This window comes from Corynebacterium sp. HMSC074E01 (assembly GCF_001808885.1).
GTDB lineage: Bacteria > Actinomycetota > Actinomycetes > Mycobacteriales > Mycobacteriaceae > Corynebacterium.
On sequence record NZ_KV794847.1, the window covers coordinates 1 to 57,021 of the forward strand.

The following is a 57,021-nucleotide window of genomic DNA, read 5'->3' on the forward strand; positions in this document are numbered from 1 at the left end:
TCAGGTGTCTACCAAACAGGGGTCAGGTCCAGGCGGTGGCAGAGGATTCGATAGCAAGCAGGGCGAAAGCGAGGGCGTTGAGGACGCTGCTCTTTCCGGAGGCGGTGGGGCCGATTAGGACGGTGATGGGATCGCTGACCTGCTCCCAACCTTCCTCCGGCGCGGTGGAGTGCTGCCAATGGTGGTACAGCGAAAGCGTCTGCGTGGCGCGGATGCTGCGGAAGTTGGACACGCTAAAGGAAAGGAGCCTCATGCTCGCAAGACTACAAGCTCACCACATAAATCGGGCCTAAGTTCTGGCGCTGAGATTCGTTTTCCTCCCATGCCTTAACCCAGTGGACGCTGGTAGCGTTTTAGTACACACCGCAAAAGCAATCACAGGAGGCCACATCCTATGCACGGGGATACTACTGAGCTGCTCGTGTGTCTCGGGTTGGTGGTTGTCATGGTTCTCTACTGGACCTATTACATCCGGAGCGTGCGAACAACTCCCAGATCAGAAAGATGGTACGACACAGCCGATGCGGAAGGCGCCGAAAGTGATGGCGTGCTCTTTATTTATCCCTATGGCACGCTAATTATGGGCGCTGCCGGTGCCACAGGGCTGGTCGCAAATATGAACCTCCCAGAGCCCGCCGAAACGGTGCTGCTTGTTCCGATCATGGCAGCTTTCGTCATCGGAGTGATTGGGTTTACTGGAGCGATTGGGATACCGCTTCCGTGGCCTTTTGTTCCGCGTTGGGTCGTGGACATCCGCAAGGCAAAGCGTGCTCGAAGGCGTGAGCGCAGGCAAGCCAGAAAGATGAAAAAGAAGGAATAAGCCTGGCAGCTTACCCAGCGTCTAGAGCCCAGCCCGGCCAAAAGTGAGCAGGGCGGAAGACGCTGCTGAAGTTCAGGCAGCGATTTCAGGGGCCTAAATTGCCGTTTTCCGGGCCTGCCGATTAATGTTGCTGGGAGCGGATTCGCTGTTTGCATCGTGCGCTGGTTGAGTACTGGTGTTCTTAGCAGGCAGGGATACGCGGGGCTATAGCTCAGTCGGTTAGAGCTACGGACTCATAATCCGTTGGTCCCGGGTTCGAGCCCCGGTGGCCCCACTTTTGCTCAGCACCCGATACGATGACCACCATGAGCGTTGTCGAGATGGACCCATTGATCGAGTCGCTGTACTACTGGTCCGACATCATTGGTGTCCTCCTCATGGGCATGATTGGCGGCACCATGGCCCGCCAGCGTGGCTATGACATCGTGGGCTTCTTCTTCATCGCGATGTTCTCTTCCCTCGGCGGCGGCATGATCCGTGACGTGCTCATCAACCGCGGAACCGTCGCCGCGATGAGCCAGCCGGAGTACCTCTACCTGGCGTTTACCGGAGCCATCATCGCCCGCTTCGTCTACTTCAAAGGCAAGACGTGGGACTATGTGCAGTCGCATGGTGATGCGGTGGTCTCGGCGCTGTGGGCGTCGACAGGCGCGCTCAAGGCTATTGCCTATGGCCTGCCGCTGATTCCCTGCATCATGATGGGTGTGTTCACGGCCACGGGCGGATCCATGATTCGTGATATCGCCATGGGCCGCGAGCCGGCCGTCTTCGGGGATAACACCCCCACCGTGATTCCCGCGGTGGCTTGTGCCCTGGTGGTGCTGGGCGCGGATTCGGCTGGATACCTGGCCTGGGGAATCATCCTGGGCCCCATTGTCTCCTTCGTGATGACGATGCTGGGTATTTGGGCCGGGTGGCGCGTACCTGCCCGCCAAGAGTGGGCGCCGGTTAATGACACCGCAGCCTACGTCATGGTGATGGCGCGTAAGGCGGAGAGTAAGGGTAGGGCCGTGGGGCGTCGCCTAGAGCCCACGAAGCTGCGCTCCTGGCGCCACAACCAAATGGAAAAGGCACTGCAACGCCGTATTGAGCGCGAGGTACGAGCCGGCAAGCGGCGTGCGGAAGCGGCTATCGACGCCAACGAGTTCCTCGACTCCTTCAACGAGGAAGTAGCAGAGATGTCAGAGATGATGGAGCCCGCCACCGCGGAAGTAGAAACCTCCGACTTCGGTGTGGATCTAAGCGGTGACTCCTATGAGACCCCGAGCGCCGATGAGCCCTCACCGCGCGAGCTTCTGGACCGCATTTTGGCTGATGATCAGCTCACCGATGAACTGGTGGAAAGGCTCATGCGTCGCTATGAAAAGAGGGATGATTAGATGCTTTAAAGTATGGGTGAAAGTGAGGTGATGAGCGCGTGACGTCGAGGCGTTCTTTTCTGGGCCTGCTGGGGGTGCTGGCAGTGTCGGGGGCAGTGGCACCCAAGGTGGTGGGCTGCGCTTCGGAACCGGACCGCATTGATACCTCAGGCTTAGACCTCATCACCACTGATATTTCAGAGCCGCAGCGCACCCTCATCCCGGCTGATTCCAACGATGTGCCGGGGCAGACCATCATCAACTTGGTGTATTCCGGATTGATGTATCTGGATGAAGATGGTGATACCCACTATGACATGGCGGAATCCATCACACAGGTCGATGACACGACCTATGACGTGGTGATTCGTGAGGACGCAGAGTTCTCCGATGGCTCGAACGTTACTGCTGAGGACTTCGTCGATACGTGGAATACCGCGGTAAACCAGTCGCTGCTGTCTGCGCACCATTTTGAACCGATCCTAGGTTTCCACGAGGGCGGCAAGACTATGCGTGGCCTGACGGTCACGGGGCAGAAGTCCTTCCGCATTCAGCTCTCACGTCCCACGGCGGGATTCCTGGAGAGGCTGGGCTATTCGGTCTTTTTCCCCATGCGTTCCGAAGACCAAGACAAGTTGAGCGAGCGCGGAATGGAGCCCATCGGCAGCGGACCGTACATGCTGGCCTCTTGGGAGCGTGAGAAGGCAGTGACCCTCGTGCCAAACCCGCGCTATACAGGCCCGCGCACCCCGCAGAATGAGGGCATTAAGTTCGTTGTCTACTCCTCGGAGGAGCAGGCTTATAAGGATCTCGTCGAAGGCCGGCTGGACGTGCTCACGCGCATCCCGTCGGAGAAACTCGGCAGCTTCGAAAAGGAACTGGGGGAGCGTGCGCTGACTACGCCAGGTGGCTCCATCATGGAAATCACCATCCCCGCCAATGACGCGAATTTCCGCGGTGAGGCGGGGCGCCTGCGCCGCCGCGCTTTGTCCATGGCGGTGGACCGAGAAGAAATTGCTCGGGACGTCTTCCACGACAGGGTGCTTCCTGCTACTAGCTTCGTCGCGCCGCTCTTTGGATCCGCCCCGCCCGTCCCGGAGGGAGCCGACGTGCTGACCTACCAGCCGGACAAGGCCCGCGAGCTGTGGGAAGAAGCCGAAAAGCTGAAGCCCTTCGAAGGCACATTCAGCATTGGCTATAACGCCGATGGCGGCCACAAGACGTGGATTGACGCGGTGGCGAAACAGCTGACGGATGCCCTCGGTATTCCCGCGGAGGGCCAAGAGTTCGCGACCTTGAAGGAGCTGCGCAAAGAGGTTACTGCCCGCCACATCACAGGGGCCTTCCGCACGATCTGGCAGGCGGAGTTCCCGGAGGAATCGACCTTCTTGGTTCCCTTGTATGCCTCTTTCTCCTCAGAAAACGAGTCCGGCTTTAGCAGCCGTGAATACGATAAGTTGCTGGAAAAGGCTGGCCAGGTACAAGACCACGAGGAAGCCCAGAAGTACTACACCGAAGCGCAGAGCTTGCTGCTGGAAAAGATGCCGGCCATCCCGCTGTGGACCACGAAGGCTTATACCGCTTACGGCGCAGACATCGTCCCCGCCGGCTTCACGTGGAAGCCCACCCCGAACTACTATCTCATCCACCGCGCTTAAGACTCCAAGGGTTCTGTCAGGCTGAAAGAGTAACCTCGGCGGAATGCTGAAGTACTACATGTTCGCCATCTGGCAGGCCATCGTAGATCATGGTTTGCCGCTGTTGGGAATGCTTCTGTTGGGCATTCTCATCCCGCGTATCGGCCGGCTGGCTGTGCGGGTTATTGAGTCCCGTCTGGATGAGAATCAAGAATCCACCAAAGCGCGCCTAGCCCTCGCCGGGGCGCTGGTGTACGTGGCGCAGGCGGTGGCGTACTTCCTACTTGTACTGGCTGCGCTGTCCAACCTTGGGGTGCCGCCCCTCGGCGCGGCGATTCCGGCAACCGTTGTCTCGGCCGCCGTCGGTTTCGGTGCGCAGTCCATCATCGGTGATTTCCTCGCGGGCTTCTTCATCCTGTCGGAAAAGCAGTTCGGTGTGGGTGACTACGTCAGCTTCGACGGTGTGACGGGCGTGGAAGGCACCGTTGTATCGCTGACTCTGCGTACGACGACGGTGCGCACGCCCACCGGCGAAGTCGTCATGGTGCCGAACGGTTCTGCGGGCGTGGTCACGAACTTCTCCCAAGAGTGGTCCCGTGCGGTGGTGGATATTGCCATCCCGGTTCATGAGGGCGATTCTTTGTCGGAGATCACCGAGCAGGTGGAGAAGATTTCCCAGCACGCCCTTGATACCCCGGAAATCCGCGAGGATGTGGCTGGCGAGCTCGACGTCCTGCCCGCCACTGGGCTCACAGCACCTACCGCGGCCGGCCAGCCCTGGCAGGTGCAGTATCGCGTCTTGGTGCAGGTGAACCCCGCTCGCCAGTGGGCGGTGGAGCGCGCTATCCGCTCAGCCCTGCTGTCCTCCTTCTGGGATCTATATAAGCTGCCCACGGCAGAGGGCTTGCCGGGCGATGCCCCGCAGGTGCTTGACGACGTCCCCGATACCAACACCCTTGATGCCAGCACCCCCACCACCGTCATGCCGGCGACAGGGGCCGCTTCGACCTCGCAGCACAGCGCGACGTCGGATAGCGCGGCTGAGGCGCAGACGGAGGTCATCGCCACGGAAGCTGTGGCCGATGCCGCTGAGGAGCCGCAGGAGAACATGCATGATGGCCCCGGCCGCCCGGCGTTCTCGGATGAATCCGAGGAAGAAGAGGATGATTATAAGGGCGGTATCTGGCGCGAGGATAAGCCGGAGAACAAGTGGCAGTATTTCTGGACGCTCGGCGGGCGCGTGCGCGCCTCCACCACGGGGCTCATCGCAGGCCTTGGCGTGGTGGGCCTGCTGCTGCTTTCCTCCGCTAATCCGGATGGGGTGGATGCTGGGTGGCTTTCGCCTTCGCGCTGGATGGGGGATTCAGAAGCAGCTTCCGAGTCCGCGGAACCGTCTGAGCCATCGGTTGCGCCGAACACCACGCCGCAGGGCGCACCGTCTACTGATTCCACGGACCAAGAACCGACGGATGCCGGTGAAGCGGTGACGCCGACCGATAGAACTCCGGACAGTGAGGCCACGTATGTGCCGGCGGATCCGCAAACTCCTGAATCCCAAGCTCCGGTCGAGGAACAGTACTCCGAAACGGCCGCACCAACCGTGAATGAGCAGCCCACCGCGAACGCCACGGAGGGTGCTGCGGAGCCTTCAACCTTGATGTAGGTCCTGCAAAGCCCGGCAGAGTTGGGAGAGTGTTGCCGAGAGACAGCAATACAGTGCTGTTCTCAGGGGCAGCGCTGAGGATGTGCTGCCGGGAAACGCTTGGAGAGGGCGCATAAGAGATATGAGTGATAGGGAAGTGCAGCGGCGCAATGCGCTACACCTTGTGTATCGCCATGGCGGGGGCATCCGTTAACGAAGTATTGGCCGGGGGCATTCCAGCTCCATCTCGATGCGCAATTTCCTGTGGGGAAGAACCACGGGATATAACTTAGGTTTATGACCAAGTTCTCTCGCGCGGTTCTCGCCGCCTCTGTCTCTGTTTCTCTCTGTCTTTCCGCTGTTGTTCCCGCACAGGCGGAGACCGCCGCCCCGGGAGTTGGGGCTCCTGCCAGTGACTCTTCTGCTGCTGATGCTGGTGCCGATCTGTCTTCTGATCAGGATGCTGTATCTTCTAGCCAGGATGCTGAATCCTCTGACCAGAGCTCTGACTCTTCCAGCGCGGAAGATGACGCCGAATTTCAGCAGTCTTCCCAGGGTGAAAAGATTGCTCTTGGCGTGGGCATTTCCGCAGCCATCCTCGCAGCTATTGCGGGTGGCGTGTACTGGGCCGTGCAGCAGCGCATCATCCCGAATCCGCTTCCGGGCGTGATTCCGTCGCCGCCGGCACCGCAGCCCGCACCGGCACCTGCTCCGGCCCCACAGCCTGCGCCGGCTCCCGCACCCGCACCGAAACCAGCTCCAGCACCGGCTCCCGCCCCGAAGCCTGCACCAGCGCCTGCTCCCGCACCGGCGCCGAAGCCGGCACCGGCGTCCTTCACCCGCTGCGCTGATGTGTGGAACGCGCTGGGCCGCCCCATCTATGCGGGTGAGCCGGGTTTCCGCTCCAAGTTCGACCGCGATGGTGATGGCGTAGGCTGTGAGCGCGATCCTCGTTAAGCCCCGTTAAGCTGGAGCGCATGAGCGCTTTTTCTTCTCTTGAGTCCTGGCCAGTCGATACCGTTGCCGCCGCCTTGCTGCACCGCGGCGAGGTGGTAGACCAGCTGGGGGATACCTCCCGCCGCTTCCCGGTGGCCTCCGTGACCAAGCTGGTGGCCGCCTATGGGGTGATGGTGGCCGTGGAAGAAGGGGCAGTGGAGTTGGACCAGCCCGCGGGTCCGGAAGGCTCCACGTTGCGCCATCTTTTAGCTCATGCCTCGGGTGTGGGCTTTGATTCTCGCGAGCCGCAGAAACCCGTAGGGGAACGCCGCATCTACTCCTCGGCCGGCTATGAGTGGGCTGCCGAAGAGGTGGAGAAGGCCACCGAGATTCCCTTCGCCGAGTACCTCACTGAGGGCGTGTGCACCCCGCTGGGGATGCGGGCCACCTCCATGGAGGGCTCAGCCGGACACGGACTGGTCTCCACTGTGGAGGACCTCGCTGCCTTTGCTGCCGAGGTATCTTCGCCCAGCCTGCTCGATCCGTCGACTGTGGAGGAGATGCGCAGCGTTCAGTTCCCCGGACTGCGGGGTATTGTGCCCGGCTATGGCAGCTTCAAGGACTGCACGTGGGGGCTGGGTTTTGAAATCCACGGCGAGAAGCAGCAGTGGATGGGTGGCTTGCCTGCCGATGCCGTGGGGCACTTCGGCATGAGCGGTACCTACCTGTGGGTGGCTGGTGACTGGGCCATGGTTGCGCTCACTGACCGTGATTTCGGCGAGTGGTGTAAGCCGCTGTGGGCAGAGAGCAACACGGCCATCTGGCAGGAGTGCCAGGCGCGCTAGTCACGATTGCGCGGCAACGTTGAAGCTCGTCGCACCTGGCCACGCATGCGGCGACGGGGGTAGCAGGGGTGACTGTGGCGACAACGCGCGCGTGTTGCGCGCGTTTTCTTCTGTGGCTTAAGTGATTGGTGGGGCGAATTTTCGGATGGAAGTCTCAAGTTCTTGTTGAGACTGTGGGGGGCTTAAGTGCAGGTTGAGGGTTGTTGTGGCCCAAGTGGCGGGGGAAAATTGTGGGCACACAACGACGCACCGCGTGGCCACATACTGAGGCCGCACCAGGCGGTGTTCGCGCCTCGGCGCGAGTGACGTGATGAAGACAAGTTCGTAGGGGAAGACGAAGCTCGTCTTGCGTCGGCGTATGCCGGCGTGCCATCACTCGCACGTCAAAGGAGTTTAAGGAGTGAATCAACGCGTTCACCCGCAGCTAGCCGGTGCCGCCGCGCCGGCCGCTTCAGCCACCCCACTTGGCAGCCCGGCGGATAGTTGGCCCAACCGCGCCTGCGGTGAGGTCTGCACTGCCGTGCTGGAGATTTCAGGCATGCCGCGCAGCCTGCGCCCTGCCATCGAGCGCGCCATGGCGCGCTGTATTCGCAGTGAAAGCGAATTCATTGTGCCCGGCGATGATCCACTCACCGCCCAATGGTGCACCCGCTGGCGCCGCGATTCAGTATGGGATCCGATGAGCGGCCGCGCTCTCGGTAGCGCGGCCGCCGCCAACGCCGGTTGCACCGGAATCGGCTGCCAGCAAGTGCTCACCGGAACGCCTAGCGAATTGGAAGCGCTGGGGCGTGCGGTGGAGATGCTGGCGGGGGAGTATGGGTTTCGGGGCGTCGTCAAGCGTGCGGTCTAAGCCCTAGTCCTCGAAGGGATCGAAGATGCGCTCCGGCAGGTCCGCCACGGAGTCAATGATGCGCGTCGGGCGGAAAGGATAGCGCTCGATGATGCGGTCATCGCTGATACCTGAGCGCACCAGGATGCTGCGCATGCCGGCCTCCAGACCAGACTTGACGTCGGTATCCATGCGGTCACCGATCATGACGGTATTCTCCGAGTGCGCGCCGATGTTGTTCAACGCACTGCGCATCATGACCGGGTTCGGCTTGCCCACGTAGTAGGGCTCGCGGTTGGTAGCTGCGGTGATGAGTGCTGCGACTGCACCCGTGGCCGGGAGTACGCCCTGCGGTGCCGGGCCCGTAACATCCGGGTTTGTGGCAATGAACCGCGCGCCGTTGCGGATGAGATTGATAGCCGTGGTGATGGCTTCAAAAGAATAAGTGCGGGTCTCACCCAAGACCACGAAGTCCGCGTCACGGTCATTGAGAATCCAACCGGCCTCGTGCAGCGCGGTGGTCAGGCCAGACTCGCCCACGACATAAGCCGTGGACAGCCCCGCTTGGTTGGAGAGGAAGGCCGCCGTGGCCGTCGCCGAGGTCCAGATGCGCTCCGCCGGGATGTCCAGGCCGGTGTTCTTCAGACGTGCGGACAGGTCCCGAGGGGTGGACATCGAGTTGTTGGTCAGCACCATGTACTCGATGTTGTTATCCTTCAGCGCCTGGATGAATTTATCCGCGCCGGGAATCATCTCCCCTTCTTTGATGAGGACGCCGTCCATGTCCGAAAGATAAGAAATCACGAGTGTTCCTCCAAGTACTCGGCAAGCTCGCCCACCGTGGTGACGGAGAGCATGGTTTCTTCGTTGAGGCGGACCCCGCAGGCTTCCTCGAGGCGCACGGCTAATTCGATGCGCTCGAGTGATTCAACCCCCAGGTCCTCCAAATTCGCTTCGCGCTCCAGGCCTTCCTCCACGCCGGTCACCTTAGTGATGAGGCGGGTGAGCTCGCTGTATGCGTCCCCGGCGGGTGCAGAGTCCTGCTCTTCTGCCGGTGTGGAGCCGAAGCGGGCTTGGAGTTGCGCTGAAAGGTCATTAGCCATGGGGCCCAGTCTAGTATTGAAATGTCATGGTTATTCGAGCACGTTCCTCCGCCATCGCCCGCAGCTGGTCGCGCCGGGCCCGCCCCCGCATGCGCGCTGTCGAGCATACCGTCCACAACGAGCTGCATGATCTCACGACAGAGCCGGGCCTGACTGGGGTGACTGACTCCGGTTTCGTGGATAACGACGGCGTGCGCGTGGCGTGGTATGAGGTGGGCCCGCAGGATGCGGAGGTCACCGCGGTCTTCATCCATGGCTACTGCCTGTCGGCTGAGAGCTTCTACTCCCAGGTCAACGACGTGCGCAACAACTACCCATCGGTGCGCTGCTTGCTTGTCGACGTCCGCGGCCACGGCCAATCCACCCACGTCGCCCCCGCGCAGTGCACGGTTCGGGGCGCGGCCGATGATGTGCTGGCCGTCATTGCCGAGCGCGCCGCCGAGGGGCCCTTGGTGCTCCTCGGGCATTCGATGGGCGGGATGATTGCGCTGAATCTTTTGCGCCGCGCACCGCGGGATGTCTTTGAGCGCGTCGAGGGAATGGCGCTGGTGGCCACCTCGATGCAGCGCTTTGCAGCCGAGGGCGTGGCGCGTGTCTTGGAATCGAAGACGCTGGGCATGGTCTACCGCGCCTGCCTGAAGCTGCCGAATCGGCTCAACCGCGTGCGCTTCGAGGCAGCGGCACTCATCGCCCCGGCCTTTGCAGCGTTGCTGCAGGGCTTCCCGCAGATGGACAAGCTGCAGTTCCACGTGGCGATGCTGCTGGATACCCCGATGTCGAGTTACTCGGGCTTCTTCGATGACTTGGTGGAGCACTCCGAATTTGGTGCTACGGCCCGGTTGCGCAGCGTGCCGGGGGAGATCGTGGTGGGCGAGCATGACATTGTGACCCCGCACCGCCAATCAGAGGTCATTGCCCGCCACTGGCCGGACTCCACCCTGACCGTCATCGACGGCGCTGGCCACATGGTGATTTTGGAAGAGCCCAGCGAGGTTTCCAAGGCTTTGGGGCGGGTGCTCGATCGCGTGCTCGGCAGCTAGCCTCGCTTGTTTCGGTGGCTGCGGCGTTTGCAGATGGCAGTTGAGCCTTTAATTGCCGTTGGCTGGGCCTCCTGTGGTGGTTGAACTGCCCGTTCTGCCAAAGTTATTGCCTCTGATTCAAGATCTGGCCAGAACTTTGGCAACAACGACAGTTGCCGCCCCTCGGTTTAGGTAAAAAGAATGCCCCTCCTGCCCGAGGTGGGGCAGAAGGGGCTGGAGGGCTTGGGGCTTTGACGCTCTAAGCCTTATTCCTCGTCAGACTTAGTCCTCATCGGAGGACGTGGAGGTGGTGGCCGTCGGGTCATCGAGCTTCAGCTCGCGAGCTGCCTTCTCCACGGTGCTGCGCTCCACCTTGCCCTCGCGGGCCAGGCCCTCGAGAACGCCGACGACGATGGACTCGGCGTCGGTGTTGAAGTAGCGGCGGGCGCCCTCGCGGGTATCAGAGAAGCCGAAGCCGTCTGCGCCTAGGACGATGTAGTCACCCGGGACGTAGGGGCGGATCTGCTCCTGCAGGTCCGTGGCGAAGTCGGAGACACCGACGAACGGTCCCTCGAAGCCCTTGAGCTGGGAGGTGGCGAATGCCTCGGTCGGCTCAACGCCCTTGCGCAGTGCTTCCTGGTTACGGGCGGCGCCGTCGCGAGCCAGCTTGACCCAGGAAGTGACGGAGAACAGCGAAGCCTTGACGTCGTAGTTCTCAGCCAGGATTTCCTGTGCGCGCAGGGCCTCGTACATGCCCACACCGGAAGCCAGGATGTTGGCCGGGATGGAGCCGGACTCGGCGGTGTTGTAGTGGTAGATGCCCTTGTGCAGGCCCTCGACGTCGAGGTTCTCCGGCTCGGCAGGCTGCTTGACCGGCTCGTTGTACACGGTGATGTAGTACATGATCGGCTCGTTGTCCTCGCCGTACATGCGCTCGATACCGCGTGGGACCAGGTGTGCAATCTCGTAGCCGAAGGCCGGGTCGTAGACCTCCACAGCCGGGTTGGTCGACGCCAAGATCGGGGAGTGGCCGTCCATGTGCTGCAAGCCCTCACCGGTCAGGGTGGTGCGGCCGGCGGTCGCGCCGATGATGAAGCCGCGTCCCAGCTGGTCGCCGGCGGCCCAGAAGGCGTCACCGGTGCGCTGGAAGCCGAACATCGAGTAGAAGATGTACAGCGGAATCATCGCCTCGCCCTGGGTGGCGTAGGACGTCGCTGCTGCGGTGAAGGACGCTGCAGCACCAGCCTCAGAAATGCCCTCGTGCAGAATCTGGCCGTCCGTGGCCTCGCGGTAGGAGAGCATGAGGTCATGGTCCACCGGGACGTAGTTTTGGCCGCGCGGGTTCCAGATCTTGAGAGTCGGGAACCAGGAGTCCATACCGAAGGTGCGGGCCTCATCCGGAATGATCGGAACGACGCGCTTGCCCAGCTCCTTGTCACGCATGAGCTCCTTGAAGGTACGCACCAGAGCCATGGTCGTGGCAACGTCCTGCTTGCCGGAACCCTTGCGAACCGAGCGTAGCTTGGACAGATCCGGGGCGGTGAGAGTCTCGAAGTTCTCACGGCGCTCCGGCAGGAAGCCGCCCAGCTCTTTACGACGCTCCAGCATGTACTTGATCTCCGGAGCATCCTTGCCCGGGTGGTAGTACGGCGGCAGGTACGGATCTGCCTCGAGCTGCTCGTCGCTGATCGGGATGCCCTGCTTATCGCGGAAAAGCTTCAGATCCTCCAGCGTCAGCTTCTTCATCTGGTGGGTCGCATTGCGGCCCTCGAAGTTGTGGCCCAAGCCGTAGCCCTTAATGGTGTGGGCCAGGATGACCGTCGGGCGGCCGGTGCCTGCGTAGCTCAGCGCCTTGTCGTATGCGGCGTAGATCTTGCGGTAGTCGTGGCCGCCGCGGCGCAGTGCCCAAATCTCATCATCGGACATGTCCTCCACCAGCTTGAGCGTGCGCTCATCGCGGCCGAAGAAGTGCTCGCGCACGTAGGCGCCGTCGTTAGCCTTGAAGGTCTGGTAGTCACCATCAGACGTGGTGTTCATGATGTTGACCAGGGCGCCGTCCTTATCGGCTTCCAGCAGCTTGTCCCAGCCGCGGCCCCAGACAATCTTGATGACGGACCAGCCGGCACCGCGGAAGAAGGACTCCAGCTCCTGAATGATCTGGGTGTTACCGCGCACCGGGCCGTCGAGACGCTGCAGGTTGCAGTTGACCACGAAGGTCAGGTTATCCAGCTCGTAGAGGGAGGCCATCTGCAGCAGACCGCGGGACTCCGGCTCATCCATCTCACCGTCACCCAGGAAGGCCCACACGTGCTGCTTGGAGGTGTCCTTAATTCCGCGCTTCTCCAGGTACTTGTTGAAGCGTGCCTGGTAGATGGCGTTGATGGGGCCAAGGCCCATGGACACAGTGGGGAATTCCCAGAAGTCCGGCATCAGACGCGGGTGCGGGTAAGAAGGCAGGCCATTGCCCTCACCGCGGGAGTGCTCTTGGCGGAAGCCATCGAGGTCCTCCTCGCTCAGGCGGCCCTCCATGAAGGCGCGGGCGTAGACACCCGGGGAAGCGTGACCCTGGAAGAAGACCTGGTCACCGCCGGAGGGATCATCCTTGCCCTTGAAGAAGTGGTTCAGGCCCACCTCGTACAGCGGGGCAGCGCCCGCGTAAGTAGAGATGTGTCCGCCGACGCCGATACCCGGGCGCTGTGCGCGGTGCACCATGATGGCCGCGTTCCAGCGGATCCAGCGGCGGTAGCGCTTCTCCAACTCCTCATCGCCCGGAAACTCCGGCTCCAGGGAGGTGGGGATGGTGTTGACAAAATCCGAGGACGTCAGGGACGGCAACGGCACGCGCTTTGCGGTAGCGCGCTCGAGAAGACGCAGCATGAGGTAGCGTGCGCGCTCCGGATCGGAAGAATCGAGAAGACCGTCGAGGGAGTCCATCCACTCGCGGGTCTCCTCTGGGTCGGAGTCATGCAGGTATGCTGCCACGCCATCGCGAACGATGGGGAAGTTGGAGTCGCCGTTGTGGGCGTCCAAGTCGGCCATTAAATCCTCCTGGTTCGTAGTACAAAGATCTTTCTCTAGGATACGCGCCCCTTTCAAGGTGGGTCACTCGGAGGCCCCCACGGGTGGTTTTATGGGGGAAAATGTCCACCTCTGGGCAAGATCGGGGGCGGTTCGACGCGAAAAAGTGCACCGTAGACGTTAAAATACTCTGCATGACATCAACGACTTCATCGGAAGGAACTCAGCGAGTGACGGGATTTGCAGCCAAGCTCGGTATCGAGGAGGGCCAGATTGCCCTGGAACTTGGCTGGGACGAGGACTGTGACTCCACGATTTCTGAGTCCATCGAGGACGTGTTGGGGGAGGACTTCCTCGAGGAGGAGACCGACGAACTGTGTGATCTCGTGCTGCTGTGGTGGCGCGCGGAGGACGGCGACTTGGTCGATGGGCTGGTGGATGCCACCCGTCCCCTGGGCGATTCCGGCCGTATCTGGCTGCTGACCCCGGGTGCTGGAAAGCCGGGCAACCTCGAGCCCGGTGAGATCTCCGAATCCGCACAGCTGGCCGGTCTGGTGCAGACCAAGGCCGAGCGCCTCGGCGAGTGGCAGGGTTCGTGCCTTGTGGCCCGTGGCTACACCAAGAAGCCCTAAGGAATAATCGCAGGATATACCTGCTCAGGCGACATTCGCAGCGGCGAATCATACCCCGATTTGTTGCTGCGGGTGCCTATGGGCTAATCTTGTTCGAGCACACCAAGTGCACTGCGGCTTTAGCTCAGCTGGAAGAGCAACTGGTTTACACCCAGTAGGTCGGGGGTTCGATCCCCTCAGGCCGCACAAAATGAAACCCCTTTCCGTTAAGCCGGAGAGGGGTTTCGTCGTGCTCGGAGGGCGCCCGCGGGTGCTCTAGGGCGAAGGCCGCTTTGGTGGTCGGTGCAGATGAGGACTGCTCCGGCTGCTTTGAGTCGGGTGTGTTGGCGTTCGGGGGGTGGTCAGGGTTTAACCCTAGCGAACACTTGGTATGGTTCCGGAATTAGTGTTTGGTTAGGGTATACCTCAAAAGTGAAGCTTCCTAGAACAATAGCCGAACGATGTAATCCGGGTGGGGGAGAAGACTAACCACACAAACCCGCGCTAAAACAGCAAACATGTATTGAGGAGGATGGCATTGATGCGTAAACAGAAAAGCGCGGCTTACTGGTGGAGCGTTACTGTCGTTGTAGTGCTGTTCATCGCAACGCTTGTAATCAATTATCTAGCAGGACTAAGTGCTGATGAATCATACTTTGGAGCACATTGGTGGCATCGTCTGGCGTGGGTTACGCCACTGTTGTTCTTGGCTTCTTTGATTTGGGCCTGGTTCGAGCACAGGAAGGTGCATCGGTATCCGCATTGACCCGTATTTAGTAGCGTCGGGCGTGAATGAGAAGGAAGCCTTTGCGCTTGGGCGAAAGATGCTTTTTGCTCTAGTGGGGAGTGTCGATCGGGCCTAACCTCCCCCCCGACGCGTCTACTTTCCGGGGTCAGGCCCATGTCTTCGTCCCAGTTGAGAAGGCAGTTCTCAGCGGTGCAGCCAGCGGCTTCAAGAATACTGTCGGAAATCTCGGTTTCGGTCGCTTCTCGCGTCCGTGTAATCGCGTTCATGATCGTCCCCTTTGGGGGCCGAGGCTAGTAGCGCTCCTGACCGCGCTCACGGATCTTCTCGTAGAAGTCCGGCTTGGCGGAGCCATAGCGTGAGCGGGAGCGGCGCGAAGGCTGCGTGGCAGCCGCAGGCGTCGTAGCATCAGAGTGCTCGCCGGAAGGCTCCTCGTGCTCAGAGATATCGGCGTCCGCGGCCGCATCGGGGGAGCCGGCGCCTGTGCCAATAGCTGCCGCAGTGGCCTCAGCCATCAGGGCTTCCTCCTCGCGGGCGCGTCGGCGCTCCCGAATCTCTGACCACACGAAGTACGCGAAGCCCAGCGGCGCCATCACGCCGAAGGCGATCCACTGGTAGCCGTAGGAGAGGTGATTGCCGCGGTCCAGCTTCGGCACCGGCAGCGCATTCAGCTCACCGGGTTGCTCGGGGGAGAGTTGGAGGTAGTCGTGGGCGAGGGGGACGTCGACAAGCTCTGCTATCTGCTCCGTATTGATGGAGTAGACCTGGGTGTATCCCTGCTCCTCAATGGGGGAGGAGGAGTGCTCGCGCTCGTTGTAGCGCGCCATGCCCACGATGGTGACTTTGTCGTTGGGGGCCGGATCGATTTGGGGCACGGAATTGCCCTCATCCGTGGGCACCCAGCCGCGGTTGACCAGGAAGGTCTCACCGGATTCGGTTTCAAAGGGGACCAGTGACTGGAAGCCCGGGGCGGACTCCACCGGGCGCAGACGCAAGAGGACCTCATCCTCCGGAAGGTAGTGGCCGGTCAGCTCCGCGCGTTCCCACTCCTTGTGCAAGGAGCCATCCTCAGCAAAGACCTCGGTGACCGGCTGGGGCTCGGCCTCATAGGCTTCCTCAATGAGGTGGTTGCGCTCCACAATCTGGTCGTCTTTATTCAGCTGCCATGGTGCCAGCACCGTGAAAGAGAAATAGGAAAAGGCGACGACGAAGATGAGAAAGAGCACCCACCCAGGCTTGAGGAATGTCTTGAGCATGATGATCAGTCTAGTAGCCGCAAAAAATTATCTAGCCGTGGTTCGTCTTAATCCACTCGAGTAGGCCCGGAACGGCGGCATCAATCTCCTCGCGGGTGCGGGCGAAATCCTCTTCCGTGCCGTAGAAAGGATCCTCCACACTGGCATCTTCCGGGGAGCTCGGATCGAAGCTGCGCATGAGGCGCACCTTCTCCTGCGGAATGCCGCGATCCAAAAGGGCATCGCGGTGGCCGGCGTCCATGGCCACGAAGAGGTCTGCGTCCATGTGCTCTTCGCCCAGTTGGGCAGCCTGGTGGCCGGCACCATCGTGGCCGCCGCGGCGCAGCTCAGCGACGGCGCGCTCATCCGCGCCCTGGCCCACGTGCCAGCCACCGAGGCCGCAGGAGTCCACGCGGGCGAGGAGATCGAGCATGTCAGTCTCCATGGCATCGCGGGTAATGATTTCCGCCATGGGTGAGCGGCAAATGTTGCCCGTGCACACGAAGACGATGTGGAGCTGGTTGTCGTTCTCCGGAGGCGTCATGCAAAGTCTCCTTAAGCTAGAGGGGTGCGCTGGCGAACGAAAGCTAGGATATAGCAGCGACGCGACTGACGTGAAACCTCAAGCCGTATAAGGAGCAAACGAGATGGCAGAACGAACGACCGTTGGCGAGATCCGCCGCGTGATCCACGAGGCCTACCCGCCGCAGCTGGCCGAGCCCTGGGATGCCGTTGGCCTGGTGTGCGGTGACCCCACGGACGAGGTGAATACCGTGGCCTTTGCCTTGGACTGCACCCAGGAGGTGGCAGACAAGGCCGTGGAACTCGGCGCGCAGATGCTCGTGGTGCATCACCCGCTGCTTCTGCGCGGGGTGACTTCGGTGGCAGCGGATACACCGAAGGGCAAGGTCATCCACACGCTGATTCGCAACGGCGTGGCCCTGTTGGCCGCGCACACCAACGCGGATAAAGCCCGCCCGGGTGTCAACGACAAGTTGGCTGAGCTCGTAGGGATCAAGCCCGGCCGCCCCATCGTCCCGGTGGAGCCCTATGAGAATCTCGATGAGGCCTTGGGGTTAGGGCGCGTGGGCGAGCTGGAGGAGCCGGTGACGCTGCGCGAATTCACCCAGCGGGTGGCCGATGCCCTTCCGGAAACTGAATGGGGAGTGCGCGCGGCCGGCGACCCGGAGCGCATGGTGAAGAAAGTGGCCGTCTCCAGCGGCTCGGGGGATTCCTTCCTGGACCAGGCGGCCGCGCTCGGCGTGGACGTCTATGTCACCTCCGATTTGCGCCACCACCCGGTAGATGAGCACCTGCGCGCCGCGCACCTGGCTAAGCCGGAGGGCCCAGCCGTGGTGGATACCGCTCACTGGGCCAGCGAGTTTCCCTGGACTGCCCAGGCGCGCGATATTGTGGAGGACGCATTGCGCGTGAACACCGAGATCATCGATGTCCGCACCGACCCATGGACGATTTCTGCGCATAAGGAGAACTAAATGAAACTGCCACAGGACCTGCAGAACATCCTGCTGGAGCTGGCCACCCTCGAACGCTCCCAGGCACACGGTGGAACTCCCACCATCCCGGAGCAAGAGGAATACGAGAAGGCTCAGGCTGCACACGCCCGGCTTGTCGACGCCTCCGGCTCCGCCCAGCTCGCCGTCGATGACATGGAGATGGAAATCCTGCGCATTCAGGCTGATGAGCGTAAGCTGCGCCAGCGCGAGCGCGATGACAAGGCACAGCTTGGCGCCGCGACCGATCCGGAGACCCGCAAGGACCTTGAGCACGATCTCTACGCGGCTAAGTCTCGCATTGCGGATCTCATGAGCGAGCTGCAGGAAGCCCACAACGAAATCCACGCACTGCGCGCCAACCTGGACGTCCACGGCGCGAAGGTCTCCGATTCTGAGCGCAAGCTCGAAGTGCTCAAGCGTGCGGCCGAGGCTGCCCAAGAGGCCGCGGCGAACCGCCCGGACCCGCAGGTGCGCATCGGCGAGCTGCGCGAGCAGCTGCCCGCGGATGTCTTGGAAGAATACGAGACCGTGCGTGAAGAAAACGGTGTGGGTGCCGCTGCTTTCACCGGGCGCGGTTGCGGCGGTTGCTTCATCATTCTGCCGCCGGCCGAGCAGAACGCGGTGCGCAACGCGGCGGCCGACGAACTTCCGCAGTGCTCTGATTGCGGCTCCTACCTGGTGCGCTCGGCCTCATGAAGCTAGTCATCTTTGCTGATGGCGGCTCCCGCGGCAACCCCGGGATAGCCGGTTCTGGCACGGCGGTCTACAACGAGGACCGTTCGCAGCTGCTCAAGGAAATCGCCTACGTCGTGGGCCAGAAGTCCACCAATAACGTGGCCGAATACCACGGCTTGCTGCGTGGCCTTGAGGCAGCGGTGGAACTGGGCGCAGACGAGGTGGAGTTCTACATGGACTCCAAGCTCGTGGTGGAGCAGATGAACGGGCGCTGGAAAATCAAGCACCCGGACATGCAGAAACTCGCCATCGAGGCACGCCGCCTGCTCAACCAGATTCCGCGCTTTAGCCTCGAGTGGGTCCCGCGCGCCAAGAACTCGGTGGCCGATGAGCTTTCCAACGTGGCCATGGATGCCGCCGCGAAGGGCGAGCCCGTGGGTGTCGTAGGCGGCTCGGATAACGCGCCTGAGCCTGCAGCCGCTGGCACTGCGGCTGAGTCGGAGGCCGGAGACGAAGAGACGTCGCCAAGCACGGCGTCCTCAACCTCGGCTGACTGGCGCTCCGAATGTGGCCCGGCCACCCGCTTCATCCTGCTGCGCCACGGGCAGACGGCGATGTCCGCCGCCAAGCAGTACTCCGGGCGCGCAAACCCCGAGCTCACCGAGCTGGGCAAGAAGCAAGCGCTCGCCGCCGCCCAAGCCTTGGCCGATACCCACATCGATGCCGTGGTGTGCTCGCCGCTGCGCCGCTGCCAGCAGACGGCCGCGGCCGTGGTGGAGGGCCGTGACCTGCGCGTGGAAACCGTCGAGGACCTTATCGAGGTGGACTTTGGGCGCTGGGAAGGCAAGACCTTCGCCGAAGCCGATGCCGCTGACCCCGAGCTCCACGCGCGCTGGCTGAAAGATACCTCCGTGGCCTGCCCGGGAGGGGAGTCCCTGCGCGCCGTGCACCGCCGTGTCAGTGCTGCGCGCCGCAAGCTGCAGCAGCGCTACGAGGGGCAGACCGTTCTCGTGGTCTCCCACGTCAACCCCATCAAGTCCTTCGTGCGCCAGGCACTCGATTCCGGACCGCAGACCCCCAACCACCTGTTCCTGGAACTAGCTTCTGTGAGCGAGGTCGAATTCTTCGACGGCGGCAGCACCCTGCACCGTTTCAACGATGTGGGGCATCTGGGCGCGCTGCGATAAACTAACAGGCGCGAATGAGCCGACCGGGCAAACGCGTTCCGTCGAACCGGTCCCGTTATGGGACTAGGCGCGGGCCGAGGAAAGTCCGGACTCCATAGAGCACGGTGGTTGCTAACAGCAACCCGGGGTGACCCGCGGGAAAGTGCAACAGAGAGTAGACCGCCGCGTGCCTCCAATGCGTTTCGGCGCGGCGTGGGGCACGCGGTAAGGGTGAAAGGGTGCGGTAAGAGCGCACCAGCACCGTCAGTGATGGCGGTGGCTGGGTAAACCCCACTGGGAGCAAGGCATCACGGCCCGCCACGTTTGCGGGCCCGATCAGGCGTTAGTAGGTTGCTCGCCGAAGCCTGAAGGTAGCTGCTTGAGCCAACTGGCAACGGTTGGCCTGGATGGATGTTTGCCACCGCGCTGCGTGCGCGGCACAGAATCCGGCTTATAGGTTGGCTCATTCGCGCCCTACACTTTTATTTTTTGGAACAATGGGGCGGCATGAAACTGTATGCCGCGCCCCTGGACTTTCGGCCCATCGCTGAGGAGTTTTCCGTTCCGACCGACTTTCCGGAGGAGGTCACCGCACAGGCCGCGTCCGCGCAGGACCGCTATGCCGAGCAGCGCCGCGACGCCCGGGACATCCCCCTGGTGACCATCGATCCGGCCGGCTCCAAGGACTTGGACCAGGCCGTCTTCATTGAGGCGCGCGAGGGCGGTTACCGCGTGCTTTATGCCATCGCCGATGTTGCCGCTTTTATCGAACCGGGCTCCGCGCTGGAGACCGAGTCCCTGAAGCGCGGCCAGACCATCTACTTGCCGGATGAACCGGCGCGGTTGCACCCGGCGGAGCTCTCGGAGGACAGTGCTTCGCTGCTTGCCGACGTTGACCGGCCCGCCGTCCTCTGGACCTTCGACCTCGACACTGCGGGTGAGGTGGAGGACTTCTCGGTGGAGCGCGCACTCGTGCGCAGCCGCGCCCGGCTGGACTATGACCAGGTCCACGCGGATTTGGAGAATGGCCCTTTGCATTCCTCGATCGCCTTGCTGCCGGAGGTGGGAAAGCTGCGCCAGGCTTCTTCACTACGCCGCGAGGCGATCAACTTGCGCATTCCCTCGCAGCGCGTATCCGAAAGCAGCGATGGGGAGAAAGGCCACTACGAGCTGGTCATGGAGCCGCGGCATGAGGTGATGGATTATAACTCGGAGATTTCCCTGCTCACCGGAATGTGCGCGGGGAGGCTGATGGAATCACGTGGAGTTGGTTTCCTGCGCACCCTATCGGCGGCCACCCTGGAGGCTGAGGCCACCTTCCGCTCTGAGGCGGAGGCGTTGGGTTTTGACCTGGGGGAGAGCAGCATCTCGGAATTCCTCCATTCCGTGGACGCGGATTCGCCGCGCGGGATGGCGGTGATGCGTGAAGCCCAGCGTTTGCTGCGTGGTGCTGACTACGTGTGGCTGGAGGATGGCCAGGCGGACGTGCACGCGGGAATCGGCGGCTACTATGCGCACGTGACGGCCCCGCTGCGGCGTCTAGTTGACCGCTTCGCCACGGAGGTCTGCCTGGCGCTCAGCGGCGGCTACGAGGTTCCGCAGTGGGTGCGCGAGCGCGCTGGGGAAGTCATATCCACGATGCGCTCGACATCGCAGCTGGCCTCCCAGGTGGATAAGGCCTGTTTGAACCTGACGGAGGCGACAGTCTTAGCGCCGTGGGTAGGCACCAATTTTGAAGCCGTGGTGGTTGATGGCGGTGCACAGCGCGAGAAGGCGCGCCTCTTCGTCCTAGACCCGCCGGTGATGGGGCAGGCCGTGGGCCACCCGGAGACCGGCAAAGAAACGATGGTGTCCTTGGTTAAGTCCGACGTTGAGGAGCGCGATGTGCTTTTTGCGTGGCCGGCGGACTAGTCCTCGGTGATTGCTGGGCTTCCGGCAGTAAGCGGGACGACAAGAAGGCCGTCCTCGGCCAAGTCGGCCGCGAAGTTTGTGGCCTTGGCACTTGGCACGTAGGCGATGACCGCGGAGGAAGTGCCGGCGTGAGCAGAGCGTGAGGCGACGGCACCGCGGGCGGTGGCCAGCTGCGCGAGCTTCTCTGCGGAGTTGAAACCATAGACGGTGGCCAAGGCAGACTGCGACTGCGTGAGAAGTGGGAAAAGCTCGGTGCCGCGGCGGGAGCGCAAAGCACGAGCAATGCCTTCGGCGCGCTCAGTTTCCTCCGAGTAGAAGGTCAGCCATGCCGTGGCTTGGGCGATGGTCGGCTGGTTCTCGGTGCCGTGCACCTTGTGGACCGCAGCCAGCCACTCGAGGACGCGCTGGGGCGCATCCGGCAACAAACGCAGCGACGGCGTGCCGAAGGCGCGGCAGGCGGCGTCGATGAAACGCTCGCGGGCGCGAATCTCCGTCACGGCCTCAGCGGAATCAGCATCCCCTGGCACGGCCAAGGCGAAAGCCGCAATGTCCTTGTTGATCATGTGGGGCGCCTGGGTCACGGAGCCGTCGGCGTAGTCGATGATGGTGATGGACTCACCTGCGCCGCGCAGGGCAGCGGAGTGGCGAGCGCGCAGTGCGGGGAATCGCGCGAAGGTGCCAACGGCTTGGGAACAGACCTCTGCGATGCGGGCACGCAGCGGGGCGTCATGCAGATCATCCGCGGTGCCGAGCAACGCCAAAGCGGTGGCGATGTCGATGGCTGCGGCGGCACCGAGACCGGTTGAATCGGGGATATCGTTGACCACGGTGATATCGGCACCAGCTGTTTCGCGGGTAAGGAGCTGGCGGTTGATCATGGTGTAGATGATGCCGCCGAGGCGCGCAGCGATGGCCCCTTCGGGTGCAGGGGGGTCGATGGGCTGGCCTTCGGAATCGACGCTGGGCTGCTGCTGCGCGGCAAGAGCAGAAACCTGTTCGAGGGAAATCTGGTCTTCAACGGTTTCGCCGTTGGTGTGCTCTAGGCGAACCTTGACCAGTCCGTCGCTGCGGGGGCTGACAGCTGTTGCCGCGCGGATATCGGCGAGTCCCATGATGGCGATGCCGTCGTAGTGGTCGATGTGCTCGCCGATGAGTGCCCAAGTGGCGGGGGCGCTGGCGACATGCGCGGAGTCAGCACCCACGTTTTCGCGGTGTGCGGCGCGAACGCGGTCGACGGCCGGGGTCGAAGGGGCAGTCCACAGGGGCATCGGGAAGGTTCTCCTTTGCTGGTGGCGATGTCCTGCCTAAAAGTAAAAGCAGGACTAAGTGACCTATCTATTCTAACGGGCGTTGCCTGCAGGCGGTCTGTAGTGTGGGGTGCACTGAATGAGAGCTTAAAAGAATGGAGAAGATTATGGCTGAAGCCGACAACAAGTGGTTCTATGACCCGTCAACCGGTGAAGTATCCCAGGGCAAGGTGTCTGGTTGGGAGAACCGCATGGGGCCTTATGATTCCCGCGAGGAGGCCGAGCGCGCCATTGAAATCGCGCAAGCTCGTACCGCTGCTGCTGATGCTGAGGACGCCGCCGAGGACGATTACTAAGCACCATACTGCGAAGTCCTAACAGGCCAATGTTGAAGCCTGCTTGAGAATTCCGCTAATAGCAACGGCCCACACCACCGCATAGGCGTGAAGGTGTGGGCCGCTTCTGATCGCTGCCTTGCAACACGGGAAGGCTAGCGGAGCAAAACCAGCCGGCTAGCGCAGCTTCTTGCGCAGCGGCTTGAACGCAGACTTGATGGCCTTGAAGCTATCCGAGTAGGCATTGAGTGTTTCCAACCCGATGACGCGCTCACGCTGGTAGAGAAGGCCGTAACCGAAGGTGTCTTCACCGCGTCGGCGTGCGGTTTCTGCCAACTCGAGCAACTTATCGCGAGAGGTTACAGAATCCTGGAAGTCACCCAAGACTGATTGCATATGCTTGCAGGCCTTGTAGAGGTTCTTCGTCTTCAACGTGGTGGCGGATCCAGCAGCTTCCGCGGCATAGCGCAGCTTCTTTGCTGCCTTGCGCATGTCGTGGAAGTACTCTTCACGCTCATGCAGCGTCAGCTCGGTGTTATCCCAGTTGGAGACGGCCTTCTTGTGGCGCTTGACCAACTTGTCATAAGCCTGCTTCAGGTGCAGAGCCATCACCGTATCGAGATCGTGGGGCTCGTCTTCCGAATCCGGCTTGGCGTGCTTCGGCTCGTAGTCCTTTGCTGCCTCGTGAGCCTCAGCGGGCTCTGGGGATGCCGTATCGATAGTTGCAGCATCTTCCGCCCCGCTATCTGCAGACGTGCTATCTGCGTCAGCGGATGCGTCCTCCCCGGCAACCGGTGGATTGGCAAGGAAAGCATCCAGCGCATCGAGCAGAGCCAAGTACTGGTCGGAATCAAGTGCAGCGATAACGCGACGATGCGCACGGCGGTAGGCGCGGCCCATGTCGTGAGCAATGTGCTCGCGGGTAGCTTCATCGAGAACATCGGAGTCCTCTGACGCGAGGAGGTTCTGCCAGCGTTCTTCCACAACCTCGGCGTCACGGGCGACGCCCAGCATGGCCGCAAGTTCCTTCAGATCTGACTCAATGCGCTCGATTTCGGGGCCCACCACAATGCCGTGGAAGGTCTGCAAGTGGCTGCGCAATTCACGGGTAGCCACGCGCATCTGGTGCACCGAATCCCATTCATCACGGCGAACGCGCGGATCAAACTCGACGAGTTTGTCTCGGTTGGCCTTCAACGCCTCCACGACTGCCGCCGCGGGTGAGCCCGGCTCCACGTTTGATGCAGCAAGCGCTGGGGGAAGCTCGACGTTGTTGATGGAATCTCCCAATGCAGACTTCAGCTTGGACGGCGAGGAGGAAACCCGAGCCCCAGAACTGATCAGTAGGGATGTGGCATGCCGTAGCAGTTTGCTGCCTGCTTTAGTACCCGGCAGTTCCCCGGCAAGCTCTACTTCCCACTCACGCCACGTGCTCTGGGAGCCGCCCGGCAGGAAGGAGAATGCGGTGACATGGTCATCGCAGAACTCAGCAACTGGCTGCTCATCCGCGTCAACGAGAAGTAATTCGGTGCGGTTGTTATCCACCTGGGCGATGGGCTCAAGTGGCTGGTTGCGGACCACTGAGCGGACCTGGTGGAGCAATTCATCCGGAACCTCGTACTTGCCGTCGACGGGCTCACCCAGTTCCGCGCGGATTTCAGTTCGTCCCTGCGCGCCGGGAATCTTGATGTGCCATCCATCGTCATTTCCACCGGTGCGTCGCCGCAGCGTGATCTTCGCATGGGTAAGGCGGAGATCCTTGGTGTCGTAGTAAATCGCGGACAACGAGTGGTGGCGGGTTTCTGCAACACGGGCGACCTCATCGATGTGGGTGAGATCCGGCATGGGGGTGGTCTCATCCACAGCGAACTTGGCTTCGATTTCAAGGAACGTCTTTGGAGACATGTACACACCTTCGTCGGGGGAGCGAAATCATAAAAGAGGAGGAATCAAACCTCAGTACTGCCTTCTAGGTTACCTGGCTATTAGCGTAAAATGTGCCAGCTGATGATCGCCTCTAGCGGGTGAGTTGGCGGCGTCCTTTAAGCCCCGAGGAGTCACCTCCCAAGTGAGACTTTTCTGCAGCTGTTGCGCCGGCAGTCATTCCCGTGTGGCTTCGTACAGCCAAGGACATTGTGCGTGCATTCGGGAAGAACCTATCGGTCACTGCTTCTGCTTTGCGTCGGCGTTCTTCCACGGCTGATAGCGATTGCTGTGCCAGGGCTACTTCGTCTTGTCGTGCGTTGCAGCCGCGTGATGCCGAGCCTTTCGCTTCAGCTTCGTGAGACTCCAGCGTCGCGTTTGCTTCCTCTAAGAGCTCGCCGATGCGGGTGGCATAAGACAGGATGAAGCTTCGGCGAAAGGAAGCTACATTGCCATGCTGACGCGCGCTTTCGGCGTGCTCACCGTGGTGCATGTGCCATTCGCACTGCCGCAGGAGTGAAGCGAAAAGTTCGGTGACGTGGCGGACGTCCTCCTCAGCGCCAATGACGGCGACGATCCCTTTGTGGTGAAGCTGGAGGGCAGTGCATCCGTTCCTATCCGCGATGACGCTGAGGAGCGTGGTCTTGTGGTTGATATAGGGCGCGTTGATATGGATTCGGGTGGACACCACAGTGCCCGAGGAGTCGGTGAGTGTCCCTTCCAGGCGGTGCCGCTGTTGAAGGCTCTGGGCTTTGGCGATGAGCGCGCTGGCTTCTTCTTCGTAAGGGGTGGATTCTGCTTTTCGCAGAAGATGAGTGATTTTGTCGCGGATTCTATTCTCCTTGCTGCCGCGGGATGTCTGAGAGTTCTTTCTTTGTGCTGCCAACACATCAACGTCCCGAAGGGGCGGCAGGAAGCTGATTGCTTCAATAAGTTGCATGAGGTCATCAGCAGACATGGTCATTGAGGCAGGCGGAGTGATGCTCAACCATTCCTTGCGCAGCGCAGTGGAACTAATCTGTGCGGGAACATGAGGGGCGGCGCGATAAATGAGTGGGTGGCAAAAGCTACCCACGACGTGGAGCAGGTCCTTAGGCGACCATCCTTGCTGGGCTGCTTGGCTAATGAGCTCGATTCCTCGTTGACTCAGGGTTGCGTGGTGTGTGTTCATGGCTGTTCCTCATCATTCTTTATGGGTACATCTGTTCGGTTGTGGGGCCATTCAAGCACGTGATGCAGACAGGGGTCGGAAGAGTCGAAAAAATTTGCCCCCGAGATACTCTTGCCAACTGGGCTAACAATTCGCAGTGCGGGGGCAAAAGAAGAAACTTTCTCCGTGGCTTCGGCGCGCGGCGGTAGGGTTTAAAGCATGAACAGCCAACACGAATTCGTCCTTCGTACAGTTGAAGAACGCGATATCCGCTTCATTCGCCTCTGGTTCACTGACATCTTGGGGGCGCTGAAATCGGTGGTAATGAGCCCCTCAGAGTTGGAATCCGCCTTCGAGGAAGGTGTTGGCTTCGACGGCTCTTCCGTGGAAGGGTTCTCCCGCATTTCGGAGGCGGACACCATCGCAATGCCGGACCCTTCAACTTTCCAGATCATGCCCTTTGACAAGGAGGAACCCGAGCTCCTTTCGGCGCGCATGTTCTGCGACATTACCCAGCCCGATGGGCAACCTTCCTTGGTGGACCCGCGTCACATCTTGCGCCGTCAGGTCACCGAGGCGGCCAATGAAGGATTCACGTGTAAAGCTTCTCCTGAGATTGAGTTTTATCTCCTTGAAGACGCCCGCGATATCAACAAGCTCATTGCCACTGATAACGGAGGCTATTTCGACCAAGCCACGCACGATAATGCTCCAAGCTTCCGGCGCCGGTCGATGTACGCGCTGGAATCCATGGGAATCGCCACAGAATTTAGCCACCATGAAACGTCACCTGGCCAGCAGGAGATCGATCTGCGTCATGCTGACGTGCTGTCCATGGCAGACCACATCATGACGTTCCGCTATCTCATCAAAGAGGTCGCCTCACAGCAGGGCGTGCACGCGACATTCATGCCCAAGCCTTTTGAGAATCGCTCGGGCTCGGGCATGCATACCCACTTGAGCCTTTTCGAGGGAGACTCCAACGCCTTCCATGACCCTGATGATGAGATTTCTCTGTCCAGCACAGGGCGGCAGTTCATCGCCGGCATTCTCGAGCACGCAGTGGAGATGACGGCGATCACCAATCAGTGGACCAACTCCTATAAGCGCCTGATGTTTGGCAGCGAGGCCCCAGGGTCAGTGACGTGGGGAATTTCTAATCGCTCTGCGCTGGTGCGAGTGCCCACTTACCGTCTTTCCAAGGAAATGTCGCGCCGAGTTGAAATCCGCTCGCTGGATTCAGCGATGAACCCCTACCTGGGATACGCGGTGCTCCTTGCCGCTGGTTTGCGTGGAATCAGAGAAGGCTATGAGCTAGGGGACCCTGCTGAGGATGACGTCCACCAGCTGACCCGCCGCGAACGCCGTGCGATGGGGTATAAGGATCTGCCCAGCAGCCTGGACCAAGCCCTCCGAGAATTCGAGCGCTCCGAGTTTATGGCGGAGGTCTTGGGCGAGCACGTCTTTGAGTACTTCCTGCGCTCAAAGTGGGACGAGTGGCATGAGTACCAGCAGCAAATCACCGCATTCGAATTGCGCAACAACCTGAACTTCTAGGAGAAGCATGCGTCCAGCATCAGTACCGTCCCCAGCTACTCTTGGTCTGACCCGGCCCACTGCTGCGGAGGATCTGTCCAAGCTCGGGTGGGACAATCCGGAGTCCCTTGAGCTGCTGTGGACATTGGCCGGTGCCGGTGATCCCGATATGGCCCTCAACACGCTGATGAGGATCGTCGAGGGAGCGCCTGAGATTGGCCCGGCGATGCGCGAGGACGAAACATTTCGGGTGCGGCTCATCGCCCTGCTGGGTGGCTCCTCGGCGTTCGGTGATCATCTCGCTGCGAATCCAGAAACCTGGCAAGAACTGCAGCGGCCATTGCCGACGCCTACCGAAATGCTGCACACACTACTCACAGAGGTCGAGGCGGAACCTGCGACATACGTTGAGCAACCAGGCCAGCCTGACACCGCCAGCCCCGACCTGACGTCTCCCGGCACCTACCGGGCAGCACCGGGGGACCACAAAGCATCGCTCAAAGTGGCCTACCGGACGCTGATGATGCGCATTGCCGCCCATGACCTCGCAGGTACTTTCCACTCGCGCAAGGGGCAGTCACGCCCACAGCCGCGAGTAGGTTTCCGGGAAGTCACCAGGCTGACGACGGCCCTCGCAGATGCCGCCTTGACGGCAGCACTCGCCGGTGCGGTCCGGGTGGTCTATGGGGACGAGGCACTCGATGCGCAGCTGGCCGTCATCGCGATGGGCAAGTGCGGCGCGGGCGAATTGAACTACATCTCCGACGTGGACGTGATCTTCGTGGGCTCGGAGGCCACGCCACGGATTACCCGTCTAGCATCAGAATTCAACCGGATTGGCTCAGCCTGCTTCTTCGAGGTTGACGCCAACCTGCGCCCGGAAGGCAAGTCCGGCGCCTTGGTCCGAACTCTGGATTCGCACGTGGCCTATTACAAGCGGTGGGCAGAAACCTGGGAGTTCCAAGCGCTGCTGAAGGCACGGCCGCAAACCGGCTATTTGCCCTTGGGTAAGGACTACCTGGAACAGATCGGGCCGATGGTGTGGACTGCATCGCAGCGGGAGTCCTTCGTGGAAGACGTTCAAGCTATGCGCCGCCGCGTGCTGGATAATGTCCCAGAGGAGATGCGCCTTCGCGAGCTTAAGCTGGGGGAGGGCGGTCTGCGTGACGTGGAATTCGCCGTCCAGTTGTTGCAGTTGGTACATGGACGCTCGGATGAATCGCTGCGCACGCTTGCCACGGTCGATGCACTCGCAGCATTGGTGCGCGCCGGGTATGTGGGACGTGAAGACGGCACCCAGCTTATCGAGGCCTACGAATTTTTGCGTTTGCTTGAGCACCGCCTCCAGCTGGAGCGCTTCCGCCGGACTCATACGCTGCCGGAGAAAGACGACAGCTCAGCGCTTACATGGCTGGCTATCAATGCAGGATTCCACCCGCAGGGGCACCAGTCGGCAGCGGACCGGATGAATATCCAACTGCGGAAGATTCGACTGCTTATCTCTGAGCTCCACTCGCGTTTGTTCTACCGCCCGCTGCTCAATTCCGTGGCCTCGATGTCGGCGGACGAACTCAAACTCTCCCGCGAAGCGGCACTTCTGCAGCTGGCGGCGTTGGGCTATCGCCACCCGGACCGCGCCTTCGAGCATCTCACCTCCCTGGCAGCGGGGCAGTCGCGCAAGGCCCGCATTCAGGCCATCCTGCTTCCAACGCTGATGGAGTGGCTCTCCAACACCGCTGACCCAGACATGGGCCTGTTGAATTACCGCAAGCTTTCTGAGGCAGCTTATGACCGGACGTGGTTCTTGCGCATGCTTCGCGACGAAGGCGTTGTCGGCCAGCGCCTCATGAAGATTTTGGGCACCTCGCCTTTCACATCGGAGCTGATTATTCGCGCGCCGGACGTCGTCAAGCAGCTCTCCGATGGCGCGGCAGGGCCCAAGCTGTTGGAAACCAAGCCCGAGCAAGTGTCCTCTGCCTTGATTAATTCCACCAAGCGCCACGCTGATCCGGACAAGGCCGTGTCGGTCGCTAGAGCCCTTCGCCGCGTAGAGCTGGCGCGGATCGCCGCTGCCGATTTGCTGGGCTTCCTGCCGGTTCAACAGGTGTGCTTTGAACTGTCCACCATCTGGAATGCTGTGCTGGAGGCCGCGCTGCGTGCCGAGGTCAGAGCATGGAGGCTGGGCAATGACGATGCCGAACCACCAGCCCGCATCGCCGTGATTGGTATGGGCCGGCTCGGAGGCATGGAGCTGGGCTTTGGCTCCGACGCCGATGTCATCGTGGTGGCGGAGCCAACCGGAGAAAACGCCGAGGAGGAAGCACTGCCCTGGGCCATCGGCATCATTGAGAAGCTGCGCCGCCGTCTGGCAAAACCTTCCGGGGATCCGCCCTTGGACGTGGACTTGGGTTTGCGGCCCGAGGGGCGCTCAGGAGCAGTTGTGCGCTCGATCGAATCCTATGAGCGCTATTACTCGCAGTGGGGCGAGCCTTGGGAGATGCAGGCTTTGCTCCGCGCGGCCTTCGTGGCGGGGGATGAGGAAGTCGGTACACGTTTCCTCAGCATGGTGGATGCTTTCCGCTACCCGCCGAAGGGCGTGAGCGAGAAGACCATTCGTGATATCCGCCGAATGAAGGCGCGCGTTGATAACGAGCGCCTCCCGCGCGGCGCCGACCGCAATACCCACACCAAGCTGGGGCGCGGCGGACTGACGGATATCGAATGGACCGTCCAGCTGCTTCAGATGATGCATGCCCACGAGGTTCCGGCACTGCATGATCCGTCCACGCTGCGGGTGCTGGATGCCCTCGAGGACAATGAGGTTATCCCTGTCGAGCAAGTACAGGAGCTGCGGGAGGCCTGGCTCTTGGCCACCGATGCCCGCAATGCGCTGGTGCTGGTGCGCGGCAAGCGCGTGGACCAGCTTCCGGCACCGGGCCCGCAGCTGGCGCAGGTGGCCGGCGCGGCCGGGTGGGAACCTGAGCGCAATCAGCAATTCTTGGAGCACTACCTCAAGGTGACCCGGCACGCGCGGAAAATCGTGGATGAGGTGTTCTGGGGTGAGGCAGAGTCCTTCGAGCATGACTAGCAGAAGGCAGTTGCTTTGCCCCTGACCCGCACCCTGAGCTCACCCGGATCTTTCCCTGACTTTGGAGCGAGCCCCTGTTCTATCAGGGGAGCAGCCGATAGCCTTAGGTGGCAGTGAACAAACATAGTTCCCACGCCTCGAAAAGGAGTTACGCAATGAGCCTTAACCTGTCCCTCGACTTGAACGATGCCACTCTTGCTGATCTCGACGCCTTCCTCTCCGCCGCCCGCGCCGCAGGGTGCGACCCCGCCGCCGCGCTGAGCGTGGAGGGGACGGTGATGCGGTTGGACGTCGACAAGCCCCTCGTTACCCCTACGGAGCCGAAGCCTGAGGCCCCGCGCCGCACCAGCCTGGATCGCTCCGTGGCGGAGTCCACCATCCGCTCCATCATCGATGCGCTGTCCGAGCGCCTCGATTCGCCGCACCCGCCGCACGGAAATTCTTTTGGCACCTTTGGCCCCCGCGCGGATTAAGCCGCGAATGTGAGAGAAGTCTAAAATTGTGGCCGTGAAGTCCAAGCAGATTATCGCCGTATGGGTCCTCGTGGTGGTGGCAGTCATCACCGCCGTCGGTGCGGGCTGGTGGGCTACAGAGCGGCACCAGGTGCCGGAGGGGGCATTGACGGTGGAGCAGGTGGTCGACGGCGGCGTCCCACAGGATCCGTCGGCAGGCGCCGAGCTTGACCCGGCTGAAAAGGATCGCATTGTCTCGCTGGCGGAAGCACTGGGGATTCCATCGGAGTCAGTGCCGCGCGGGCTGCTGTCGGTGGCGTCGGATAGGTACCGCTCCCGTCAGATGCTTGAGGCGGATCTGGAGAAGGCCGTGGAGGCAGGCGTCATTACGAAAGATGATGCGAAAGGTGTCCTCGCTGCCTTCGATGCCGGTGTCGTCGCCCCAGTGGATGGCCCTATTTTTGTGGAGTCCACCCCAGCCGAATAAGCCTGGTGAACCCCACCGGTTGAGCTTGTTGGCACGGAGCCCACAGGGACTGGCAGGTGATGCGCAGTCAATGAGGATTTGCCTTGCAGCCGCAGCTCTTAAGCTCACACGCACAGATAACGAAACGATAAAGGTTGGTGCGTTGAGGTGGAGAAACGACGAAAACTACGGGAGCTGCTCAGGACCGCAGTGGGAGTGAGCATCGCCATTCTCGTCCCCATCGGCGGTGGGCTCGGGGTCTTTGAAGTGGCCAATGGGCTGCCCCTTGAGGCGCCGTTGAGTGCCTTGGCCTTTCAGTAGTCCAGCCCTGTGCTAACCCACCTGCACGATTCTGGCGTGCGGTCCTTCCTCCTCGCCCCGGCTGCGCAGGATGTGGGTGATGAGAACCCCCACGATGCCAATGCACCACACCCCAAAGACCGCCCAGGCGGCGAGCCGGAAATCATGGAAGGGGTAGTCGGGCCCGTTGCCCAAGTGGTCCAACACCATACCGACGAGCTGGGCGCCGATGACCGTGGCGATGAAGCCGCCCATGTTTCCCAGCCCCGTCGCCGTGGCGACGACGCGGCGATCCAGGTTTTCGCGGACAATGTCGAATCCATAATTTGCCACCGGTGTGCACAGGGCCACCAGGCTGATGAGGATGAACAGTGAGAGGTAGCTGCCGCCGAAGAGGAAGAACAGGACCCATACCGCGCAGTGGATAGCCACAAACCCTAAGGCGAGCCACGGACGGAAACCCCTGGCCCGGGACGATAACCTGCCGTGCAGGGGGCCAATCAGCACCATGAACACGCTAAACCACGTCAGGACCCAGCCGGCGCTAGTCTTAGAAAAATCCATGCCCGCGGTCATCAAGGGCACTCCCCACAGCATGACAAACACGTTGGTGGCTCCCAGACCAATCCAGTGAATGAAAAACGCCTGCCAGGCCACAGGAGAACGGAAAGCGGTGGATAGCAGCGCTGCTGTGCTTTCCGGCTTCGCGTTAGGTTTTTCCTTCGGCTTGGGCACGATGCCCAGTGATTCAGGGGAATCCGCAACCGCCACCGCGGCCGCGACGGCGATGAGAATACCCACCGCACCCAAGGTAACGAAGGCCATGGTCCATCCGCCCCACCCCAGCAGCATGGCAAAAGGTAAGGCGGACATGAACTGACCTAGCTGCCCCAGCGAGGAGGTGACCTGGGTGAACATGGGGGTGCGGTGCAGCGGGAACCAATAAGGCAGGATGCGCATCACCGACAAGAAGGCGGTGGCATCACCCGCGCCGATGAGCAGGCGGGCGGCAATGGCTACCCAGTAATTGCTAGTAAAACCGAGAAGCACCTGGCCGAGTCCCATGATGGCGGAACCGATGACGAGCAGGCGCCGGGGGCCGAATTTATCGATGAGCATGCCGGTAGGGATCTGCGCCAGTGAATAGATACCCAATTGCACAGAGGTGAAAACAGCAATGCGCGCGGCATCTACCTCGAAGCGGTCGATGGCCTCGAGCCCCGCTACGCCAAAAGATGTGCGGCCGGTAATCGCCACGATGTAAACCAACACCGCAGCTACCCACACGGAGAGAGCCTTAGTGGTAATTACATTGCGAGGATGAGGAACCGACATGGCTGATACTTTACGCGGCACCAACTAAGATGCAGGGGGTGAAGTACATTTCGACCCGCGATACCGACCGCCAGCCCGCCTCTTTCACGGACATCCTCCTCGGAGGTCTGGCCCCCGATGGCGGCCTCTACCTGCCGGAAACTTACCCCCGCATCGATGACGCCACCCTGACTAACTGGCGCCAGACCTTGGCTGAGGGCGGCTACGCGGCCCTGGCCGCGGAGGTGCTCAAGCTCTTTGTGGACGATATTCCTGCAGAGGACCTCGAAGGGATTGCCCAGCGCGCCTACACCTACCCGAAGTTTGACCACGAGGAGATCGTCCCCGTCAGCGAGCTGGGGGAGGGCCTTTATATTGGACACCTGTCCGAGGGGCCGACGGCCGCCTTCAAGGACATGGCCATGCAGATGTTGGGCGAGCTCTTCGAATACGAGCTGGCACGTCGCGGCGAAACCCTCAACATCCTAGGCGCTACCTCGGGTGACACCGGTTCCTCGGCGGAGTACGCGATGCGCGGGCGCAAGGGCATTCGCGTCTTCATGCTGACCCCGGCCGGGCGCATGACGCCCTTCCAGCAGGCTCAGATGTTCGGGCTGGATGACTCGAATATCTGCAATATCGCCCTCGATGGAGTCTTTGATGACTGCCAGGACGTGGTCAAGGCGGTATCTGCCGACGCTAACTTCAAGGCAGAAAACCGTATCGGTGCGGTCAACTCTATTAACTGGGCCCGCCTCATGGCGCAGGTGGTCTACTACATCAACTGCTATCTCAAGGTCACCACGGAAAACACGGAGAAGGTCTCCTTCAGCGTGCCCACCGGTAACTTCGGCGATATCTGTGCTGGCCACATCGCCCGCCAGATGGGTCTGCCCATCGACCGCCTCATTGTGGCGACCAATGAAAACGACGTGCTCGATGAGTTCTTCCGTACCGGCAGCTACCGCCCGCGCTCCTCGGAGCAAACCCACAAGACGTCTTCGCCGTCGATGGATATTTCCCGCGCCTCCAACTTTGAGCGCTTCGCTTTCGATCTGCTGGGCCGCGATGCCGCGCACATCAAGGATCTGTTTGGAACGAAGGTGAAGGAAGGCGGGTTTAACGTCGACAAGCAGGCGCTCGACGCCGCCCACACCGAGTACGGTTTCCTGTCTGGTTCCTCCACCCACGCGGACCGCCTGGCCACCATCAAGGATGTCCACGAGCGCTACAACGTGCTGGTGGATCCGCACACGGCCGACGGCATCAAGGTCGCCCGCGCGGTGCAGGAAGAATATGGGGTCGATACCCCCATCATTTGTCTGGAGACCGCCCTGCCAGTGAAGTTTGCGGAGACCATCAAAGAGGCCATCGGAAGCGAACCAGAGGTGCCTGCGCGTTTCGCCGGCATCCTGGAAGCCGAGCGCCACGTTACCGATCTGCCCAATGATGCCGCGGCGGTGAAGGACTACATCACGCAGTACATCAAGAGCACGGAGGTTTAAACAATGGGACAGGAACAATTTTCAGGACCCGAGTATTTCACTGAATTTGACCCAGAGAAGTTCATCCGTGACATGAAGCAGGTCGCGGAGATGGAAAAGGAAAATAAGGAGAACAAGGCGGACTCGGGTGAGGCTGCAGCAGAAGAGGATGCCTAGGTTTCTCCTCACGGGGGTGCTCAGCACAGCAGCTCTAGTGGTAGCTGGGTGCACGGTGCAGACGGGCGTTGACGCTGTTCCCGAGGCTGCTTCGCATACCTCCGAGGACACCACGATTGAGCCGCCCCCGCCGGAGATTCACACGCCGGGTGCGTCCCCGGTGCCCCCGGGCGCCGCACTGGATATCTCTGGCATGCAGCCCGTTCCCGGCGAAGCCTTCGACTTCAACCTGTGCACGGTGGCGTGGAGCTTCGTGCTTGACGACGGCCGCACCATCGCCGTCACCGCCTCCCATTGCGGTGAGCCAGGGGATACGGTGTGGGCGGGCGCCGCGGACGGGGAGTTCATCTACCCGGCGGAGCCTGTAGGCAGCATCATCTACTCCGACCTTAGCGCGCCGGACACGCATCAGCTGGATTTCGCTTTGGTGGAGATCACGCGGCAGGCGGAGTTTCACGTCCCCCAGGACATGCCCACCAGCGTGGTCGCCGCGGGACAGGAAGAGCTCCCAGATAAGGTGTGCAAGCTGGGGCGCATTACCGGTGAGACCTGCGGCCCGCTTACTCACGGCGAGGGGCACGGGAAACTCCAGTTTGGTGAGCGCACGGTGGATACCGTCTCCGCGCGCGCCCAAGTCTGCTCCACGCACGGCGATTCGGGTGCTCCGGTCTTTGGCGCGCCGGGCAGCCCCTTTGAAGGGGTAATCGTCGGTGTCCTTTCGGGAACGACGGAAGCAGCCGCGGGTGGTGAGGGCTGTGCGCACGGTTCGGAGGCAGAGATGTCCTTTACTCCTGCGGCGGATATTGAGGCGCTCCTTCCGGAGATTCTGGCACAGGTTTAAGCGCTAAGATGAAACCCATGCCTACTCCTGATTTCATTGTGTCCCTGCGTGAGAAAATCGGTCACGAGCAGCTCTTTTTGCCCAGCGTGACCGCGGTTATCGTGCGGGCGGTTCCTACCGGTTCTGCGATATGGGAGCTGCCTTCAGTGCTGCTTGCCCAGCGTGCCGATAATGGCACGTGGGCTCCCATCTCCGGTATCTGTGAGCCGGGTGAGGAGGTCACGGCGACTGCACTGCGTGAGGTCAAAGAGGAAATTGGCCTCGATGGTCGCATCGAAGCGCTCCTCGGCGTGGGCCAGGTGGGCCCAGTAGTCTGCCCCAATGGGGATAAGTGTCTCTACATGGATACCTCCATCCGGGTCTCCGTGCCGGATGATGCGGAGCCGGTTATCTCCGATGAGGAGAACCTAGCCGCGCAGTGGTTCTCTGTGGCGCAGATGCCGACGTCCGTCAGCGCCCGCAACCGCATGATCATCGGGGATGCAGTGGCGCAGATGAAACACCCGCAGGGCTTCCGACCGCGGATGGGGTACGTTAAGCGTTCGTCTTAATCAGGCTTTCTCCATGAGCGTTGATGTGAGGGCACTAGATCTAAGTGGCGGATCGATGCGCCAGCCCTCAATCCTGCGGCAAAAGAGTTTCTCCGCGCCGGGTAACATGCACAACTATGGCTCCCAAAATGAAGGACTACTTCAACGCTGACACGGCACAAAAACTCGGCGCACAGCTTGGAATTGACGGCGAAAAATACGCCGCATGGATCGCGCCACGCGTCGAGGATCTGGAGATTCTGGACCGCGTGACCGTGTTCGCGCAGGGGCTTCGGGAACAGCTTGGCGGGGATTATGTAGGGGTGATTGGAGGGATCATCGATAAGCTTGGGCCCGAGCTTGCGGAGGGGGAAGGCTACTTCAACCATGCATTTCATCTGTGGCCGGTGAGCCGCTTCATCGAGCTGTACGGGATAGATGAGCCGGAGGTTTCTTTAGACGCAATTGAGGCGCTCACGAGGGTGTTCACCGGTGAGTTTGCGGTGCGTCCCTTCTTGGAGCGCTACCCGGAGCTGACCATGTCCCGGGTGCATCAGTGGGCTGGTTCCGACAGCCACAACGTGCGTCGCCTGGCTTCCGAGGGCATCCGTCCGCGTCTGCCATGGGCGAAGGTGCACGCGCCGTTTGTGGAGGACCCCTCGCCGATCCTTCCGGTCCTGGACCGGCTGTACGACGATGCGTCGCTGTTCGTGCGCAAGTCCGTAGCCAATAACCTCAACGATATTGGCCGCACGCACCCCGAGTTGGCGCTTGCCACCGCGTCGCGTTGGGCAGATAGCGGATCGTCGCACGCAGCGTGGGTGGTGGAACAGGGGTTGCGTGGGCTGATCAAGCGCGGCAATAGGGAGGCCCTGGAGCTTGTTGGCTTTTCTCCGTCCACCGCCGTCACCGCCACCCGCCCCGAGTTCCCTCACACTGTGGCCATTGGTGAAAAGGCGACTCTTTCAACGACACTCACCAACACCGGCGATGCGCCCGCACATGTGCTTGCAGAGTATCGCGTGCACTTTCTGAAAAAGAACGGCACCCGACAACCCAGCGTGTTCCGCCTCGGCAAATACACGCTTGAACCGGGTGAAACCCGAGTGGTGACCAAGACGCACCCGTTTCGGATCACCAGCACGCGCACCTACTACCCGGGCATGCAGGGACTCAGCCTGGTGATTAACGGCCGCGAAGGCGAGCACGTGGAATTTGAGCTCACCCAATAGCGCAGGTCTTGCCGCGTCATTCAGATTGTGAATGCGCTCCATTCGGCGATGCAGTCCCCGGAGCTGCCTTTTCTGCATGCGAGGACGCAGCCCGCAAAGGGGTGAGAGTGTTGGAGTTGCCGCACAATATCATCAGAAACGCATGAAATGGGTTGAGGTTGGTGCCCGTGCCCGATAGCTTCGGGGTCATGATTTCACGCACGCTGAAGAAAGTAACCACTGCAACTGCGTTCGTCGCCCTCGCCGGCGGCGTTCTGGGTGCCGGTACTGCCGGTGCGCAAGAGATGTCCTCCGCCGACTCTGTGAAGACCAGCCAGATTCAGGAACTGAGCTCGCGTCTGTTCGGTGACTCCTTCTCCTCCTCGAAGGATTCGGAAGCACCGGAAGGCTCTGGCTTGATTGAGAAGTACGAGGACGTTGACGGCCTGCAGGACAAGCTGCCGGCTGATGAGGCTAAGAAGGTTCTCATCGGGACCTTCACCGCAAAGAAGAACCCGGAGATCTCCGTGACCTTCAATGACGACGGAACGCTGACCTTCAACGATGGCTGCAACTCCGGTGGCGGCAGCTACAAGCTGGACCAGACCGATGCCGTCGTGGTGGAGAACCTGAACTCCACGATGCGTGCCTGTGCCCCGGAGGAGATGGCTGATGCCGATGCACTCAACGCCATCCTTTCCGCAAAGCCAGTGGTCATCCCCGTAGAGGGCAACACCTTTGCGCTGGGCAGCCAGGGCCAGGTCATTCAGTTTGAGAAGGCTGAAAACTAAGGTTCCTTCAACGCAGAGACAGAGCGCGGCGGAGCTAGTTCGTGATTGGGCTAGCTCCGCTTCCTTGTGCGCGCCGTCCTTCGATGAGCCAGCTTATGAAGCGGCAGGAACAGGCAGACCAGTGCGCGATGAGGAGTACCGGGATGCTGAGCGCGATGACGTCGAGAAGCTCCGAGCCATTCACCAGCGCTACCTGGTGCCCGCCCATGCTGACCGTTCCCGGTGGGAAGGTGCACGCCCACCAGGCAGGAGAGTAATCCACCCAGCGCGCCACGTTGGGGTAGAAGGTGAACATGGCATAGAGCGCGAGGGGAATGGCGATCGCCATGGCGGTGAGCCCGTAGTAGACAGAGAAAGTGCCGGGGTAGAGGATCTGCATCGCGGTAGTGGATTGGCCCACCACGCCCAGCGGAACCCAGGCCGTCGCGGAGTTGGCACCGGTGAGATTGACTTTGCCGTGCCAAGCAGCCCAATACACACGGATAAAGACGGGGACCGCGGTGGAGATCGACATGACAAAGAGCACTGTGCCCATGACGTGGTAGGCATGTCCGTAATCCAAGGCGAGGAAGCCGGCTACGGAGGAGGAAATCATGGGCCCGACCAGCGGCAGGCCCCAGGTAAAGCGCGGCTGGCCGTCGAAGCGGGTGAGCTGAATAGCCCACGTGATAACGGTGACGGGGCCGCCTATCCAGAAGCCCACGAGGCGGAAGGCTCCGATATCCGTCAATCCCGACAGCGCCGCGCCGAGCGCCAGGATGCCGATGAAATACATGGACCACTCAGCCATGGAGGTTCGCGCAAAGCTGGGCTGGCGGTATACCGCGAAACCAACTGTCAGCACGAGGAGGATGACGCAGGACAGTGCCGCGAAAACAGCGGAGGCTGTCAGCATGCCTTCCTCAACGAGTAGCCGGGAGACGATGGAGGTGCCCATGAGGCTGCCGCCCCACGCGGGGCCGGGTGGTGGCAAGTGGCGGAATTTGTCAGTCACAGCTGGCATGGTAGCTGTAGTGCCCGCCTACTGTCCCGTTGCTGTGCTGAACTTTGCGGAACCGGCACACCTGTGTGATGGGCAACCCGCACCTAGCTTTTGCTCGTTTCAACGATTTTGCTCTCAGTGCCACGGAACCTTGGTAGGGCTACAGGTTTACATTAGGTCCTACAGGCGCAGCTGAGCGTTGAGCCTGTAGGACCGGCATGTACCACGTCACAGCGGCTGCCAGGATGGCTATTGAGCAAGCACTCCATACGAGAAACTCATCAGGGGTAAACCACCAGGCGGCCACGGCGAGTGCGCCGAGTGCGAACCACAAGACAGGGATGAAGGGGCTAGGTGCCTCCGCCCACGGTTCTTGGGGAAACCGGCTACGTGCTTCAGTTCGGATGCGCCGGGGAGTTTTTCGGGAAAGCGCCCAAACGCAGCCGACAACAAACGCCAGTCCTGCACCGGCGATGAGTAGATCCCCTTTCACGCCGCCGAACATAAACACACCGACGGCGAACGCTAAAGCCGCGCGTTCGGACAGCGTCGGGGGGAACTTTTGGGTCGGATCTACGTCTGGGTAAATGCTCCTGAAGATATCTGTGCGGGGGTGGCTGTGCATGCTGTTTTCTCCCGTTTGGTTGATGTGTTGACAAATCTGTTAATTTAGGTCAGGATTACCTAACCAAGGTAAGCCTAGCCCATAGCCCTATCTGGATGAAACAAGGTTCTCAACATGATTCGCAATCTCTGGCGCTCAGCATGCGGTGTGATGATCGCAGCTCCCCTCGCTCTCGGCGCCGTTCCATTTCTTAACACTGTCCCGGTAGCCCACGCAGAGACTTCCTGCACGTGGTACTGGGGGATCAAGCAATCCTTCCGAAGCTACATCAAGGGCAATATCGCCCGCGGTGGCTGGGGCGCCAGCGGCATCGGCTTTAGCGGTGATGAAAAAGGCAACGGCGCGTTTGTGTTCCAAGCCAGCACGCCCACTGCCTCAGGCGGTATTGTCACGATTCCCTTCCAAGGCACGTTGAACTTCACGGGACATGACGGAGTTCTCGACATGACAATGTCGGATTTCAAGGTCATCGCCTCCGGCGACCAAGCAAAAATCACGGTCGACTACGTTTCCTATGAACTGAACCGAAGTGACTACACCCGCGGTGCCCAGATTAAGGGTGACGACGAGGTCATCGCCACCATTAGTCTGCAAGAGCCCGTCAAGGACAGCGGCACGGCAGTGAACCTAGCAGGATCCACGTCCCTTAGTGCCGGGGGCGTCAAACTTTTCACGGGCTTCTATGAGCAGGGCGAAGAACTCGATCCTTCCTCAGGCACCATTGCATTGGACGGATCCTGTTCTGGCTCCGGCGGCGCAGGCAGCGATGGATCTGGCTCGAAACGCCAGCTGAACTCCATTACCGGAAACTTTACGGGCTTCAACAAGGAAGCCATGGCTATGTTGTCCGAAACCAACGACACCATGAACGGTATCACCACGTTTATGGGCAATACACAGTCCTTCTTGGACGAGTTGGACTCATTCAAGAAGCGGGGCAACACTACCTCGGGGGCATCCGGGGCGTCGGCTAGCACGTCGTCTGGAACCTCCACCTCTGGTAGCACCACTACTTCGGACTTAAGCGGCAACGGCCTTCCAGAAACAGCGGCAGCTGGCAGCGGAAACAGTGGTGGAGCATCAACGGCTAGCGGGTCGAACTCCGGCGCTACGGGTGCGACGGGCTCGGTTGCAGCAGCGTCTGGAGCATCCGGTGCAGCCAACGAAACGTGCCAAGCCACCGGTGTTACCCAAGCGACGGCGCAATGGGGAGTGAAGAAATCATTCCAGTCCTATATCACCGGCTCCATTGCGCAAGGAAAATGGCAGCTCTCGGGCGTCGGCTATAGCAACGGTCGATTCCAGTTTTCCGGGAACTCCGGCGCAGTCAAGGACGGCGCGGGTTCCGTGCGCTACGGCGGAAGCATCCAGTTCACCGGCCACCACGGCAAGCTCGACCTCAATATTGCGAACCTAGAAATCTCCTTCAACGGTAAAACCGGAAAACTAATCGGCGATGTGCGCTCCTCCAACATGGAAGGCGAGAAGAAGGACTTCGGACGCACCGCCATCGCCGACCTGAATTTCACGTCTCTGGATGTGGGAACAGATGCCGTATCGGGCGAAGCAACAGTATCCCTGACTGACGTTGGCTCCAAGGCCTTTGCCGAATTTTACGAGCCTGGAACCCAGCTGGATCCGTTAAGTTTCAACGCCAGCCTGGGCGGAAACGCCGATTGCAACGACACTGTTGGCGGCACTAGTGGTGGCAGCTCGTCCAGTGCGGGAGACAGTGCCGGCTCCGGGTCGAAGGGCAGTGGCGGTGTCAACTCCGAAGCAGTAGACAACGCGCTGGCCAGTGATTCGTCGCAGGGCTATGAAGATGGTTCAAAGAAATTCCAGATCAAGTCCGCGAGCTCCGCGAACGGCACCACCGATGACCCAGTTACCTACCTCCTCCTGTTCATCGCCGGGCTCATTATCGCCGGAGGCTCCACCAGCCGCCTCATTATGAACAACTCCTAGAAAGATCACCGTGAAACTTCTCCTACGTTTCCTTATCCCGCTTCTGTGCATCGTGGGATTGACTGCCTGTGGCGTGCAAGGAAGCTATACAGACCAGCTACCGGACCCGCAGGACCTTTCCGACCCGCGCTCCTTCGAAGGCGTTACTGAGGTCAGTGACTTCGCCGATATCGAGCCCGTAAGCACTAAAGTCCAGCCCGTACTTCCGGTGGAACTTACTGACGCTGATGGTTATGACGTCACCGTCACGGATGTCTCGCGGATTCTGGCGCTGGATATTTATGGGACCTATACCAAAACGCTGAGCGGCTTGGGGCTTGCGGACAACATCGTTGGCCGCACCGTCTCTTCCACTGAACCGAATCTGGCGGATCGTCCCGTCGTGACTGAAGGCGGCCACAATATCAATGTTGAAGCAGTCCTGGAGCTTAATCCGACGCTCGTTATTGTGGACCACTCCATTGGACCCCGTGATGCGATCGATCAGATCCGTGAAGCAGGTGTGACAACTGTGGTCATGGAACCGCAGCGGACCATTGACTCGGTGGGCGAAGACATCATCACGCTGGGTGAAACCGTCGGGCTTCCGGACGAGGCCCGCAAGTTATCAGAGCGCTCCATCAAGGAAATTGATGAGTCGAAGGAAGCCATTAAGACCATTGCCCCCGAGGAGCCAATGCGTATGGCCTTCCTCTACGCCCGTGGGAACGGTGGCGTGTTCTTCATCATGGGGGAGGGGACCGGCGCCCAAGACCTCATCGAAGGAATTGGGGGCATCGACCTCGCTGCGGAGAACAACCTTTCTTATGCCGAACCTGCTAACGCAGAAGCGCTGGCCCGCATCAACCCAGAGGTGATCATCATGATGACCGATGGTTTGAAATCCACTGGCGGAGTCGGCGGGCTACTGGAACGTCCTGGTGTGGCTCAGACCATTGCTGGTCAAAAGCATCGCATCGTCACCATTCCTGACGGCCAGTCCCTGGCCTTCGGCCCCATGACCGGTCAGACATTGGTCAAACTCGCAAAGGCTGTATATGACCCAGACAATGCATAGCGACGTCTTCACACGACGCCGCACTCAGCGGATATCGGTATTCGTATCCTTAGTGGTGCTTGCTGTTCTAGCGGGACTCATCTCGATCGCCCTCGGACAGTATTACGTTGCACTTTCTGATCTGTTCCCGATTCTGGCTTTGGGGCCGGGGCAAGAGTCCCTCACAGCCAGCGTGGTATGGAATATTCGCCTGCCGCGCTTGGTCTTGGGGCTCTTCGTAGGCGCCGCTCTAGGCGTTGCCGGCACGTTGATGCAGGCCATCTTTGCCAATCCTCTGGCGGAGCCATCCATCATCGGAGTGACCTCCGGTGCAGGTGTTGGGGCGTCTGTAGCGATCGTCTTCAACCTCACCTTCGTGGGAACTTTCACTGTGCCAGCGCTGGCTTTCTTGAGCGCACTTTTAGTTACCTTCATCATCTACCAACTTGCACGCCATAACGGTCGCGTCACGGTGGTTCACCTGATCCTCACGGGCATCGCCATTAATGCAGTGTGCAATGCAATCATCTCCTTCATGGTGTACCTAACACCGACTGCCAACCGGGAAGCCATCATCTTTTGGCAGATGGGTTCCTTCAACGGCTCGCAGTGGAAGCACGTATGGGTTGTTCTTCCCATCGTTCTTATCGGTATAGCAGTAGCCCTGCGTTTGGGCAGGCAACTTGACATTCTTGCGCTGGGTGAACGCGCTGCTGTGCACACTGGCGTAGATGTGTCTGTGTTGCGCATTGTGGCAATTGTGGCGTCCGCAGTGCTTACCGCAGCAGCTGTGTCCTTCGCCGGCCTCATCGGCTTTGTTGGGCTCATCGTTCCCCACTTGTTGCGCAGCATCGTAGGACCGCAAAATCATATCCTCATTCCTGCATCCGCCCTGGGCGGCGCGGTGCTAATCGGCTTTGCGGATGTGGCCGCACGAACCTTGATTCCCTTTGCGGACCTCCCAATCGGTATTTTTACCGCCTTAGTTGGCGGACCGACCTTCTTCATCCTGTTGCGCCGCATGATGCGAAAGGGGGTGCACTGATGCTGAACGTGGACAACCTCACCGTCCAAGTCGACGGGGCTACCCTCGTTGACAGCGTGACCTTTAATGCCCGACCAGGCGAGGTTACCGGACTAATTGGCCCGAATGGTGCGGGGAAGTCAACTGTCCTTGGCGCGATCGCGGGTGATATCGACTTCTCCGGTGAAATCAGTGTCGGCGGTTTGTCGCCGAAGACCTCGCCCCGTGAGCTCGCACGCAAACGTGCGGTGATGCTTCAGGATGTCTCGGTGTCCTTTGAATTTCTGGTACGCGATGTTGTCGCGATGGGCCGCCGCCCTTGGCGCGGAACGCCCCACGCCGAACTTGACGAGCAGTTTATCGAAGCCGCCCTTGAAACAGCTGGAGCCGCGCATCTCGCCGGACGCGATATCAGCACGCTTTCCGGTGGTGAACGTGCGCGGGTGGCCTTTGCCCGTGTTCTTGCACAAAATACTCCAATAATCCTGCTGGATGAACCGACAGCGGCCCTCGATATCCGCCACCAAGAACAGTTACTGGGTTCTGTGAAAGCCCTAGCCCGCGAGGCAGGAGTAACCGCACTCGTGGTGCTCCATGACCTGAACGCGGCAGCCGCATATTGCGATCACATCGTGTGCGTCTCATGCGGGGGGATCGCAGCTCAAGGGCGCGTGGCGGAGGTTTTCACCGGTCCCATCTTGTCAGAGGTGTACGGCTGGCCGATCTCCGTCAACGGGCTGCAGGTACAACCACAGCGTGCCACGCCCACAATCAATTCACTTTTCTCGCATCAACTGGAGGACTTCCATGTTTAAAAAAATCCTGGTGACCGCTATCGCAGCGACGGCGATTACTGTGCCGCAGGCAACCGCGGCAGAAGCAGAATCATGCACCATCGAATCCGGCACTATCAACTGGGGTGTTAAGCACTCCTGGCGTTCCTACATTAAGGGGCGAATCGCTAAGGGTGACTGGGAGACGACCGGAACGGTGAAGGAGGACGGCGATCCGACGGGCAGCGATTTCACCTTCGGCTTCGAAGTCGATCCCGCGACGTCCACAGTCTCTGTGGACGAGGCCGGCAATGTCACTGCATCGAAGATCAAGGCCAAGGACTCTTCGATTACTTTCACTGGCCACCACGGAGCGCTGTACTCCAAGATGATTAACCCATTCGTGCAGACCGAAGGTGATAAGGCCCAGCTCGGCTCCGGCTACGAGGCCTACTTTGTTGAAGGCAAACACATGACGCAGTACACCCCGGAGGACCGCGTTGAGGCCAACAAGCGCACAGGTGAAGGGGCGTTCGGGAACGGTAAGGCACAGTGGAGTAAGGACGGGGATACCCTTACGCTTTCTGCTTCCGACGTTATGTACGAGCGGCAGCCCGGAACGAACGATTCTGGTGATGTTGAGGGCGTCGACTACCTGTTCATGGGCATGTACGGTTCCGACTACAACCCGGAGGTGGATAGTGCGCAGGTAACCCTCAAGGTCGCCCCGGGCTGTGGACAGAAGAAGGAAGAAGAAAAGGATTCTTCGGAGGGCGAGAAGCCGCAGAACCCGTCGGACAGCGAGCAGCCGAAGCCCCAGACGCCTTCGGAAGATAAGAACCTTAGCTCGGGTGAGAACTCCTCTTCTATCTCGAAGGTCTCCAACTTCTGGAACTACTTCCTAGGCATTGCGACTGTTGGCAGCATGATCGCAATTCTGTGGCAAGCATTTGTTAAGTCCGGTGCTTTTAACAGTGCGCGTGTCTTCTTTCAGCGATAAACCCTAAGACACACTGCTGACAGTTCAAGAACGACGTAACGGGTGTGGGGTGCCGATGAGAATTGGTGCCCCACACCCACGTCAGCCTAATCCCCTTAATTTTCGATTTTGAGTTTTTCTAACCTCAACTGATTTGTAGTTTTTCTAAATAACACCGTGGAGAAGAACAGTGACTACCACTCTCAATAAACCTTTGTCCGTTGCGTTGCGTGAGGCGACTGCGCGTGCGCATGAGCATGCGGAGAATTCGGCATTCATGCAGCGCCTGTTGTCAGGGGAGCTCAATAAGTCAGCCGTGGCTGATTTGGCCGGCCAACTGTGGTTTGTATATGGAGCTCTCGAGAACGCCGTTCGCAGCGTGGCGACTACTCCCATTGCCGGTGCGGTAGCGGATCCGCGGTTGGAACGTCGTCAAGCACTGGAAGCAGATCTGAAAGTGCTAGTCGGCGAAAACTGGAGTGAGGAGATTCGCATTCTTCCAGCGACGAGGACCTATAGCGCGCGCTTAGAAGAAATAGTGGGCAAGCCAGTAGAAGTGGTAGCCCATCACTACGTGCGCTATCTCGGTGATATTTCCGGTGGGCAGGTGATTGCAGCGCGCCTGGGAGCCCATTACGGAGTACCTCCTGAGGCACTGAACTTCTATGACTTCACGTCGATTGGAAAAATCCCACCTTATCGTGCGGGATACCGCGAGCGCGTGGATAGCCTGGAGCTTACCGTTGAACAGCGTGAAGTCATGCTCTCGGAGGCCGAGCGGGCTTTCAACTTTAATTCGGGTATCTTTGCTGAATTAGGGCGCCTCTATTAGCCGGCGGAACACTCGCCTGCGTGGCCGGTAGCCCCTGTAGTTAGTTTCAGAAGCTGCGCCATTGGGCTCTCGCGTGCCGGGCTCAACATGACACAACCCACGGAATCCGTGAAGGAAACCGTGGGTTGTGTCTTGTCGGAGGGTGCTAAAAGAAGGGGTCAGATACCCACATATCCTTTAGCAGTCGTAGTACATCTCAAATTCCTGCGGGGTCGGGCGCAGGCGGACCGGTGCGATCTCGTTCTCACGTTTGTAGTTGATGTAGGTCTCGATGAGATCCTCGGAGAAGACATCGCCCTCGGTGAGGAACTCGTTGTCTTCCTCAAGTGCTGCGATGGAGGCCTCCAGGGAGGTCGGTGCCTGCGGGATGGAGGCGGCCTCTGCCGGCGGCAGCTCGTAGAGGTCCTTATCCACCGGAGCGTGCGGCTCAATGCGGTTCTTGATGCCATCGAGGCCCGCCATCATCATGGCAGCGAAGCCAAAGTAGGGGTTGCCCGACGGATCCGGCGCACGGAACTCGATGCGCTTGGCCTTCGGGTTGGAACCGGTAATCGGAATACGGATAGCAGCCGAGCGGTTGCGCTGCGAGTACACCAGGTTGATCGGAGCCTCGAATCCCGGAACCAGGCGGTGGTAGGAGTTCAACGTCGGGTTCGTGAACGCCAGCACAGCCGGTGCGTGGGCCAGGATGCCGCCGATGTAGTAGCGAGCCATGTCGGACAGACCGGCGTAGCCGGCCTCATCGTGGAAGAGCGGCTTGCCGTCCTGCCACAGGGACATGTGGGCGTGCATACCGGAACCATTATCGCCGGCCAGCGGCTTCGGCATGAAGGTTACGGACTTCCCGAACTGCTCCGCGGTGTTCTTGATGATGTACTTGAAGGTCTGAATATCATCAGCCGCGTGCAGCAGGGAGTTGAAGCGGTAGTTAATCTCGTTCTGGCCGCTTCCCACCTCGTGGTGGAAGCGCTCGATAACAAAGCCTGCCTTCTGTAGCTGCTCCACCATGGCGTCGCGGACTTCGCCGTGCTTGTCGACGGGTGCCGTAGGGAAGTAGCCGCCCTTCACGCGAGTCTTGAAACCGGTGTTCGGGGTGCCATCGAAGTTGGTCTCAGAACCGCGGTTCCACCAGCCCTCATCGGTATCAACCTCGTAGAAGCCGTTGTGTACGTCGGTGCCGTAGCGAACAGAGTCGAAGATATAGAACTCAGCCTCGGCGCCGAAGTTACAGGTATCTGCGATACCGGTGGAGGCGAGGTACTCCTCAGCCTTGCGGGCGATGTTGCGCGGGTCGCGGCTGAAAGGCTCCAGGGTGAACGGGTCGTGGACGAAGAACTTGATGTTCAGTGTCTTCGCGGTACGGAAAGGATCCACAAAGGCGGTCTTCGGATCCGGCAACAGCGTCATATCGGACTCATCGATGGTGGTGAATCCGCGGATGGAAGAACCATCAAAAGCGAGGCCTTCGGCGGCTGCATCTTCAGTAAATTCCTCGGCCGGAATAGAGAAGTGGTGCTCAGTGCCGGGGACGTCCGTAAACCGGATGTCAACGAACTTGACGTCCTCTTCCTTGATGAATGCGATGACGTCCTGGATTGTCTCAAAGGACACGGTGGTCTCCTGTTGGTTGACGTGTAGTACTCCCGACTAGTTTACAGGTATTGGCTTCGTTACCGGGGTGTCTGGGGCACCTAGAGGTAAATTTTCTGCTTCGCGGAGCCGACAGCTAGATTGGTGAGCATGGCAGATAACAACGACGGCTTTGAGCACGGGCAGTGGCCTGGGCAAACATTGGGCTTGCCTAAGGAGGGCTCAGGCGCTCTGGCTTCTGTAATGCGGCGCACTTTTGGCGTCCTCATTGACTGGATTTTGGCGATGATCATCGCCAACCTTCTCGAACTCGTTACGGATTCGCTCGGCGGTCCAGCTTTCTTGGGCTACGCCGTGTGGGTGGTCATGGGCATCGTGTGCGGTTGGCTCTTCGCCCGCACTCCGGGAATGGCCATTCTCGGCATGGGCGTGGCGCGTCTCGACGTGCCGGGCACTTCTGTCGGTTTGTGGCGGGCGGCGGTCCGTACGCTGTTGACCGCTGTGCTTTTCCCCGCAGCGATGGTTGATGCCGACGGCCGTGGCCTCCACGACCGCGCCACCGGCACCGCCGTCATCATGGCCTAAAGCTTGGTCAGCGCTAGCCGGTCGTATCCACCACAGATGCCCCACAAATGGTTCCCCTGAAAAGGTTTGTTTGGGGGCAAGCAAACCTTCTTCATAACGCTAGATGGTTTACTTGGGGTCAAGTAAACCATCTGAGTAGAACCATCTGACGAAACCTGGTCACGAAGGCTAGGACGGTCCTAAAGCAACGAAGAACCGCAAGGTAAAGAAGGGGTCCCTTCCGAGAATCTCGGGAGGGACCCCTTCTTGTGTGGAACAAGGTAGCTTATTTGCCGCCCTTGCGCTCCTGCATGCGGCGCATGCGGCGGTTCATGCCCGCCATGTTCTGAGCCTGTCGGGGCATCGGGCCCTTGGGCAGACCCGGGGTGGTGCCCGGAAGATCATCCATGGCCTCGATGCGGCGAATGTTCTCGTAGGTTTCGTTCTTGTTGTAGTTGCGCGGCAGCTTCATGATGTGGGTGCGCAGCTTGGACACCGGAACCTCATCCTCGCCATTGCCCACGAAGACCTCGTACACCGGCACGCCGCCAGCCAGGCGGTCGACGCGCTTCTTCAAACGGTTGAGAGTAGGGGCGACGCGCTTGCGGTCACCCTCGACGACGAAAATGACGCCCGAGTTACCAATCACGCGGTGAACCAGATCCTGCTGGCGGGTCGCAGCCACGCCCGGCTTAACCTTCCACACCACACCAACGGTGTTGCGTAGCTGCTGCTCCAAAGCCCAACCGGCGACACCAGGTTGGTCTTCCACCTTCTTGTACATGTCGCGCTCAAGGCGGCGGGTGAACAGGAACATGGCGAGCATCGCGCCAAGACCCAAGCCAATGATGAGCATGAACCACTGGCCGTTGAAGAGCATGCCGATAAGGAAGAAGAGCAAGCCCATGCCCAAGAACGCAGCCAGCATGATGGGGATGAGAGCCTTGTCCTGCTTGCGCTGCATGTTGAACGCTTGCCACATCTGTGACCAGTTCTGCTTGCGCTGGGCGCGCTTTGCTGCGCGCTCCTGCTTCTTCGCTTCCTTCAGCGATGCCTTGTCGTCGTTAGCCATGGCTCCTACTTTAGAGGTCAGAGGGTCAAAAAGAGAATCGAACTAGCGAATAGTGGACGCCGCAGAGTTCGGGTTCGCTGCACCAGTCGGGGTCTTAACCATGCGCGTGGTCACCGGAGTTTCCTCGGAGGGGCCGTACTTCTCCAGAAGCGTGGAGGCCTCCTGGGCGGTAGCACCCTGGGAAGTCTCAGCCAAGTGCTTCAGGTTCTCCGGAAGCTCAAGCCCGCGGGCTTCCATGGCCTGCACGTAGAGGCGGCCAGCGCGGTAGGAGGAGCGGACCAGCGGGCCGGACATGACGCCGCCGAAGCCGAGCTCCTTGGCCAGCTTGGAGTGCTCCACGAATTCCTCCGGGCGCACCCAGCGCTCGATCGGGTGGAAGCGCGGGCCGGGGCGCAGGTACTGGGTGATCGTGATGATGTCGCAGCCTGCCGAGCGCAGGTCGCGCAGTGCTTCCTCAATCTCCTCGGCGGTTTCGCCCATGCCCAGGATGAGGTTGGACTTGGTGATCAAACCGAAGTCGTGGGCCTGGCGGATGACGTCGAGTGAACGCTCATAGCGGAAGGCCGGGCGAATGCGCTTGAAGATGCGCGGTACCGTCTCCAGGTTGTGGGCGAAGACCTCAGGGCGGGCTTCAAAAACCTCTTGGAGCAAATCCGGCTTACCGGAGAAATCCGGGGTGAGGTTCTCCACGCCGGTGTGTGGGTTGAGCTCATGAATCTTGCGCACCACCTCGGCGTAGAGCCAGGCACCCTCGTCGGGCAGATCATCGCGGGTCACGCCGGTGATGGTGGTGTAGTTGAGATCCATCTCCTGGATGTTCTCGGCGACGCGGCGCGGCTCGTCGCGGTCCAGTTCCGCTGGCTTACCGGTAGCGATATCGCAGAAATCACAGCGGCGAGTGCACTTGTCGCCGCCGATGAGGAAGGTAGCCTCGCGCGATTCCCAGCACTCATGAATATTGGGGCAGCCAGCCTCCTGGCACACAGTGTGCAGAGAAGCACCAGACACGCGAGATTTCATGTCCTCATAACCAGGGCCGGTGCGAACCTGGTTGCGGATCCAGCGTGGCTTCTGTTCGATGGGCGACTCCGCATTTTTCTTCTCAATGCGGAGCATCTTGCGTCCTTCAGGCTTAACAGTCACGGAACCTCACTTTACGCGTTAGAGTTAGCTCTTCCTAATACAAGTCCTGCGAGAGCCGGGTTTATTCCACCGAGGGTATCTTCTATTTTCCTTCAGCTGCTTTGCGGGCTTGGCGCGCCTTCTCGTTGGCCACCTTGATGGGATCAGGCGCCGAAGCAAAGGTGTGGTCGGCCACGGTAAGTTCGCCGGAAAGGGCTTTGAGGAGGGCGTCGAGAAGCGGCGCTTCCGCTTCCTGAATGGTGACCTCGCGGCCAAGCTCTAGCGAGAGGGTTGACACGTCGGCATCGTCGATGCCGCAGGCGACGATGTGCTCGTAGTATTCCAGGGTATTGGTGCAATTGAGGGCGAGGCCGTGCATGGTCACGCCGCGGGTAATGCGGATGCCCAGGGCGCCTAGTTTGCGGTCGCGCTTCGGAGCGGCCGGATCGGCGGCGCGGGTGGTGGAGGGGACCCACACGCCAGAGCGGCCATCGATGCGCCCGGCGGTGCTCACGCCGAGTTCACGGACGGCCTGGATGATGGCTTCCTCGAGGCGGCGGACGTAGTCAACGACGTCGACCGGCTCCGCCAGCTTGATAATGGGGTAGACCACCAGCTGGCCCTCACCGTGCCAGGTGATGCGCCCGCCGCGGTCAACGTCAATGACCGGCAGGCCATTATCGGGCATATCTTCCGGCTGGGTGCGCTTGCCGGCGGTGTAGACGTTGGGGTGCTCCACTACGAGGATGACATCCCCCTGCGTGCCCGCCGCCCGCGCCGCGGCGAGCTCGGCCTGCAGATCCCATGCTTCTTGGTAACCCATGCGGCCCAAGCGGCGGATCTCCAGTGGCTCGTCAGAAGCGCGGATGGAGCGGTCGGCGGGAAAGAAAGGTTCGCGGGGAGCAGTCATGAACCCAATCCTAAACCCCGCGATAAATCAGCCCGAAAGGGGCTGAGTGTGCGCTGCTCAAGCGTTGTTTTAGTCAACGCCGTTGGCGGAGGCGTATTCGTCGGCGGTCATCAGCTCGCCGACCTCAGAGACCTCGACCTCGAAGAGCCAGCCCTCACCGAAGGGGTCGTTGTTGATGATGGCGTAGTCATCGTGCACGGCCTCGTTGACGGCGGTCACGGTTCCGGTGACCGGGGAGTAGAGATCAGACACGGACTTGGTGGACTCGACCTCACCACAGGTCTCGCCGTGCTCGACGGTATCGCCCTCGGCCGGCAGCTCGGCGAAGACGACTTCACCCAAGCGGTCAGTGGCCACGGAGGTGATGCCGATGCGGACGGTAGAACCAACGACGGAGTCAGCGGTGGCGTTGATCCACTCGTGGTCCTCGGAGTAGGAAAAATCGGAAGGAAGATTAGCCATGAGAAGGAGTGTCCTTTCGGTAGTTGACTTCAGTAGTGGAGTTTACTTATCGCGCTTGTAGAAGGGCAGCGCGGAAACCTCGAAGGGGTAGCGCTTGCCGCGGATATCCACCTCGACGGCCGCACCCGGCTCGAGGCCAGCTGCGGTATCGATGAGCGCGAGCGCTACTGGGTGTCCCAGGGTAGGGGAGGGCTGGCCGGAGGTCACCGTGCCTACCTTGTTCTCACCCACGTAGACCTCGGAGCCCGCACGGGCCGCGCGGCGCTGGGAAGAGACCAATCCGGTGATAACGGCCTGCGGGCCTTCCTCAGCGCGCTGGCGCAGCACCTCAGAGCCCACGAAGTCCTGCTCCTTCTTGGCAAAGGCGCGGGACATCCCGGCTTCTACCGGGGTGATATCGCGGGTGAGCTCGTTGCCGTAGAGCGGCATGCCCGCCTCCAAGCGCAGGGAGTCGCGCGCTGCCAAGCCGCAGGGCTTAATACCGTATTCCTCGCCGGCCTTGAGCAGCTCTTCCCACAGCTCCGGGGCATCGGAGTTGTAGACGATGAGCTCGAATCCGTCCTCGCCGGTGTAGCCGGTGCGGCAGATAAACGCGTACTTGCGGGCCACCTTGCCGGTCATTGCAGCGTAGTAGGGCAGGTCCATCACGGCCTGCTGCTTGGTGTCCTCCACCAGCGGGACGAGGATCTCCAGCGCCTTCGGGCCCTGGACGGCAATCATGGCTACATCGCGGGACTCATTCTTCAGGTCCACGTCGAAGCCCTCAGCGCGCTCGTTGAGGGCCTCCCACACGGTGTCGGCGTTGCCGGCATTGGGCACGACCAGGAACTTGGTTTCTTCCAGGCGGTAGGTGATGAGGTCATCCATGATGCCGCCATCCTCAGCACAGATCATGGAGTACTTCGCCTTGCCCTCCTTGAGAGGCACCAGGTTGGAAATGAAGCAGTAGGAGAGGAACTCGGCGGCGTCTGGGCCGTTGACCCAGATTTCACCCATGTGGGACAGGTCGAAGAGGCCCGCGGCATTACGCACCGCGCGGTGCTCCTCAAGCTCGTTGTCATACTTCAGCGGCATTTCCCACGGCCCAAAGGGCGTGAAGGTAGCGCCGAGTTTCTCGTGCTCAGCGTGCAGCGGGGAGTGCAGGTAGTCAGTCATTGATTAAACCTCCTGGTTCTCGTCGGAGTAGTCAAAGGCCTCTGGCGGCGGGCAGGTGCACACCAGGTTGCGGTCACCGTAGGCCTCGTCGATGCGGCGTACCGGCGGGAAATACTTATTAGCGCGCAGGGAGGTCACCGGGTAGGCGGCCTGCTGGCGGCTAAAGGCAAAGTTCCACTCGTCGGCGGCGACGGACTCGGCGTTGAACGGTGCATGGTGGATGACGGAGTCCTCGTAGGCCACCTGGCCGTCGATAATCTCCTGGATTTCGGCGCGGATGGAGCGCATAGCCTCGATGAAGCGGTCCAGCTCACCCAGGTCCTCGGACTCGGTGGGCTCCACCATGAGGGTGCCGGCCACTGGGAAGGACAGGGTCGGCGCGTGGAAGCCGTAGTCCACAAGGCGCTTGGCCACATCGGCGGCGGTGACGCCGGAGGCGTCGGTCAGCGCGCGCAGGTCAAAGATGCATTCGTGCGCCACCAGGCCGGCATTGCCCGTGTACAGAACCGGGAAGGAATCCTTGAGGTTCTGCGCCAGGTAGTTCGCGCCGAGGATGGCGTGGCTCGTGGCTTCCGTGAGCCCTTGCGCGCCCACCATGGCCAGGTAGGACCAGGAGATTGGCAGCACGCCGGCTGAGCCGTAGCGCGATGCGGTGGACGGCACGCCGGTTCCCTCCACGGCCGGCTGCGCGGGGTCCAGCTGGGGGTCGTTGGCATCCGTCGGCAGGAAGGGCACCAAGTGCTTGGCGACGCCCACCGGGCCCACACCCGGGCCACCTCCGCCGTGCGGGATGGTGAAGGTCTTGTGCAGGTTGAGGTGGGAAACATCGCCACCAAAGACGCCCGGGCGGGCCCAACCGGCCAGCGCGTTCATGTTCGCGCCGTCGATGTAGACCTGGCCGCCGGCTGCGTGGACCTTGTCGCAGACCTCGCGCACCTCGGGGTCGAAGACACCGTGGGTGGAGGGGTAGGTAATCATGATGCCGGCGACGTGCTCGCCGTGCTGCTTGAGCTTGGCGTCGAGGTCGGCGACGTCAATGGAGCCGTCGTCAGCGGTCTTGACCACGACGACGCGCAGGTTGGCCAGGGTCGCCGAGGCCGCGTTGGTGCCGTGCGCGGAGGCCGGAATGAGGATGACATCGCGGCCGTGATCGCCATTGGCAACGTGGTAGCGGCGGATGGCCAGCAGGCCGGCCAGCTCACCCTGGGAGCCGGCGTTGGGCTGGATGGAAACCTGGGCGTAGCCGGTGATTTCCGCGAGCCAGGACTCGAGCTCGTCGATCAGCGCGCGCCAACCAGCGGTGGTCTCTTCCGGGGCATACGGGTGGATGCCCGCGAACTCCGGCCAGGAGATGGGCTCCATGGCGGAGGTGGGGTTGAGTTTCATCGTGCACGAGCCCAGCGGGATCATCGTGCGGTCGAGGGCCAAGTCCTTATCCGCCAGGGTGCGCAGGTAGCGCAGCATCTGGGTCTCGGAGTGGATGGAGTTGAAGATCTCGTGCTGCAGCGGAGCCTCGGAGCGCTGCACGGAGGACGGAATCTCGAAGGAGCCAGACGCGGCTGGCTCGGAATCAGCGGAGTCTGCGGCGCCGAAGGCAGCGGCCAGGGTGTTGACATCCTCGTTGGTGGCGGACTCGCCGAAGGAGACCGAGACCTTGTCCGTGCCGATGGCGCGCACCAGATAGTCCTGCTCCTGCAGCTGAGCCTTGATGGCAGCGGCATCCACGCCGGTGACGGTCACGGTGTCGAAGAAGTCGCGGGAGATAATCTCCTTGCCCGCGTCGGTGACTGCTGCAGCGAAAGCAGACGCGCGGTCGTGCACGCGCTGCGCAATCTCCTGCAGTCCCTGCGGGCCGTGGTAGACGGCATACATGGAGGCCACGTTGGCCAAGAGAGCCTGCGCGGTACAGATGTTGGAGGTCGCGCGCTCGCGGCGGATATGCTGCTCGCGGGTCTGCAGGGCCAGACGGTAGGCGGGGCGGCCGGCGGCGTCCTTCGACACACCCACGATGCGGCCCGGAAGCTGGCGCTTGAGCTTATCCGTGACGGACATGAAGGCCGCGTGCGGGCCACCAAAGAAGAGCGGGACACCGAAGCGCTGCGAGGAGCCGAGGACGACGTCTGCGCCCATCGAACCCGGAGCCTCCAGAAGGAGCAGCGACAGCGGGTCAGCCACGACGGCAGCTAGGGCGCCGCGGGTGTGCAGCTCCTCGATGGCAGCGCGCGGGTCGACGATATCGCCCTCGGTTCCCGTGTAGGCCAGAACTGCACCGACGAGGTCTTCGCCGACGATGCCATCGCGGACATCAGCAATCTCGACCTCCAGCTCGATGGCGCGGGCGCGCTCGGCGGCCACGGCGAGAGCCTGCGGGTGCAGGCGCGAATCCAACAGCACGCGGCGGCCCTTCTTCACCGCGCGGGCCATCAGACCCACGGCTTCGGCGGTGGCGGAGGCTTCGTCGAGAAGCGAGGCGTTCGCGATGGGCAGTCCGGTGAGGGACTCAATCATGGTCTGGAAGTTCAGCAGTGCCTCGAGGCGGCCCTGCGAGATCTCCGGCTGGTAGGGCGTGTAGGCGGTGTACCAGCCGGCATCCTCCAGCAGCCCGCGGCGAATGACCGCCGGGGTGAGGGTATCGGAGTAACCCTGGCCATAGAAGGACTTCAGCACGACGTTCTGGGAGGCGTACTCGCGCAGCTTCGCCTGCGCATCATCTTCGCTCAAAGCCTCCGGGAGGTTCAGCGCTTCGGTAGCGCGGATGGAGGTCGGCAGGGCGGCATCGACCAGCGCGTCTATGCTGTCATAGCCCACTGCCTTGAGCATCGTCTCACGCTCAGCTGCATCGGGGCCGAGGTGACGAGAGATGAAATCCATATGGTGAATCTCCTTCGTGGCGATAGTTTGTGTGACCTAAACTGCCCACAAGTATAAGGCGTATGCCATGACATTAACCCCGGTTACCCCTTAAAGCGGAGGCGCAGCGCCACGGCAGTCAGCGCCGCGACAGCGAGTCCAATGATGAAGGCGGTGGAATAGCCTGTGACAGGGCCCAAAAGCGAGAGAATGAAGGGGGCAAAGAAGCCCAGATAGGTCAGCGAATAAAACACCCCCGTTGCTGCCCCAAGCTCCGCCGGGTGCGCGATGGCTTGGGTTTCCGCGAGACCGCTGAGCATGCCAATTCCATAGGAGCTGCCCATGATGATGGCCGCGAGAGGCAGAAGGAAAACTGCCCAGTTATATTCCGCCGCGGCGAGGATGACGAGGCACAGGGCCATGCCTATAGCGGCTAGCACCATGCCGTGGAATGCCGTGACGCGAATGCGGCCCGCAAGCTGTTGGATTACCACGCCGCTGCCCATGGTGAGTAGGGCACACAGGCCAGCGATGAGAATGGGGTGGCGCAAGTGCTCGCTGAGCTGCGCGGGCAGGAAGACGAAGGCGGTGGTGGCGGAGCCGAAGACCCACGGTGCATAGGCCACGACCGGTAGGTAGCGGGGGCTAAGCAGGCTGGTGGGGATTAAAGAACGGCGCGATGAAGCCGTTTGGGCAGATCTCTGTTCTGGCACGGTCCACACGAGGGGGACCACGACGAGCGCTAGGCCGATGTGCAAGAGATAAGGAAGGACGGTGGGCCAGGGGAGGAACTCTGCGGCGATACCGGCAACGCCAGGTGCTGACGCGAAGCCAGCTGACAAAGCAATGGAAGAACGCTTCGCACCAACGCTGAGGTGGGTGCTGAGCTCCTTGATCCACGCAGCGCCGGAAGACATAGCGAAACCCACGGCGGCGCCAGCACACAAGCGGCCGATCAACAAGGGGAGAAAGGCGCCGCCTGCACCGCCAAGGAAGACCAAGGAACCAGTGGTGGTGATGAGGACGGCCGGGCGCATGATGGCGCGGCGGCCCAGCGAATCGGAAAGTGGGCCGCCGATGAAGAGAGCCACCATGATGCCGAGGGCATAAATGCCGAAGAGGAAGGTCGTCTGCAGAACTCCCAGCTCGGTGGTGACTTGGTAGACCA

At 61.0% G+C, this 57,021-nt stretch carries 50 protein-coding genes, 2 tRNA genes and 1 other RNA gene (1 of these 53 only partly in view); 34 read left to right on the plus strand and 19 right to left on the minus strand.

Translation table 11 applies throughout. The annotated features are described in order from the left end of the window. Positions 1–22: 22 nt before the first annotated feature. Positions 23–253 carry an AAA family ATPase gene (locus tag HMPREF2537_RS06060; protein WP_246820261.1) on the minus strand — a complete coding sequence of 77 codons (231 nt, stop codon included), beginning with the start codon at positions 251–253 and terminating at the stop codon, positions 23–25. Positions 254–445: 192 nt separating this feature from the next. Between HMPREF2537_RS06060 and HMPREF2537_RS06065 the strand changes: the two genes are divergently transcribed. The 8 genes from HMPREF2537_RS06065 to HMPREF2537_RS06100 all read left to right on the plus strand — a co-directional run bounded on the left by HMPREF2537_RS06065 (position 446) and on the right by HMPREF2537_RS06100 (position 8,088). Further along, on the plus strand, positions 446–820 hold the full coding sequence (locus tag HMPREF2537_RS06065; RefSeq protein ID WP_246818736.1) for a hypothetical protein: 375 nt from the start codon (positions 446–448) through the stop codon (positions 818–820). A 200-nt stretch (positions 821–1,020) separates the two neighbouring features. Beyond that, positions 1,021–1,094 (plus strand) — tRNA-Ile (locus tag HMPREF2537_RS06070). A 31-nt stretch (positions 1,095–1,125) separates the two neighbouring features. Continuing rightward, positions 1,126–2,199 (plus strand): trimeric intracellular cation channel family protein, encoded by a 1,074-nt coding sequence (locus HMPREF2537_RS06075; RefSeq protein WP_070527560.1) that lies wholly within the window; start codon positions 1,126–1,128, stop codon positions 2,197–2,199. A 38-nt stretch (positions 2,200–2,237) separates the two neighbouring features. Beyond that, positions 2,238–3,836: an ABC transporter substrate-binding protein gene (locus tag HMPREF2537_RS06080; RefSeq protein WP_070526493.1), complete on the plus strand. Its 1,599-nt coding sequence runs from the start codon at positions 2,238–2,240 to the stop codon at positions 3,834–3,836. A 43-nt stretch (positions 3,837–3,879) separates the two neighbouring features. Then, a complete protein-coding gene (locus tag HMPREF2537_RS06085; RefSeq protein ID WP_070526496.1) occupies positions 3,880–5,478 on the plus strand; it encodes a mechanosensitive ion channel domain-containing protein in 1,599 nt (532 codons plus the stop codon). A gap of 276 nt (positions 5,479–5,754) precedes the next feature. Then, a complete protein-coding gene (locus HMPREF2537_RS06090) occupies positions 5,755–6,414 on the plus strand; it encodes an excalibur calcium-binding domain-containing protein (RefSeq protein WP_070447501.1) in 660 nt (219 codons plus the stop codon). 20 nt (positions 6,415–6,434) lie between these two features. Further along, positions 6,435–7,238 (plus strand): serine hydrolase domain-containing protein, encoded by an 804-nt coding sequence (locus HMPREF2537_RS06095; RefSeq protein WP_070447498.1) that lies wholly within the window; start codon positions 6,435–6,437, stop codon positions 7,236–7,238. Positions 7,239–7,638: 400 nt separating this feature from the next. Then, on the plus strand, positions 7,639–8,088 hold the full coding sequence (locus tag HMPREF2537_RS06100) for a hypothetical protein (RefSeq protein WP_070447495.1): 450 nt from the start codon (positions 7,639–7,641) through the stop codon (positions 8,086–8,088). 3 nt (positions 8,089–8,091) lie between these two features. Here HMPREF2537_RS06100 and HMPREF2537_RS06105 read toward each other — a convergent pair whose 3' ends face one another. Next, a complete protein-coding gene (locus HMPREF2537_RS06105; RefSeq protein ID WP_070447492.1) occupies positions 8,092–8,871 on the minus strand; it encodes an HAD-IIA family hydrolase in 780 nt (259 codons plus the stop codon). Continuing rightward, a complete protein-coding gene (locus HMPREF2537_RS06110; RefSeq protein WP_070447489.1) occupies positions 8,868–9,170 on the minus strand; it encodes an acyl carrier protein in 303 nt (100 codons plus the stop codon). The genes HMPREF2537_RS06105 and HMPREF2537_RS06110 overlap by 4 nt, the downstream gene beginning before the upstream one ends. Positions 9,171–9,196: 26 nt before the next feature. Here HMPREF2537_RS06110 and HMPREF2537_RS06115 point away from each other — a divergent pair, with 26 nt between their 5' ends. After that, complete coding sequence (locus HMPREF2537_RS06115; protein ID WP_070526499.1) at positions 9,197–10,210, plus strand: alpha/beta fold hydrolase; 1,014 nt, start codon at positions 9,197–9,199, stop codon at positions 10,208–10,210. A gap of 261 nt (positions 10,211–10,471) precedes the next feature. Here HMPREF2537_RS06115 and aceE read toward each other — a convergent pair whose 3' ends face one another. Then, complete coding sequence (gene aceE, locus HMPREF2537_RS06120; protein WP_070526502.1) at positions 10,472–13,228, minus strand: pyruvate dehydrogenase (acetyl-transferring), homodimeric type; 2,757 nt, start codon at positions 13,226–13,228, stop codon at positions 10,472–10,474. A gap of 173 nt (positions 13,229–13,401) precedes the next feature. Between aceE and HMPREF2537_RS06125 the strand changes: the two genes are divergently transcribed. Next, positions 13,402–13,839 carry a DUF3052 domain-containing protein gene (locus HMPREF2537_RS06125; RefSeq protein ID WP_046647091.1) on the plus strand — a complete coding sequence of 146 codons (438 nt, stop codon included), beginning with the start codon at positions 13,402–13,404 and terminating at the stop codon, positions 13,837–13,839. 113 nt (positions 13,840–13,952) lie between these two features. Next, positions 13,953–14,025 (plus strand) — tRNA-Val (locus HMPREF2537_RS06130). 831 nt (positions 14,026–14,856) lie between these two features. Here HMPREF2537_RS06130 and HMPREF2537_RS06135 read toward each other — a convergent pair. Together HMPREF2537_RS06135 and HMPREF2537_RS06140 are read right to left on the minus strand one after the other, a co-directional pair. Beyond that, complete coding sequence (locus HMPREF2537_RS06135; protein WP_070526505.1) at positions 14,857–15,819, minus strand: SURF1 family cytochrome oxidase biogenesis protein; 963 nt, start codon at positions 15,817–15,819, stop codon at positions 14,857–14,859. Positions 15,820–15,850: 31 nt separating this feature from the next. Further along, positions 15,851–16,342, minus strand: a complete 492-nt coding sequence (locus HMPREF2537_RS06140; RefSeq protein WP_070526507.1) for a low molecular weight protein-tyrosine-phosphatase — start codon at positions 16,340–16,342, stop codon at positions 15,851–15,853. A gap of 103 nt (positions 16,343–16,445) precedes the next feature. Between HMPREF2537_RS06140 and HMPREF2537_RS06145 the strand changes: the two genes are divergently transcribed. From HMPREF2537_RS06145 to HMPREF2537_RS06165, 5 genes are all read left to right on the plus strand, one after another. Then, positions 16,446–17,294, plus strand: coding sequence for a Nif3-like dinuclear metal center hexameric protein (locus HMPREF2537_RS06145; protein ID WP_070526509.1), 849 nt, complete (start codon positions 16,446–16,448; stop codon positions 17,292–17,294). Then, positions 17,295–18,011: a zinc ribbon domain-containing protein gene (locus HMPREF2537_RS06150; protein ID WP_070526512.1), complete on the plus strand. Its 717-nt coding sequence runs from the start codon at positions 17,295–17,297 to the stop codon at positions 18,009–18,011. Beyond that, the gene (locus HMPREF2537_RS06155) at positions 18,008–19,177 is read left to right on the plus strand and encodes a bifunctional RNase H/acid phosphatase (RefSeq protein WP_070526515.1); all 1,170 of its coding nucleotides are present in this window, start codon (positions 18,008–18,010) and stop codon (positions 19,175–19,177) included. Before HMPREF2537_RS06150 ends, HMPREF2537_RS06155 begins: the two co-directional genes overlap by 4 nt. Positions 19,178–19,192: 15 nt before the next feature. Continuing rightward, an RNA gene (rnpB, locus tag HMPREF2537_RS06160) (RNase P RNA component class A) lies at positions 19,193–19,626 on the plus strand. 37 nt (positions 19,627–19,663) lie between these two features. Further along, the gene (locus HMPREF2537_RS06165) at positions 19,664–21,067 is read left to right on the plus strand and encodes an RNB domain-containing ribonuclease (RefSeq protein ID WP_070526518.1); all 1,404 of its coding nucleotides are present in this window, start codon (positions 19,664–19,666) and stop codon (positions 21,065–21,067) included. Here HMPREF2537_RS06165 and HMPREF2537_RS06170 read toward each other — a convergent pair. Further along, a complete protein-coding gene (locus HMPREF2537_RS06170; RefSeq protein ID WP_070526521.1) occupies positions 21,064–22,335 on the minus strand; it encodes a galactokinase family protein in 1,272 nt (423 codons plus the stop codon). The genes HMPREF2537_RS06165 and HMPREF2537_RS06170 overlap by 4 nt on opposite strands. A gap of 146 nt (positions 22,336–22,481) precedes the next feature. On the opposite strand from HMPREF2537_RS06170, the gene HMPREF2537_RS06175 reads away from it, so the two are divergent. Further along, positions 22,482–22,670, plus strand: coding sequence for a hypothetical protein (locus HMPREF2537_RS06175; RefSeq protein WP_012715171.1), 189 nt, complete (start codon positions 22,482–22,484; stop codon positions 22,668–22,670). Between the two features lie 156 nt (positions 22,671–22,826). Here HMPREF2537_RS06175 and HMPREF2537_RS06180 read toward each other — a convergent pair whose 3' ends face one another. Further along, positions 22,827–24,554: a CYTH and CHAD domain-containing protein gene (locus HMPREF2537_RS06180; protein WP_070526524.1), complete on the minus strand. Its 1,728-nt coding sequence runs from the start codon at positions 24,552–24,554 to the stop codon at positions 22,827–22,829. Positions 24,555–24,666: 112 nt separating this feature from the next. Beyond that, a complete protein-coding gene (locus HMPREF2537_RS06185) occupies positions 24,667–25,743 on the minus strand; it encodes a DUF2786 domain-containing protein (RefSeq protein ID WP_070526527.1) in 1,077 nt (358 codons plus the stop codon). 198 nt (positions 25,744–25,941) lie between these two features. Between HMPREF2537_RS06185 and HMPREF2537_RS06190 the strand changes: the two genes are divergently transcribed. From HMPREF2537_RS06190 to HMPREF2537_RS06205, 4 genes are all read left to right on the plus strand, one after another. After that, positions 25,942–27,279: a glutamine synthetase family protein gene (locus HMPREF2537_RS06190; RefSeq protein WP_070526530.1), complete on the plus strand. Its 1,338-nt coding sequence runs from the start codon at positions 25,942–25,944 to the stop codon at positions 27,277–27,279. Between the two features lie 7 nt (positions 27,280–27,286). After that, on the plus strand, positions 27,287–30,346 hold the full coding sequence (locus tag HMPREF2537_RS06195) for a bifunctional [glutamine synthetase] adenylyltransferase/[glutamine synthetase]-adenylyl-L-tyrosine phosphorylase (RefSeq protein ID WP_070526533.1): 3,060 nt from the start codon (positions 27,287–27,289) through the stop codon (positions 30,344–30,346). Positions 30,347–30,501: 155 nt separating this feature from the next. Beyond that, on the plus strand, positions 30,502–30,819 hold the full coding sequence (locus HMPREF2537_RS06200; RefSeq protein ID WP_070526535.1) for a hypothetical protein: 318 nt from the start codon (positions 30,502–30,504) through the stop codon (positions 30,817–30,819). Positions 30,820–30,853: 34 nt separating this feature from the next. Beyond that, positions 30,854–31,285, plus strand: a complete 432-nt coding sequence (locus tag HMPREF2537_RS06205) for a hypothetical protein (protein WP_246820263.1) — start codon at positions 30,854–30,856, stop codon at positions 31,283–31,285. 312 nt (positions 31,286–31,597) lie between these two features. Here the strand turns inward: HMPREF2537_RS06205 and HMPREF2537_RS06210 are convergent, their stop codons facing one another. Then, positions 31,598–32,899 (minus strand): MFS transporter, encoded by a 1,302-nt coding sequence (locus HMPREF2537_RS06210; protein WP_070526542.1) that lies wholly within the window; start codon positions 32,897–32,899, stop codon positions 31,598–31,600. Between the two features lie 38 nt (positions 32,900–32,937). Here HMPREF2537_RS06210 and thrC point away from each other — a divergent pair, with 38 nt between their 5' ends. The 6 genes from thrC (at position 32,938) to HMPREF2537_RS06235 (ending at position 37,912) form a co-directional block, all read left to right on the plus strand. Then, positions 32,938–34,383 (plus strand): threonine synthase, encoded by a 1,446-nt coding sequence (gene thrC / locus HMPREF2537_RS06215; RefSeq protein WP_070526545.1) that lies wholly within the window; start codon positions 32,938–32,940, stop codon positions 34,381–34,383. Between the two features lie 3 nt (positions 34,384–34,386). After that, positions 34,387–34,539, plus strand: a complete 153-nt coding sequence (locus tag HMPREF2537_RS12805) for a hypothetical protein (protein ID WP_168162404.1) — start codon at positions 34,387–34,389, stop codon at positions 34,537–34,539. Further along, entirely contained in the window at positions 34,532–35,380 is an 849-nt protein-coding gene (locus tag HMPREF2537_RS06220) for a trypsin-like serine protease (RefSeq protein WP_070526548.1), read from the plus strand. Before HMPREF2537_RS12805 ends, HMPREF2537_RS06220 begins: the two co-directional genes overlap by 8 nt. A gap of 17 nt (positions 35,381–35,397) precedes the next feature. Then, entirely contained in the window at positions 35,398–35,931 is a 534-nt protein-coding gene (locus HMPREF2537_RS06225; RefSeq protein WP_070526551.1) for an NUDIX hydrolase, read from the plus strand. A gap of 128 nt (positions 35,932–36,059) precedes the next feature. Beyond that, a complete protein-coding gene (locus HMPREF2537_RS06230; RefSeq protein ID WP_168162405.1) occupies positions 36,060–37,142 on the plus strand; it encodes a DNA alkylation repair protein in 1,083 nt (360 codons plus the stop codon). Positions 37,143–37,330: 188 nt separating this feature from the next. Continuing rightward, positions 37,331–37,912, plus strand: a complete 582-nt coding sequence (locus tag HMPREF2537_RS06235; RefSeq protein WP_246818735.1) for an META domain-containing protein — start codon at positions 37,331–37,333, stop codon at positions 37,910–37,912. A gap of 34 nt (positions 37,913–37,946) precedes the next feature. Here the strand turns inward: HMPREF2537_RS06235 and HMPREF2537_RS06240 are convergent, their stop codons facing one another. Continuing rightward, on the minus strand, positions 37,947–38,915 hold the full coding sequence (locus HMPREF2537_RS06240; RefSeq protein WP_083298982.1) for an SLAC1 family transporter: 969 nt from the start codon (positions 38,913–38,915) through the stop codon (positions 37,947–37,949). Between the two features lie 718 nt (positions 38,916–39,633). On the opposite strand from HMPREF2537_RS06240, the gene HMPREF2537_RS06250 reads away from it, so the two are divergent. From HMPREF2537_RS06250 to HMPREF2537_RS06275, 6 genes are all read left to right on the plus strand, one after another. Beyond that, positions 39,634–41,484, plus strand: a complete 1,851-nt coding sequence (locus tag HMPREF2537_RS06250) for an HtaA domain-containing protein (protein WP_070526566.1) — start codon at positions 39,634–39,636, stop codon at positions 41,482–41,484. 10 nt (positions 41,485–41,494) lie between these two features. Continuing rightward, positions 41,495–42,541, plus strand: a complete 1,047-nt coding sequence (locus HMPREF2537_RS06255) for a heme/hemin ABC transporter substrate-binding protein (RefSeq protein ID WP_070526568.1) — start codon at positions 41,495–41,497, stop codon at positions 42,539–42,541. Beyond that, on the plus strand, positions 42,522–43,565 hold the full coding sequence (locus HMPREF2537_RS06260; protein WP_070526571.1) for a FecCD family ABC transporter permease: 1,044 nt from the start codon (positions 42,522–42,524) through the stop codon (positions 43,563–43,565). The genes HMPREF2537_RS06255 and HMPREF2537_RS06260 overlap by 20 nt, the downstream gene beginning before the upstream one ends. After that, positions 43,565–44,359, plus strand: coding sequence for an ABC transporter ATP-binding protein (locus tag HMPREF2537_RS06265; RefSeq protein WP_070526572.1), 795 nt, complete (start codon positions 43,565–43,567; stop codon positions 44,357–44,359). The genes HMPREF2537_RS06260 and HMPREF2537_RS06265 overlap by 1 nt, the downstream gene beginning before the upstream one ends. Further along, the gene (locus tag HMPREF2537_RS06270; RefSeq protein ID WP_070526575.1) at positions 44,352–45,317 is read left to right on the plus strand and encodes an HtaA domain-containing protein; all 966 of its coding nucleotides are present in this window, start codon (positions 44,352–44,354) and stop codon (positions 45,315–45,317) included. Before HMPREF2537_RS06265 ends, HMPREF2537_RS06270 begins: the two co-directional genes overlap by 8 nt. A 169-nt stretch (positions 45,318–45,486) precedes the next feature. Beyond that, on the plus strand, positions 45,487–46,128 hold the full coding sequence (locus HMPREF2537_RS06275) for a biliverdin-producing heme oxygenase (RefSeq protein WP_070526578.1): 642 nt from the start codon (positions 45,487–45,489) through the stop codon (positions 46,126–46,128). A gap of 177 nt (positions 46,129–46,305) precedes the next feature. Here HMPREF2537_RS06275 and glnA read toward each other — a convergent pair whose 3' ends face one another. After that, positions 46,306–47,739 carry a type I glutamate--ammonia ligase gene (gene glnA, locus HMPREF2537_RS06280; RefSeq protein WP_070526582.1) on the minus strand — a complete coding sequence of 478 codons (1,434 nt, stop codon included), beginning with the start codon at positions 47,737–47,739 and terminating at the stop codon, positions 46,306–46,308. Positions 47,740–47,868: 129 nt separating this feature from the next. On the opposite strand from glnA, the gene HMPREF2537_RS06285 reads away from it, so the two are divergent. Beyond that, a complete protein-coding gene (locus HMPREF2537_RS06285) occupies positions 47,869–48,303 on the plus strand; it encodes an RDD family protein (protein WP_070526584.1) in 435 nt (144 codons plus the stop codon). A 265-nt stretch (positions 48,304–48,568) separates the two neighbouring features. Here the strand turns inward: HMPREF2537_RS06285 and HMPREF2537_RS06290 are convergent, their stop codons facing one another. The 7 genes from HMPREF2537_RS06290 to HMPREF2537_RS06320 all read right to left on the minus strand — a co-directional run. After that, positions 48,569–49,354, minus strand: coding sequence for a DUF4191 domain-containing protein (locus HMPREF2537_RS06290; protein WP_070526587.1), 786 nt, complete (start codon positions 49,352–49,354; stop codon positions 48,569–48,571). Positions 49,355–49,396: 42 nt separating this feature from the next. After that, positions 49,397–50,470: a lipoyl synthase gene (lipA, locus tag HMPREF2537_RS06295; RefSeq protein ID WP_070526590.1), complete on the minus strand. Its 1,074-nt coding sequence runs from the start codon at positions 50,468–50,470 to the stop codon at positions 49,397–49,399. A 109-nt stretch (positions 50,471–50,579) separates the two neighbouring features. Beyond that, the gene (lipB, locus tag HMPREF2537_RS06300) at positions 50,580–51,386 is read right to left on the minus strand and encodes a lipoyl(octanoyl) transferase LipB (protein WP_070526593.1); all 807 of its coding nucleotides are present in this window, start codon (positions 51,384–51,386) and stop codon (positions 50,580–50,582) included. 69 nt (positions 51,387–51,455) lie between these two features. Next, positions 51,456–51,848: a glycine cleavage system protein GcvH gene (gene gcvH, locus HMPREF2537_RS06305; RefSeq protein ID WP_070526596.1), complete on the minus strand. Its 393-nt coding sequence runs from the start codon at positions 51,846–51,848 to the stop codon at positions 51,456–51,458. Positions 51,849–51,890: 42 nt separating this feature from the next. Continuing rightward, positions 51,891–53,003 (minus strand): glycine cleavage system aminomethyltransferase GcvT, encoded by a 1,113-nt coding sequence (gene gcvT, locus HMPREF2537_RS06310; RefSeq protein ID WP_070526600.1) that lies wholly within the window; start codon positions 53,001–53,003, stop codon positions 51,891–51,893. A gap of 3 nt (positions 53,004–53,006) precedes the next feature. Continuing rightward, positions 53,007–55,874 (minus strand): aminomethyl-transferring glycine dehydrogenase, encoded by a 2,868-nt coding sequence (gcvP, locus tag HMPREF2537_RS06315; protein WP_070526603.1) that lies wholly within the window; start codon positions 55,872–55,874, stop codon positions 53,007–53,009. 83 nt (positions 55,875–55,957) lie between these two features. Then, on the minus strand, positions 55,958–57,021 hold the 3' portion of the coding sequence (locus tag HMPREF2537_RS06320; RefSeq protein WP_070526606.1) for an MFS transporter. Its footprint extends 82 nt past the window's final position; 1,064 of the gene's 1,146 nt are visible here — the last part of the coding sequence; its start codon lies beyond the right edge, outside the window — the gene reads right to left on this strand; its stop codon occupies positions 55,958–55,960.

Bases quoted from the DNA above. Each gene is read 5' to 3' on its own strand.
- HMPREF2537_RS06060 (WP_246820261.1), bottom strand. From the start codon at position 253: ATGAGGCTCCTTTCCTTTAGCGTGTCCAACTTCCGCAGCATCCGCGCC.
- HMPREF2537_RS06065 (WP_246818736.1), top strand. From the start codon at position 446: ATGGTTCTCTACTGGACCTATTACATCCGGAGCGTGCGAACAACTCCC.
- HMPREF2537_RS06075 (WP_070527560.1), top strand. From the start codon at position 1,126: ATGAGCGTTGTCGAGATGGACCCATTGATCGAGTCGCTGTACTACTGG.
- HMPREF2537_RS06085 (WP_070526496.1), top strand. From the start codon at position 3,880: ATGCTGAAGTACTACATGTTCGCCATCTGGCAGGCCATCGTAGATCAT.
- HMPREF2537_RS06090 (WP_070447501.1), top strand. From the start codon at position 5,755: ATGACCAAGTTCTCTCGCGCGGTTCTCGCCGCCTCTGTCTCTGTTTCT.
- HMPREF2537_RS06095 (WP_070447498.1), top strand. From the start codon at position 6,435: ATGAGCGCTTTTTCTTCTCTTGAGTCCTGGCCAGTCGATACCGTTGCC.
- HMPREF2537_RS06110 (WP_070447489.1), bottom strand. From the start codon at position 9,170: ATGGCTAATGACCTTTCAGCGCAACTCCAAGCCCGCTTCGGCTCCACA.
- HMPREF2537_RS06115 (WP_070526499.1), top strand. From the start codon at position 9,197: ATGGTTATTCGAGCACGTTCCTCCGCCATCGCCCGCAGCTGGTCGCGC.
- aceE (WP_070526502.1), bottom strand. From the start codon at position 13,228: ATGGCCGACTTGGACGCCCACAACGGCGACTCCAACTTCCCCATCGTT.
- HMPREF2537_RS06125 (WP_046647091.1), top strand. From the start codon at position 13,402: ATGACATCAACGACTTCATCGGAAGGAACTCAGCGAGTGACGGGATTT.
- HMPREF2537_RS06135 (WP_070526505.1), bottom strand. From the start codon at position 15,819: ATGCTCAAGACATTCCTCAAGCCTGGGTGGGTGCTCTTTCTCATCTTC.
- HMPREF2537_RS06140 (WP_070526507.1), bottom strand. From the start codon at position 16,342: ATGACGCCTCCGGAGAACGACAACCAGCTCCACATCGTCTTCGTGTGC.
- HMPREF2537_RS06145 (WP_070526509.1), top strand. From the start codon at position 16,446: ATGGCAGAACGAACGACCGTTGGCGAGATCCGCCGCGTGATCCACGAG.
- HMPREF2537_RS06150 (WP_070526512.1), top strand. From the start codon at position 17,295: ATGAAACTGCCACAGGACCTGCAGAACATCCTGCTGGAGCTGGCCACC.
- HMPREF2537_RS06155 (WP_070526515.1), top strand. From the start codon at position 18,008: ATGAAGCTAGTCATCTTTGCTGATGGCGGCTCCCGCGGCAACCCCGGG.
- HMPREF2537_RS06165 (WP_070526518.1), top strand. From the start codon at position 19,664: ATGAAACTGTATGCCGCGCCCCTGGACTTTCGGCCCATCGCTGAGGAG.
- HMPREF2537_RS06170 (WP_070526521.1), bottom strand. From the start codon at position 22,335: ATGCCCCTGTGGACTGCCCCTTCGACCCCGGCCGTCGACCGCGTTCGC.
- HMPREF2537_RS06175 (WP_012715171.1), top strand. From the start codon at position 22,482: ATGGCTGAAGCCGACAACAAGTGGTTCTATGACCCGTCAACCGGTGAA.
- HMPREF2537_RS06180 (WP_070526524.1), bottom strand. From the start codon at position 24,554: ATGTCTCCAAAGACGTTCCTTGAAATCGAAGCCAAGTTCGCTGTGGAT.
- HMPREF2537_RS06185 (WP_070526527.1), bottom strand. From the start codon at position 25,743: ATGAACACACACCACGCAACCCTGAGTCAACGAGGAATCGAGCTCATT.
- HMPREF2537_RS06190 (WP_070526530.1), top strand. From the start codon at position 25,942: ATGAACAGCCAACACGAATTCGTCCTTCGTACAGTTGAAGAACGCGAT.
- HMPREF2537_RS06195 (WP_070526533.1), top strand. From the start codon at position 27,287: ATGCGTCCAGCATCAGTACCGTCCCCAGCTACTCTTGGTCTGACCCGG.
- HMPREF2537_RS06200 (WP_070526535.1), top strand. From the start codon at position 30,502: ATGAGCCTTAACCTGTCCCTCGACTTGAACGATGCCACTCTTGCTGAT.
- HMPREF2537_RS06210 (WP_070526542.1), bottom strand. From the start codon at position 32,899: ATGTCGGTTCCTCATCCTCGCAATGTAATTACCACTAAGGCTCTCTCC.
- HMPREF2537_RS12805 (WP_168162404.1), top strand. From the start codon at position 34,387: ATGGGACAGGAACAATTTTCAGGACCCGAGTATTTCACTGAATTTGAC.
- HMPREF2537_RS06220 (WP_070526548.1), top strand. From the start codon at position 34,532: ATGCCTAGGTTTCTCCTCACGGGGGTGCTCAGCACAGCAGCTCTAGTG.
- HMPREF2537_RS06225 (WP_070526551.1), top strand. From the start codon at position 35,398: ATGCCTACTCCTGATTTCATTGTGTCCCTGCGTGAGAAAATCGGTCAC.
- HMPREF2537_RS06230 (WP_168162405.1), top strand. From the start codon at position 36,060: ATGAAGGACTACTTCAACGCTGACACGGCACAAAAACTCGGCGCACAG.
- HMPREF2537_RS06235 (WP_246818735.1), top strand. From the start codon at position 37,331: ATGATTTCACGCACGCTGAAGAAAGTAACCACTGCAACTGCGTTCGTC.
- HMPREF2537_RS06240 (WP_083298982.1), bottom strand. From the start codon at position 38,915: ATGCCAGCTGTGACTGACAAATTCCGCCACTTGCCACCACCCGGCCCC.
- HMPREF2537_RS06250 (WP_070526566.1), top strand. From the start codon at position 39,634: ATGATTCGCAATCTCTGGCGCTCAGCATGCGGTGTGATGATCGCAGCT.
- HMPREF2537_RS06260 (WP_070526571.1), top strand. From the start codon at position 42,522: ATGACCCAGACAATGCATAGCGACGTCTTCACACGACGCCGCACTCAG.
- HMPREF2537_RS06265 (WP_070526572.1), top strand. From the start codon at position 43,565: ATGCTGAACGTGGACAACCTCACCGTCCAAGTCGACGGGGCTACCCTC.
- HMPREF2537_RS06270 (WP_070526575.1), top strand. From the start codon at position 44,352: ATGTTTAAAAAAATCCTGGTGACCGCTATCGCAGCGACGGCGATTACT.
- HMPREF2537_RS06285 (WP_070526584.1), top strand. From the start codon at position 47,869: ATGGCAGATAACAACGACGGCTTTGAGCACGGGCAGTGGCCTGGGCAA.
- HMPREF2537_RS06290 (WP_070526587.1), bottom strand. From the start codon at position 49,354: ATGGCTAACGACGACAAGGCATCGCTGAAGGAAGCGAAGAAGCAGGAG.
- lipA (WP_070526590.1), bottom strand. From the start codon at position 50,470: ATGCTCCGCATTGAGAAGAAAAATGCGGAGTCGCCCATCGAACAGAAG.
- lipB (WP_070526593.1), bottom strand. From the start codon at position 51,386: ATGACTGCTCCCCGCGAACCTTTCTTTCCCGCCGACCGCTCCATCCGC.
- gcvH (WP_070526596.1), bottom strand. From the start codon at position 51,848: ATGGCTAATCTTCCTTCCGATTTTTCCTACTCCGAGGACCACGAGTGG.
- gcvT (WP_070526600.1), bottom strand. From the start codon at position 53,003: ATGACTGACTACCTGCACTCCCCGCTGCACGCTGAGCACGAGAAACTC.
- gcvP (WP_070526603.1), bottom strand. From the start codon at position 55,874: ATGGATTTCATCTCTCGTCACCTCGGCCCCGATGCAGCTGAGCGTGAG.